This is a genomic window from Glutamicibacter sp. BW78, from assembly GCF_002332245.1.
Taxonomy (GTDB): domain Bacteria; phylum Actinomycetota; class Actinomycetes; order Actinomycetales; family Micrococcaceae; genus Arthrobacter_H; species Arthrobacter_H rhombi_A.
This window is the reverse complement of the sequence record NZ_NRGU01000039.1, coordinates 169770-224850: the sequence shown is the minus strand read 5'-3', so window position 1 is coordinate 224850 and position 55081 is coordinate 169770. Positions and strand designations below refer to the sequence as shown.

59 protein-coding genes, 1 pseudogene and 1 riboswitch (2 of these 61 only partly in view) are annotated in these 55081 nt (G+C 66.1%); of the genes and pseudogenes, 38 read left to right on the top strand and 22 right to left on the bottom strand.

Features of this window, described 5'->3' with window-relative positions; genetic code table 11:
• Positions 1-193, bottom strand: partial view of an adenylosuccinate lyase gene (gene purB / locus CIK75_RS13895; RefSeq protein ID WP_096224556.1) — the 5' end (the start) only. 1217 nt of this gene lie to the left of the window's left edge; the window shows 193 of its 1410 coding nt (coding positions 1-193); its start codon is at positions 191-193; its stop codon lies off the left edge, out of view.
• A gap of 197 nt (positions 194-390) precedes the next feature.
• On the opposite strand from purB, the gene CIK75_RS13890 reads away from it, so the two are divergent.
• Positions 391-609 (top strand): hypothetical protein, encoded by a 219-nt coding sequence (locus CIK75_RS13890; RefSeq protein ID WP_143413353.1) that lies wholly within the window; start codon positions 391-393, stop codon positions 607-609.
• Positions 606-2069, top strand: a complete 1464-nt coding sequence (locus CIK75_RS13885; protein ID WP_096224490.1) for a hypothetical protein — start codon at positions 606-608, stop codon at positions 2067-2069. Before CIK75_RS13890 ends, CIK75_RS13885 begins: the two co-directional genes overlap by 4 nt.
• A 15-nt stretch (positions 2070-2084) precedes the next feature.
• Here CIK75_RS13885 and CIK75_RS13880 read toward each other — a convergent pair whose 3' ends face one another.
• Positions 2085-2495: a phage holin family protein gene (locus CIK75_RS13880; RefSeq protein WP_086996605.1), complete on the bottom strand. Its 411-nt coding sequence runs from the start codon at positions 2493-2495 to the stop codon at positions 2085-2087.
• A 114-nt stretch (positions 2496-2609) separates the two neighbouring features.
• Between CIK75_RS13880 and CIK75_RS13875 the strand changes: the two genes are divergently transcribed.
• The 6 genes from CIK75_RS13875 (at position 2610) to CIK75_RS13850 (ending at position 8754) form a co-directional block, all read left to right on the top strand.
• Complete coding sequence (locus CIK75_RS13875) at positions 2610-3731, top strand: histidinol-phosphate transaminase (RefSeq protein WP_096224489.1); 1122 nt, start codon at positions 2610-2612, stop codon at positions 3729-3731.
• Between the two features lie 122 nt (positions 3732-3853).
• Entirely contained in the window at positions 3854-5017 is a 1164-nt protein-coding gene (pdhA, locus tag CIK75_RS13870; RefSeq protein WP_241895465.1) for a pyruvate dehydrogenase (acetyl-transferring) E1 component subunit alpha, read from the top strand.
• Positions 5014-5988: a transketolase C-terminal domain-containing protein gene (locus CIK75_RS13865; protein WP_096224488.1), complete on the top strand. Its 975-nt coding sequence runs from the start codon at positions 5014-5016 to the stop codon at positions 5986-5988. Before pdhA ends, CIK75_RS13865 begins: the two co-directional genes overlap by 4 nt.
• Positions 5989-6029: 41 nt before the next feature.
• Complete coding sequence (locus CIK75_RS13860; RefSeq protein ID WP_096224487.1) at positions 6030-7376, top strand: dihydrolipoamide acetyltransferase family protein; 1347 nt, start codon at positions 6030-6032, stop codon at positions 7374-7376.
• A 57-nt stretch (positions 7377-7433) separates the two neighbouring features.
• The gene (gene idi, locus CIK75_RS13855; protein ID WP_241895464.1) at positions 7434-8039 is read left to right on the top strand and encodes an isopentenyl-diphosphate Delta-isomerase; all 606 of its coding nucleotides are present in this window, start codon (positions 7434-7436) and stop codon (positions 8037-8039) included.
• Positions 8032-8754 (top strand): NUDIX domain-containing protein, encoded by a 723-nt coding sequence (locus CIK75_RS13850; RefSeq protein ID WP_158225975.1) that lies wholly within the window; start codon positions 8032-8034, stop codon positions 8752-8754. The genes idi and CIK75_RS13850 overlap by 8 nt, the downstream gene beginning before the upstream one ends.
• Here the strand turns inward: CIK75_RS13850 and CIK75_RS13845 are convergent, their stop codons facing one another.
• Positions 8755-10050, bottom strand: a complete 1296-nt coding sequence (locus CIK75_RS13845; RefSeq protein WP_241895463.1) for a PLP-dependent aminotransferase family protein — start codon at positions 10048-10050, stop codon at positions 8755-8757.
• A gap of 58 nt (positions 10051-10108) precedes the next feature.
• Positions 10109-10531, bottom strand: a complete 423-nt coding sequence (locus CIK75_RS13840) for a helix-turn-helix domain-containing protein (protein WP_096224484.1) — start codon at positions 10529-10531, stop codon at positions 10109-10111.
• Positions 10532-10602: 71 nt separating this feature from the next.
• Between CIK75_RS13840 and CIK75_RS13835 the strand changes: the two genes are divergently transcribed.
• Complete coding sequence (locus CIK75_RS13835; protein ID WP_096224553.1) at positions 10603-11448, top strand: carbon-nitrogen hydrolase family protein; 846 nt, start codon at positions 10603-10605, stop codon at positions 11446-11448.
• A 230-nt stretch (positions 11449-11678) separates the two neighbouring features.
• Entirely contained in the window at positions 11679-12866 is a 1188-nt protein-coding gene (locus CIK75_RS13830) for an NADP-dependent malic enzyme (RefSeq protein ID WP_086996585.1), read from the top strand.
• 19 nt (positions 12867-12885) lie between these two features.
• Here CIK75_RS13830 and CIK75_RS13825 read toward each other — a convergent pair whose 3' ends face one another.
• Positions 12886-13182: a DUF503 domain-containing protein gene (locus tag CIK75_RS13825; RefSeq protein WP_096224483.1), complete on the bottom strand. Its 297-nt coding sequence runs from the start codon at positions 13180-13182 to the stop codon at positions 12886-12888.
• A gap of 312 nt (positions 13183-13494) precedes the next feature.
• Here CIK75_RS13825 and CIK75_RS13820 point away from each other — a divergent pair, with 312 nt between their 5' ends.
• The 3 genes from CIK75_RS13820 to CIK75_RS13810 all read left to right on the top strand — a co-directional run bounded on the left by CIK75_RS13820 (position 13495) and on the right by CIK75_RS13810 (position 17996).
• Entirely contained in the window at positions 13495-15012 is a 1518-nt protein-coding gene (locus CIK75_RS13820; RefSeq protein WP_086996578.1) for an aldehyde dehydrogenase family protein, read from the top strand.
• Positions 15013-15046: 34 nt separating this feature from the next.
• A complete protein-coding gene (locus CIK75_RS13815) occupies positions 15047-16639 on the top strand; it encodes a GMC oxidoreductase (RefSeq protein ID WP_086996575.1) in 1593 nt (530 codons plus the stop codon).
• 64 nt (positions 16640-16703) lie between these two features.
• Entirely contained in the window at positions 16704-17996 is a 1293-nt protein-coding gene (locus CIK75_RS13810; RefSeq protein WP_086996572.1) for a DUF4232 domain-containing protein, read from the top strand.
• On the opposite strand, the gene CIK75_RS16360 is transcribed toward CIK75_RS13810, so the two are convergent.
• Positions 17993-18436, bottom strand: a complete 444-nt coding sequence (locus CIK75_RS16360) for a lipopolysaccharide assembly protein LapA domain-containing protein (protein ID WP_086996569.1) — start codon at positions 18434-18436, stop codon at positions 17993-17995. The genes CIK75_RS13810 and CIK75_RS16360 overlap by 4 nt on opposite strands.
• A gap of 179 nt (positions 18437-18615) precedes the next feature.
• On the opposite strand from CIK75_RS16360, the gene CIK75_RS13800 reads away from it, so the two are divergent.
• Both CIK75_RS13800 and CIK75_RS13795 read left to right on the top strand, forming a co-directional pair.
• Positions 18616-19659 (top strand): Gfo/Idh/MocA family oxidoreductase, encoded by a 1044-nt coding sequence (locus CIK75_RS13800; protein WP_086996567.1) that lies wholly within the window; start codon positions 18616-18618, stop codon positions 19657-19659.
• Positions 19656-20915 carry an FAD-dependent oxidoreductase gene (locus CIK75_RS13795; RefSeq protein ID WP_096224482.1) on the top strand — a complete coding sequence of 420 codons (1260 nt, stop codon included), beginning with the start codon at positions 19656-19658 and terminating at the stop codon, positions 20913-20915. Before CIK75_RS13800 ends, CIK75_RS13795 begins: the two co-directional genes overlap by 4 nt.
• Here the strand turns inward: CIK75_RS13795 and CIK75_RS13790 are convergent.
• Complete coding sequence (locus CIK75_RS13790; RefSeq protein ID WP_086996562.1) at positions 20912-22009, bottom strand: YihY/virulence factor BrkB family protein; 1098 nt, start codon at positions 22007-22009, stop codon at positions 20912-20914. The genes CIK75_RS13795 and CIK75_RS13790 overlap by 4 nt on opposite strands.
• 149 nt (positions 22010-22158) lie before the next feature.
• Between CIK75_RS13790 and CIK75_RS13785 the strand changes: the two genes are divergently transcribed.
• On the top strand, positions 22159-23004 hold the full coding sequence (locus tag CIK75_RS13785; RefSeq protein WP_086996559.1) for a CoA ester lyase: 846 nt from the start codon (positions 22159-22161) through the stop codon (positions 23002-23004).
• 10 nt (positions 23005-23014) lie between these two features.
• Here CIK75_RS13785 and CIK75_RS13780 read toward each other — a convergent pair whose 3' ends face one another.
• The 3 genes from CIK75_RS13780 to rraA are packed head-to-tail and all read right to left on the bottom strand — an operon-like array spanning position 23015 to position 25145.
• A complete protein-coding gene (locus tag CIK75_RS13780) occupies positions 23015-24241 on the bottom strand; it encodes an MFS transporter (protein ID WP_086996775.1) in 1227 nt (408 codons plus the stop codon).
• Positions 24234-24620 carry a metalloregulator ArsR/SmtB family transcription factor gene (locus CIK75_RS13775; RefSeq protein WP_086996555.1) on the bottom strand — a complete coding sequence of 129 codons (387 nt, stop codon included), beginning with the start codon at positions 24618-24620 and terminating at the stop codon, positions 24234-24236. The genes CIK75_RS13780 and CIK75_RS13775 overlap by 8 nt, the downstream gene beginning before the upstream one ends.
• 60 nt (positions 24621-24680) lie before the next feature.
• Positions 24681-25145 carry a ribonuclease E activity regulator RraA gene (gene rraA / locus CIK75_RS13770; protein WP_086996552.1) on the bottom strand — a complete coding sequence of 155 codons (465 nt, stop codon included), beginning with the start codon at positions 25143-25145 and terminating at the stop codon, positions 24681-24683.
• Positions 25146-25226: 81 nt separating this feature from the next.
• On the opposite strand from rraA, the gene CIK75_RS13765 reads away from it, so the two are divergent.
• Positions 25227-26510: an MFS transporter gene (locus CIK75_RS13765; protein ID WP_096224481.1), complete on the top strand. Its 1284-nt coding sequence runs from the start codon at positions 25227-25229 to the stop codon at positions 26508-26510.
• Entirely contained in the window at positions 26507-27184 is a 678-nt protein-coding gene (locus tag CIK75_RS13760; RefSeq protein ID WP_086996546.1) for a FadR/GntR family transcriptional regulator, read from the top strand. Before CIK75_RS13765 ends, CIK75_RS13760 begins: the two co-directional genes overlap by 4 nt.
• A 19-nt stretch (positions 27185-27203) precedes the next feature.
• On the opposite strand, the gene CIK75_RS13755 is transcribed toward CIK75_RS13760, so the two are convergent.
• From CIK75_RS13755 to CIK75_RS13740, 4 genes are read right to left on the bottom strand one after another with little or no spacing between them, the layout of a single operon-like run.
• Positions 27204-28067, bottom strand: coding sequence for a fumarylacetoacetate hydrolase family protein (locus CIK75_RS13755; RefSeq protein ID WP_096224480.1), 864 nt, complete (start codon positions 28065-28067; stop codon positions 27204-27206).
• Between the two features lie 32 nt (positions 28068-28099).
• A complete protein-coding gene (locus CIK75_RS13750; protein ID WP_096224479.1) occupies positions 28100-29068 on the bottom strand; it encodes a ribokinase in 969 nt (322 codons plus the stop codon).
• Positions 29065-30492, bottom strand: coding sequence for an MFS transporter (locus CIK75_RS13745; protein ID WP_096224478.1), 1428 nt, complete (start codon positions 30490-30492; stop codon positions 29065-29067). The genes CIK75_RS13750 and CIK75_RS13745 overlap by 4 nt, the downstream gene beginning before the upstream one ends.
• A complete protein-coding gene (locus CIK75_RS13740) occupies positions 30489-31490 on the bottom strand; it encodes a nucleoside hydrolase (protein ID WP_096224477.1) in 1002 nt (333 codons plus the stop codon). Before CIK75_RS13740 ends, CIK75_RS13745 begins: the two co-directional genes overlap by 4 nt.
• Before the next feature lie 175 nt (positions 31491-31665).
• On the opposite strand from CIK75_RS13740, the gene CIK75_RS13735 reads away from it, so the two are divergent.
• On the top strand, positions 31666-32709 hold the full coding sequence (locus CIK75_RS13735) for a LacI family DNA-binding transcriptional regulator (protein WP_096224476.1): 1044 nt from the start codon (positions 31666-31668) through the stop codon (positions 32707-32709).
• Here the strand turns inward: CIK75_RS13735 and CIK75_RS13730 are convergent, their stop codons facing one another.
• From CIK75_RS13730 to CIK75_RS13720, 3 genes are all read right to left on the bottom strand, one after another.
• The gene (locus CIK75_RS13730) at positions 32710-32898 is read right to left on the bottom strand and encodes a hypothetical protein (protein ID WP_096224475.1); all 189 of its coding nucleotides are present in this window, start codon (positions 32896-32898) and stop codon (positions 32710-32712) included.
• Between the two features lie 47 nt (positions 32899-32945).
• The gene (locus CIK75_RS13725) at positions 32946-33143 is read right to left on the bottom strand and encodes a hypothetical protein (protein ID WP_096224474.1); all 198 of its coding nucleotides are present in this window, start codon (positions 33141-33143) and stop codon (positions 32946-32948) included.
• A 111-nt stretch (positions 33144-33254) separates the two neighbouring features.
• A complete protein-coding gene (locus tag CIK75_RS13720) occupies positions 33255-33512 on the bottom strand; it encodes a metal-sensitive transcriptional regulator (protein ID WP_096224473.1) in 258 nt (85 codons plus the stop codon).
• Between the two features lie 69 nt (positions 33513-33581).
• Here CIK75_RS13720 and CIK75_RS13715 point away from each other — a divergent pair, with 69 nt between their 5' ends.
• From CIK75_RS13715 to CIK75_RS13675, 9 genes are all read left to right on the top strand, one after another.
• A complete protein-coding gene (locus tag CIK75_RS13715) occupies positions 33582-34223 on the top strand; it encodes a rhodanese-like domain-containing protein (RefSeq protein WP_096224472.1) in 642 nt (213 codons plus the stop codon).
• A gap of 30 nt (positions 34224-34253) precedes the next feature.
• Complete coding sequence (locus tag CIK75_RS13710; RefSeq protein ID WP_096224471.1) at positions 34254-34550, top strand: rhodanese-like domain-containing protein; 297 nt, start codon at positions 34254-34256, stop codon at positions 34548-34550.
• Positions 34551-34594: 44 nt separating this feature from the next.
• On the top strand, positions 34595-35488 hold the full coding sequence (locus CIK75_RS13705; protein WP_096224470.1) for a sulfite exporter TauE/SafE family protein: 894 nt from the start codon (positions 34595-34597) through the stop codon (positions 35486-35488).
• A gap of 37 nt (positions 35489-35525) precedes the next feature.
• The gene (gene trxA / locus CIK75_RS13700; protein WP_096224469.1) at positions 35526-35894 is read left to right on the top strand and encodes a thioredoxin; all 369 of its coding nucleotides are present in this window, start codon (positions 35526-35528) and stop codon (positions 35892-35894) included.
• A gap of 26 nt (positions 35895-35920) precedes the next feature.
• Positions 35921-37216: an MFS transporter gene (locus tag CIK75_RS13695; RefSeq protein ID WP_096224468.1), complete on the top strand. Its 1296-nt coding sequence runs from the start codon at positions 35921-35923 to the stop codon at positions 37214-37216.
• 109 nt (positions 37217-37325) lie between these two features.
• Positions 37326-38732: an MBL fold metallo-hydrolase gene (locus CIK75_RS13690; RefSeq protein WP_086996507.1), complete on the top strand. Its 1407-nt coding sequence runs from the start codon at positions 37326-37328 to the stop codon at positions 38730-38732.
• Between the two features lie 111 nt (positions 38733-38843).
• Positions 38844-39509, top strand: a complete 666-nt coding sequence (locus tag CIK75_RS13685; protein ID WP_086996505.1) for a TetR family transcriptional regulator — start codon at positions 38844-38846, stop codon at positions 39507-39509.
• A complete protein-coding gene (locus CIK75_RS13680) occupies positions 39493-40455 on the top strand; it encodes an ABC transporter ATP-binding protein (RefSeq protein ID WP_086996502.1) in 963 nt (320 codons plus the stop codon). Before CIK75_RS13685 ends, CIK75_RS13680 begins: the two co-directional genes overlap by 17 nt.
• The gene (locus CIK75_RS13675) at positions 40452-41291 is read left to right on the top strand and encodes an ABC transporter permease subunit (RefSeq protein ID WP_086996500.1); all 840 of its coding nucleotides are present in this window, start codon (positions 40452-40454) and stop codon (positions 41289-41291) included. The genes CIK75_RS13680 and CIK75_RS13675 overlap by 4 nt, the downstream gene beginning before the upstream one ends.
• Here the strand turns inward: CIK75_RS13675 and CIK75_RS13670 are convergent, their stop codons facing one another.
• Both CIK75_RS13670 and CIK75_RS13665 read right to left on the bottom strand, forming a co-directional pair.
• Positions 41292-41906: a DUF805 domain-containing protein gene (locus CIK75_RS13670; RefSeq protein WP_342744366.1), complete on the bottom strand. Its 615-nt coding sequence runs from the start codon at positions 41904-41906 to the stop codon at positions 41292-41294.
• 117 nt (positions 41907-42023) lie between these two features.
• Positions 42024-43178 (bottom strand): helix-turn-helix domain-containing protein, encoded by a 1155-nt coding sequence (locus CIK75_RS13665; protein WP_241895462.1) that lies wholly within the window; start codon positions 43176-43178, stop codon positions 42024-42026.
• A gap of 211 nt (positions 43179-43389) precedes the next feature.
• Here CIK75_RS13665 and CIK75_RS13660 point away from each other — a divergent pair, with 211 nt between their 5' ends.
• Genes CIK75_RS13660 through CIK75_RS13645 form a run of 4 tightly spaced genes read left to right on the top strand, consistent with a single transcriptional unit; the run spans position 43390 to position 49392 of the window.
• Complete coding sequence (locus CIK75_RS13660; RefSeq protein WP_086996494.1) at positions 43390-44712, top strand: MFS transporter; 1323 nt, start codon at positions 43390-43392, stop codon at positions 44710-44712.
• A gap of 17 nt (positions 44713-44729) precedes the next feature.
• Positions 44730-46412: a thiamine pyrophosphate-dependent enzyme gene (locus CIK75_RS13655; RefSeq protein ID WP_096224467.1), complete on the top strand. Its 1683-nt coding sequence runs from the start codon at positions 44730-44732 to the stop codon at positions 46410-46412.
• The gene (locus CIK75_RS13650) at positions 46409-48130 is read left to right on the top strand and encodes an amidohydrolase (RefSeq protein WP_096224466.1); all 1722 of its coding nucleotides are present in this window, start codon (positions 46409-46411) and stop codon (positions 48128-48130) included. The genes CIK75_RS13655 and CIK75_RS13650 overlap by 4 nt, the downstream gene beginning before the upstream one ends.
• Positions 48127-49392: a M20 family metallo-hydrolase gene (locus CIK75_RS13645; protein ID WP_096224465.1), complete on the top strand. Its 1266-nt coding sequence runs from the start codon at positions 48127-48129 to the stop codon at positions 49390-49392. Before CIK75_RS13650 ends, CIK75_RS13645 begins: the two co-directional genes overlap by 4 nt.
• Here CIK75_RS13645 and CIK75_RS13640 read toward each other — a convergent pair.
• Entirely contained in the window at positions 49389-50261 is an 873-nt protein-coding gene (locus CIK75_RS13640) for a LysR family transcriptional regulator (protein WP_086996769.1), read from the bottom strand. The genes CIK75_RS13645 and CIK75_RS13640 overlap by 4 nt on opposite strands.
• Positions 50262-50339: 78 nt before the next feature.
• Here CIK75_RS13640 and CIK75_RS13635 point away from each other — a divergent pair, with 78 nt between their 5' ends.
• The 3 genes from CIK75_RS13635 to CIK75_RS13625 are packed head-to-tail and all read left to right on the top strand — an operon-like array spanning position 50340 to position 52811.
• Positions 50340-51263, top strand: coding sequence for an EamA family transporter (locus CIK75_RS13635; protein ID WP_241895461.1), 924 nt, complete (start codon positions 50340-50342; stop codon positions 51261-51263).
• Complete coding sequence (locus tag CIK75_RS13630; protein WP_096224464.1) at positions 51260-51934, top strand: NAD(P)H-binding protein; 675 nt, start codon at positions 51260-51262, stop codon at positions 51932-51934. The genes CIK75_RS13635 and CIK75_RS13630 overlap by 4 nt, the downstream gene beginning before the upstream one ends.
• Entirely contained in the window at positions 51918-52811 is an 894-nt protein-coding gene (locus tag CIK75_RS13625; protein WP_096224463.1) for an ornithine cyclodeaminase family protein, read from the top strand. Before CIK75_RS13630 ends, CIK75_RS13625 begins: the two co-directional genes overlap by 17 nt.
• Here CIK75_RS13625 and CIK75_RS13620 read toward each other — a convergent pair.
• Positions 52801-53343, bottom strand: coding sequence for an OsmC family protein (locus CIK75_RS13620; protein ID WP_096224462.1), 543 nt, complete (start codon positions 53341-53343; stop codon positions 52801-52803). The genes CIK75_RS13625 and CIK75_RS13620 overlap by 11 nt on opposite strands.
• 34 nt (positions 53344-53377) lie before the next feature.
• Positions 53378-53493: riboswitch (SAM riboswitch) on the bottom strand.
• A gap of 152 nt (positions 53494-53645) precedes the next feature.
• On the opposite strand from CIK75_RS13620, the gene CIK75_RS13615 reads away from it, so the two are divergent.
• On the top strand, positions 53646-54314 hold the full coding sequence (locus CIK75_RS13615) for a DUF6226 family protein (protein WP_143413352.1): 669 nt from the start codon (positions 53646-53648) through the stop codon (positions 54312-54314).
• Positions 54315-54503: 189 nt separating this feature from the next.
• Here CIK75_RS13615 and CIK75_RS16585 read toward each other — a convergent pair.
• Positions 54504-54719, bottom strand: a pseudogene (locus tag CIK75_RS16585) (hypothetical protein); the annotation flags it as partial.
• 80 nt (positions 54720-54799) lie between these two features.
• Here CIK75_RS16585 and CIK75_RS13600 point away from each other — a divergent pair.
• Together CIK75_RS13600 and CIK75_RS13595 are read left to right on the top strand one after the other, a co-directional pair.
• The gene (locus tag CIK75_RS13600; protein WP_096224459.1) at positions 54800-55006 is read left to right on the top strand and encodes a DUF3040 domain-containing protein; all 207 of its coding nucleotides are present in this window, start codon (positions 54800-54802) and stop codon (positions 55004-55006) included.
• Between the two features lie 41 nt (positions 55007-55047).
• Positions 55048-55081, top strand: partial view of a hypothetical protein gene (locus CIK75_RS13595; protein WP_143413351.1) — the beginning only. The gene runs 419 nt beyond the window's last position; only the first 34 of its 453 coding nucleotides appear in the window; its start codon is at positions 55048-55050; its stop codon lies off the right edge, out of view.

Here is a 55081-nt window from a genome sequence, read left to right as displayed (position 1 = left end):
GTGACGTGCCCGGAAGTGCGGACCGCGAGGTGAGGTGGATCAGCCATTCGACCTCGACGTGGACCCGGTTTCGGTTCAGGGCCGCCTCGGAAAGGTGGTCGACCAAGGGGGCCACTGCCGGACGGTACCGGCCGTCGAGGGCACCGAGGGCCAGCGGTTCGGATGCAAGGGATGTGCGCGCGGATTCAGCCATGGTGCCCATTGTTTCATGAGCTGCGCCTCAGCGAGCACTGCAGGCTCCCCCGGTGCGGGGTGGGTGCCCGATATCCACAACGACGACGGCGGGGCCTGTGTTCCGCTGAGGGTTCTCCTAGCGTTGGGGGTATCCGCAATGGAGCGGAGGTCCCATCGGGGCCCGAAGGCGGAGGGGGACTGGTGAACCGTGAGGTGATGGAAGCCAGGACACGTCTTGCCCTGGGGGAGGCTTCCGAAGCCAGGGGCCAACTGTTGGCCGCCCTGAACGTGGACTGGAGGTCTCCGGCGGGGATGGCGTATCGCCGCAGGCTTGAGGCGTGCCTGGGTCACCTCGACGCACTACCGCGCGAACTCGAAAGGGCCCTGGTCGCCTTCGAGAGCGAACGGATGTCGGCCCTGGAGGACGCCTTATGAGTCATGTCAGCTCGGGAGGGTCACCGAGCGTCGACTTCCAGCTCGATGAATTCGAACGTGCCGCAGCATTGCTGGCCCGCGCGGGTGAACGGTTGATCGCTGTCAGGATGCTGATCACCACCGCGCTGGCAGACGCCGGTCCGTCGATCACCGCAACGGGGCGGGTGGTCCCCTCCGCGGCCGGGGGGCATCTGCGTTCCGGGAACCAGCTGGCGATCGAGGTGGGGGACACCTTGGCAGAGTGCCGATCCGGTCTCGAAGCCAGCCGGGCGAGCTATGAGCAAGCCGAGCGTCGGGCTGTCCTGCAGGCCTATCAGCGACGGTCCGCCCTACTGCCGGCCACTGTGCAGAACCGGTTCGTCTCCAATCATGGTCATCCCGATGCCCAGGCCACCGAGGACCTGATCAATGTGGCCCCCGGCTACGGACTCTCCTGGTTATTGCTGGGCGGTTACCCCTCCTCGAATCCCGCGGTGGCGGCCGCGTCCTCGATGGCCGCCCGCCTGCTGGGGGACCGGAATCATGGGGGTCCCTTTGGCAGCAGTGTGGCGGACCGGGCGGCCACCGGGCTCTCCGGCCTCGCCGCCGTGCGATCGATCTTCAACGTGCGGGCGATTCATGTCGGAGCCGTCTCAACGGCGGAACCGGAGACCTTCGGCGGTACTTTGCCAGACCTGATGGAACTCCAACGGCGGGCGGAAGCCCAGGTATCGGGTGAGGGGGCGGTCCTGGTCACCACGACGCAGACGGTACGCGGGCCCGTTCATGTCCTGACGATCCCGGGAACCCAGCCGGCGCGGGAGGGAAGGTTTTGGGCCTCGAGGAACCCCTTTGACGAATCAGGCATCGTCGAGGGGGCCGGGATGGGCAGTAGCTATGTGGCCCAAGCGGCGACCGAGGCGCTGGAATCGGCAGGGGCGCACCCGGGGGAACGGCTGGTCATCACCGGATACAGCCAAGGAGGAATCCATGCGGCGAACCTGGCCGTCGATGAGAACCTTGCCGCCCGGTACGACGTCGAATACGTCGTCACCACTGGCTCTCCCGTCGGCAGCACGGCCCTGCCTGACGCCACCCGCGGCCTGCATCTGGAGCATGTCGATGACATGGTGCCTGGCCTGGATGGCAGGCCGAACCCCGAGACCAGCAACCAGGTCACCGTGCACTTCGACGGCTATGCCCCGGATACCGACCTGGAGGCCGGCGGGTTCGGGGCAGCCCACCAATTAGGCAACTACACGCAGCTTTCCGGCGAACTGGCCACCAGCGATGACCCGGGCGTCGTGGAAGCCCGTACTACTTTAGGGGCAGTGTTCGCCGGCGCCGGCACGGCCACCGTGACCACCGTCAAACTCCGGCGCGAGCCGTCCACCGGGCCACGCAAGGCTCGGATCAAACCGGTGCGACGCTCGCCTCGGCGCCCCGGGCATCGGGCATTGGACAGCACCCCGCCGCATTAGGTGCGGCGTGGGTCCCTAGCGTTCGTGGCGGTCCGGGACGACCCAACCAATCAACGCCGAGACGATGCTGATGATGATCGCCCCCAGAACCGCATCCCAGAAGAACGAGTCCACGTGCAGGCCGATGGGGGTGTAGCTGCTCAACCAAGACGTGAGCAGCAGCATGGCCGCGTTGATGACGATCGCGAACAATCCCAAGGTCAAACAGGTGATGGGTATCGAGAGGAAGCTGATGATCGGTCGGACCACCGCGTTGACGATCCCGAAGATCAACCCGATGAACAGGTAAGCCACTACGGTGCCCAAACTGTCATTTCCCGTGGCCTGGGCGGCGGCCGAGGAGCCGACGGAGATCCCCGGAAGCAACCAGGCGGCGGCAGCGAGGGCCAAGGCATTGACGATGACTCTGACGATGAAGCGCAGCATCCTGCCATCCTTCCACACCCCCGCACGCAGGGCCCGTGTTGTGGACTCGATGGATCGGCGAGCCATGCCGGGTGCAGGCGACGGGGAACGCCATGGCGACGCTAGGGTAGAGACATGAGCAATAAGAACCCCGCCACCCCCGTCAAGGTGCAACCGCGTCCGGTGCTGGACCTGCTTCCGAAGTATGCCGCGGGCAAGCCTCCGACCGCGGTTGCCGGTCTGACCTCCTACAAAATGTCCTCCAACGAGAACCCGCTGCCTCCCGTGCCGGCAGTCATGGACGCCATCCGCGAGGGGGTGGACTACAACAGGTACCCTGACCCGCTGGCAACGAAGCTGCGTGAGTCCCTCGCCGGATACCTCGACGTTCCCGCCGAGGACATCGTCACCGGCGCCGGCAGCCTCGGTGCCTTGACCCAGATCCTGCAGACCTTTGCCGGCCAGAATGACGATGACGTCGCCGACGAGGTCATTTATGCCTGGCGGTCCTTCGAGGCCTACCCGATCGTCGTGCAGACCACCGGTGCGGATGCCGTGGAGATCCCGAACCTGCCTGACGGGCGGCATGACCTCGACGCCATGGCGGCCGCCGTGAACGCGCAGACCTCCGTCGTGTTGCTGTGCACCCCCAACAACCCGACAGGACCCGCCCTGACGACCGCCGAGGTGGAGAAGTTCATCAACTCGGTCCCGGCGAACGTGCTGATCGTCATCGACGAGGCCTATAACGAGTTTGTTCGTCTCGAGGATGCCGTCGACGGCATCGAGATGTACCGGAAGTACCCGAACGTCGTGGTCCTGAGAACCTTCTCGAAGGCCCACTCGCTGGCCAACCTGCGCGTCGGTTACTCCATCTCGCATCCGTCCATCACGCAGTACCTGCGGGTCATTGCCACCCCGTTCGCCGTGTCCAGCCTGGCCGAAAAGGCTGCTGTCGCCTCGATCGAGAACATCGACCAAGTTGTCGAAAGGGTACAACGCCTCGTCGACGAACGAACCCGCGTGGTGGAGGGGCTGCGGGCCATCGGCTGGGAGGTCCCGGATGCTCAGGGCAACTTCATCTGGCTCAATTTCGGTGCCGATACCCCCGACTTTGCCCGGATCGCCGATGAACAGGCGCTATCCGTTCGTGCGTTCGGTAACGAGGGTCTCAGGGTCAGCATCGGCGAGGAGGAAGCCAATACGCGGTTCCTCGAGGTTTGTAGCAACTATCCAAAACGACCCGCCGTTTCCTAGCCGGTAGCCAGTTCCGGTCCCGGGGCCGCAGCCCAGTAGGCTGGAGGGGTATTTCCGTTATATGCCTCCTGCGGAATCCATGCCGCAGGGGGCATATTTCTAAGTGAAGGGTACCCACGCGCATGACCTCAACCGCCCAGGCGGCCGCGGCAACGGATATGGTCCAGTTGCTGACGCCGGATGGAGAACTCGTCACCGATAGCGAGTATTCGCCCTATCTGACGAAGGTGGATGCGGATCAACTCCGTGACTTCTACCGCGATATGGTGCTCACCCGTCGATTCGACGAAGAAGCCACCGCCTTGCAGCGGCAGGGTCAGCTGGCTCTCTGGGTGCCACTGCGCGGCCAGGAAGCGGCGCAGATCGGTTCCGGCAGGGCCACCGAGGCGCGCGACTACATCTTTCCGACGTACCGGGAACACGGTGTGGCGCTGACGCGGGATGTCGATTTCCCGCAAATGCTGCGCGTCTTCCGGGGCATCTCCAACGGTGGATGGGATCCACGGGAGAACAACTTCCACATGTACACCATGGTTTTGGCAGCGCAGATGCCGCATGCCGTGGGATATGCGATGGGTATCCAGCGTGACCAGACCGACTGGGACGAGGAACGGCTGGCCCAAGAGGGGACCGCCGTCGTCGCCTACTTCGGTGACGGCTCCTCTTCCGAGGGAGATACCCACGAATCGATGGTCTTCGCCGCGAGCAACCAGTCCCCGGTCGTGTTCTTCTGCCAGAACAACCAGTGGGCCATCTCGGTGCCCTTCGAGGTCCAGTCCAGGGTGCCGTTGGCCGACCGTGCCGCCGGTTATGGGTTCCCGGGCATTCGCGTCGACGGCAACGATATTCTGGCCGTCTATGCCGTCACCCGGTGGGCGCTCGAGCACGCCCGTGGTGGCGCCGGACCCGTACTGATCGAAGCGCAGACTTATCGGCGCAGCGCCCACACCACGGCGGATGACCCGACGAAATACAGGACGACCGAGGAAGAAGAGTCCTGGGACCGGAAGGACCCGCTCACGCGACTGGAGAAGTACCTGCGCGCCGCCGAACTCGTCGACGATGACTTCTTCACCCAACTGTCCGCCGACGGAGATGAGATGGCTGCCCGGGTCCGGCGTGAGGCCATGGCCTTCCCGGATCCGACGCTGGCGCAGTCCTTCGCCAACGTTTATGCGGAGGCGCACCCGCTGATCCGCGAGGAACTGGAATTCCATCGTCGCTACGAGGCAGGGTTCAGCGATGCTGAACCGAGCGAAACCCCTGAGATGGGAGGTGACCGGTGACCAGGATGACCATGGCCAAGGCCCTTTCCTCCGGTCTGCGACGCGTCCTTCAGGAGCATCCGAAATCACTACTGATCGGTGAAGACATTGGTCGACTCGGCGGCGTATACCGGGTCACCGAAGGCCTCATGGCTGACTTCGGGACCGACCGCGTGGTCGACTCGCCGCTGGCCGAATCCGGCATCATCGGTACCTCGATCGGCATGAGCCTGCGTGGCTATCAGCCGATCGCCGAGATCCAATTCGACGGCTTCGTCTTCCCTGGCTTCAACCAGATCACCACCCAGCTGGCGAAGATGCGGGCCAGGTCGGAAGGCCGCTTCGGAGCCCCCGTGGTGGTGCGCATCCCCTACGGTGGTGGCATCGGCTCCATCGAACACCATTCGGAATCGCCCGAAGCCCTCTTTGCTCATACGGCGGGCCTGCGCATCATCACCCCGTCGAACCCCAATGACGCCTACTGGATGATCCAACAGGCGGCCGCCTGCCAGGACCCGGTGATCTTCTTCGAACCCAAGCGCCGTTACTGGCTCAAGGGCGACGTCGACACGGAGAACCCGGCCCAGGATGCCTTCAGCGCCCAGGTGATCCGTGAGGGCTCCGACGCCACGATCGTCACCTACGGACCCCTGGTTCCGGTGGCCCTGGCCGCGGCCGAAGCCGCAACGGAAGACGGGCGCAGCATCGAGGTCATCGACCTGCGCTCGATCAGCCCGATCGACTTCGACACCATCACCGATTCCGTCCGCAAGACCGGCCGACTGATCGTCACCCATGAGGCCCCGACCTTCGGCGGCATCGGCGGCGAGATCGCCGCCCGCGTCTCCGAGCGGGCCTTCCTCTCCCTTGAGGCGCCGGTGATCAGGGTGGGAGGCTTCCACATGCCCTACCCTGTGGCCAAGGTCGAGGACCAATACCTACCGGATATCGACAAGCTGCTCGATGCCGTGGATCGTTCGTTCGAGTACTAGATGCCCGGCACACCGAACAGCATGCGCCCAAGGAGCAACCCATGAGTACCTTCAACCTGCCGGATGTCGGCGAAGGACTGACCGAGGCCGATATCGCCTCCTGGAAGGTCAAAGCCGGTGACACCGTGGCGGTCAACCAGATCTTCGTCGAGATCGAAACCGCCAAATCCTTGGTCGAACTGCCCAGCCCCTATGCCGGGGTGGTGACGGAGCTGCACGCTGCAGAAGGTCAGGTCGTCGAGGTCGGCCAACCGTTGTTCTCCGTCGACGAAGCCGGGCAGCCGAGGAGTGCGCCGGCAACGCCCGTACCGGAGGCGACCCCGGCGCCCACAACCGCTGCCGCACCACCGGTGGAGGACCCGGCCGAAGAGCCCGCAGACCAACAGGCCCCCGGCCCGCTGGTGGGATCGGGCCCGAAGGCGGATCCGGTTCGGCGGCGCCCCCGCAGCCGCCCGGGCACCTCCGCGACACAGTCTGCAACCGAGGTACCGGAGGCCCCGGCCACGGCAACACCGGCCAAGCCGAAGGAAACACAGGTTCAGGATCGGGTGCTCGCCAAGCCGCCGGTGCGGAAGATCGCCAAGGATATGGGCATCGACCTCTCCGAGGTCCGCGGCACCGGAGGGCAGGGGCAGATCACCCGCGAGGACCTGACCTCCTACCGTCCACCCAGTGGAGCCGCCTCGGAGCGGGTGACCCGCGAATCGGTGCGAGGGGTCCGCAAGGCCACCGCCAAGGCCATGGTGGAATCCGCGTCCACCGCCCCGCATGCGAGTATCTTCGTCGACGTCGACGCCACCCGGACGATGGAGTTCACCCAGCGACTGAAGAAGTCCCGTGACTTCGAAGGCATCAAGGTCTCTCCGCTGCTGGTCCTGGCCAAGGCGGTGATCTGGGCAGCGGAACGGAACCCCGGGGTCAACGCCAGCTGGGTGGACACCGAGCAGGGCGCCGAAATCCATGTCAAGCACTTCATGAACCTCGGTATTGCCGCCGCGACCCCGCGGGGACTGATGGTTCCGAACCTCAAGGACGCGCAGGATCTGAGCCTGAAGGAATTGGCGCTGGCCCTGAACGACCTGACCTCCACCGCGCGGGAGGGCAAGACCCGTCCCGAGGACATGCGCGGCGGAACGCTGACGGTCACCAACATCGGGGTCCTCGGCGTCGATACCGGAACTCCGATCATCAATCCCGGCGAAGTCGCCATCATCGCCTTCGGCACCATCCGGCAGAAGCCGTGGGTGGTCGATGGGGAAGTCGTCCCCCGCTGGATCACCACCTTGGGTGGCAGCTTCGACCATCGGGTCGTCGATGGGGCCCTGTCCGCAAGCTTCCTGGCCGATGTCGCCGCGATCATGGAAGAACCGGCACTACTGCTCGACTAGCCGCACCCCGCTCGGGATGTCGGAACGTGTCCCAGGACAATTGGAGAGGAACCCAACGTGAGCACTCGGACGCAGACACCAGGCGCCATCGAAAGCGTGGTGCTGCTAGATGCCGACCACCAGGAGGTCGGCAGCGCCGATAAGGCTGAGGTGCATACGAGGACGACGCCGCTGCATCTGGCGTTCTCCTGCCATGTCTTTGACGCCGAAGGGCGCGTCCTGGTCACGCGCCGGTCCCTGGCGAAGAAGGCCTGGCCGGGAGTGTGGACGAACTCGGTTTGCGGGCACCCGGGACCGGGCGAACCCCGGCAGGATGCCGTCCACCGTCGTGCCGAGTTCGAACTCGGGATGGAGCTGGACGTGGTTCAGATGGTCATTCCTGACTTTGCCTACCGTGCCGTGGACGCCTCGGGAGTGGTCGAAAACGAGTTCTGCCCGGTGTATTTCGCCCGGGCGGCCTCCAACCCCGATCCCCGTCCCAGCGAAGTTTCCGAACACCATTGGGTGGCCCCACAGGATCTGGTGGCCGCGGTCCGCGCCACCCCCTGGGCCTTCAGCCCCTGGCTGGTCTTCCAGATGCAGGAACTGGAGTCCCGCGGCATCTCCTATCAGGCCCCGACCCGGAACACACCTGATGGTGGAAGGGAAGCAGATCATGCCTGAATCCCCTGAGGAGCCCGCCCTGCACGGCGATGCGGCGACCGTCGTCCTGTTGCGCGATGCGCCCCGCGGGCTGGAGGTCCTCCTGCTGGAACGGCCCTCCCATCGTGGCTCCTTTGCCGGGGCCTGGGTTTTTCCCGGAGGTCACGTCGACCCGGAGGATCGGGATGAAGTCCCGCAGGATTCCGTGGAGCCGCTCCTCGGTGCCGCCCGGCAGGCTGGTGTACGTGAAACGTGGGAGGAGACCGGGGTGGTCATCAACGAACAAGACCTGGCCCCACTGTCCGTCTGGGCACCGCCGCCCAGCGTTCCGAAACGACTGCTCACCTGGTTCTTCCTCGCGACGGTGGAGCTAGCTGCTTCACAGCGGCTTCGGCTCAGTCCCGACGAGCATGTCGATCACGCGTGGCTGACTCCCGCCGAGGCACTCGAGCGGCACGCCCGCGGGGCCATGGAACTGGTCCCGCCCACGTGGATGACCCTGAGCTGGCTGACCGATCACCGCACCGCGGCAGAGGCGATGGCCGCAGCTCGGGCCGCCGAGCCGGCAGTATTCAAAAGTGTGGGTGCCCGCAACGACGAGGGTAGCCCCATTGTGGCCTGGGCCGGCGACGAGGCCTACGACCTGGACGGAGAGACGGGCCCTCAGGGCGCCCGGAACCGCATCACCCTCGATATCCGGCCGTGGTTCCACGAGCAGGTCGACGTCCGGCAGTGATCAGGCGGCGTCGATGGCGCGCTTCAACACCACTGCCAGACGCTTGATGCCCTCGTGGATCTTCTCCGGGTCGATGGCGCTAAAGGCCAGGCGCAGCCGGTTGTTCGGCTCGTCCCCGGGGGTGAAGGCCGCCCCGGGAATGAAGACGACACCATCATCGATGGCCTCGGCCAGCAACGGGTAGGTGTCGATCCCCTCCGGGAGGGTGACCCAGATGAAGAAGCCTCCGGTCGGCGTCGTCCAGTGCACCCCGGCCGGCATGAGCTCCTCGAGGGCAGAGAGCATTGCGGTGCAGCGCTCGGCATACAGGCCACGGTAGGCGGAAATCTGGGCGCGCCAGTCATGTCCGTCGAGGTAGCTGGTGATCAGCATCTGGTTCAGGGTTGGTGGGCACAGGACCACTGCCTCGCTAGCCAGGTAGAACCTGCGGGTCAGGTGTTCGGGCAGCAGGGCCCAGCCGATACGCAGGCCGGGGGCCAAAATCTTGGAGAACGAACCCATGTAGATCACGTCTTCGGGGTTGTTCGCGCGCAACGTCGGGTAGGGCTCGCCGTCGAACTTCAACAGCCCGTAGGGGTTGTCCTCGAGGACCAGGATATTGGCCTCACGGCAGATGTCGACGACTTCCTGACGGCGTTCGGCGGCCAGCGAGATCCCCGAGGGGTTGTTGAAGTTCGGGATCGTGTACAGGAACTTGATCCGCTTGCCGGTGGCCGTGACCGCGGCGATTCGTTCACGGAGGGCGTCCGGGACCAGGCCGTTCTCATCCATGGCAACAGATTCCACCTGAATCTGGTGGGCCTCGAAGGTATTCAATGCCCCGACGTAGGTGGGATCCTCGCACAGGACGACGTCTCCGGGGTCGCAAAAGACTTTGCAGGCCACGTCCTGGGCTGACTGTGAGCCGGTGGTGACCACGATGTTCTCGGGGTCGGCGTCGGTGATGCCTTCTTCCGCCATCACGTCACAGATATGCCGGCGCAGCTCGATCGTTCCCTTGCCGCCACCGTATTGCAGGGCGGTCAACCCCTCCTGAGCGATCAGATGATGGGCCATCTGGCCGATCTTCTCCAAGGGAAGCGAGGAGAGATAGGGGTTTCCTCCGGCCAGCGAGACCAAGCCGGGGCGCAGTGAGATGTCGAAGACGTCCCGAACGGCGGATTGCTTGATATTGGCGGCACGTTCGGAGAACAGGCTTTCGTGGCGGGACGAGGCCTCCGCACGCTCCAGGGCAAGCTCGGATTCGGTGGGCAACGTTTCGCTGTCCGGGGCGGTGGGGTTCTCTGCTGTGTTCACCCTCACATCGTAGCAACATGGGTTCACCATGAGGCAACAGTTGTTACCAGCAGGATGTTTACTGAGAAGCTTCGCCGCCACGAGGTTCTGACGACGGGGCTTCCGTCTGCCGGGAGGATACCCATGCGGCGACATCGGCGGGTTTGATCCTGCGGTGACTGCCCCGGTACTCCACCGGGATGGTTCCCGCGTCGGTGAGGTTGCGCATATAGGTGTTGGACACCCCAGCCAAGCGGGCGGCCTGCGAGGTGTTCAGCCACCGCTCGGCGGTGCTGAGCACAATGGCTTCCCCCGCGGCCAGCCGGCCCAGCAGATCCAGGACGGCGTCAGCGGCCGTCGATGGCAGGCGCAGTGCCGTGCCGTTGACGAAAACCGTCGCGTCGGCGGACTCTCCCAGCGCCCGAGCCAAACGGGAAGCGTCGGACGCCGATAAGGCCTCATGCTGGGTGGTTTTGGTCAAGGCAGTGGTCTCCTGTGGCATAGGACCATCATGCCTTGCCGATTCACGCCTTGGGTGGATCGGCCCCGTATGGCAACCTCGAAGACATGCCGTTGAAAATCGCCTTGGCCCAAATCAACTCCATCGCCGATCTCGAGGCCAACTTCGAGGTCGTCCGTGATCAGGCGACCCGTGCCCGGGACGCCGGGGCCGCCGTCGTGGTCTTTCCCGAAGCCACCATGTGCGCCTTCGGCAACCCGCTAGCCGAAGTGGCCCAACCGTTGGACGGGGACTGGGCCCAGCGGATCCGCTCGCTTTCGGCCGAACTGGGGATCGTCACGGTCCACGGGATGTTCACCCCCGGCGAGAATGGCCGCGTGCGCAATACGCTGCTGGCCACCGGGCCCGGGGTGGAGACCAGCTACGACAAGATCCATCTCTATGACGCCTACGGTTTCGCCGAATCCGATGCGGTGACCGCCGGTGACTCGATCGCGACCTTCGAGGTCGAAGGCGTCAGGTTCGGTCTTTCCACCTGCTATGACGTGCGTTTTCCCGACCTTTTTCGGGCTAACACCGCGGCCGGGGCAGTGGTCAACATCGTGTGCGCCTCGTGGGGCGACGGCCCCGGCAAGGCCGAACAGTGGGACATCCTGGTTCGTGCCCGCGCCGTGGACACGACGACGTTCGTGATCGCCTGCGATCAGGCGGACCCCGCAGCCAGTGGACGACCGGCCACGGGCAGCACCCCCTTGGGCGTAGGACACAGCAGTGTCATCTCTCCGTTGGGAGCCACCTTGGCCTCCGGGCCAACCGGCCCTCGCCTGACGGTCGTCGAGGTGGAAGCCGGCGACGTCGAAGAAGCCCGGAGCAAACTACCAGTGCTGGCCAATGCGCGTCAGATCGACGCCCAGGGTCGAGCGACAGCGCCCGGTTCCGCGCCGGTTCAGGGGCGGTAGCGCGACCGGAATGCTGGGGATGGGTCAGGTGATGCCCTACTCTGGTGAACAACGGTCTAAAGAAAGTACTGACCACTGCGCCAGCGCCGCGAGCCACCACCCCTGGCTGGCCTCCGCAGAGCAGGGCAGGCTGCCCTTCGCGTGACGAACCGGTCGCCGGAAACGTGCAGTCCGCGGAATCCGCGCCAGGCCCGCTTCCCGATCGGCAGACTTTCTCCAGGAGCATCCTCATGTCCACCACGACCACCCCTGAAACCACCCCCGGCCCCGCGACGCCCGTGCGAACCGAAGAGGTTTTCGCCGCCCATGAAGGCGGGAAACTTTCCGTCGAGTCCACGATGGCCTTGGATTCCACGCGGGCCCTTTCCATCGCCTATACCCCCGGTGTCGCCCAGGTCTCCCGGGCGATCGCCGAGGACCCCGCCAAGCATGCCGCCTACACCTGGGCTTCACGCCTGGTGGCCGTGGTCTCCGACGGCACCTCGGTGTTGGGCCTCGGGAACATCGGCGCCGCGGCGTCCCTGCCCGTGATGGAAGGCAAATGCGCACTCTTCAAGGAATTCGGTGGGTTGAATTCCATTCCCTTGGTGCTGGAAACCACCGACGTCGACGAGATCATTGAGACTCTCGTCCGGCTTCGTCCCAGCTTCGGGGCGGTCAACCTTGAAGACGTCTCGGCACCGCGCTGCTTCGAATTGGAAGAGCGTCTCATCGAGGCCTTGGACTGCCCGGTGATGCACGATGACCAGCATGGAACGGCCGTCGTGGTTCTGGCTGCGCTGACCAATGCCGTCCGGGTGGTCGATAAGGAGCTGTCCGGGCTGCGGGTGGTCGTTTCCGGCGCCGGGGCCGCCGGTATCGCGATCACCGAGATCCTTCTCACCGTCGGTGTCGGGGACGTGGTGCTGGTGGATTCGCAGGGCGTGATCCACCGCGACCGCGACGACCTGAACCCGATCAAGGCCAAATATGCGGCCAGGACCAACAGGGACTCCATCATGGGCGGGATCCGCGAAGCCCTCGACGGGGCTGACGCCTTCATCGGTGTTTCCTCCTCGCAGGTCCCCGAAGAGGACCTGGCGAACATGAACGAGCGCGCCATCATCTTCGCGCTGTCCAATCCGGATCCCGAGGTCATGCCCGAGGTCGCCGCCCGTTATGCGGAGGTCGTCGCGACCGGGCGCAGCGACTTCCCGAACCAGATCAACAACGTGTTGGCCTTCCCGGGGATCTTCCGCGGCGCCCTGGATGCTTCGGCGCGCCGGATCACCGCGCAGATGAAGATCGCCGCGGCCCGAGCCATCGCCGACCTGGTCGCCGGGGATCTGGCCGCTGAGCACATTGTCCCCTCGCCGCTGGACCCGCGGGTGGCTCCTGCTGTCGCCGCTGCCGTGCAGGACGTCGCCTCCGGAACATAGAACCGTGGCGTAGCCGGCTCTACTCGTCCTCGGAGGAGTGGAGCCGGCGTCTAGCGCTGAGAAGCTCGATTTCGGGCCTGTCGGCGACCAAACGTTCGACCGCGTCGAGCACCTCGATCACGTGGGCCGCCTCCGCTGCCACGACGCCGGCACTCAACCCGGCCCGGCGGTGCAGGTCCTGATGACTCGTTTCGGCGACGGACACCTCAAAGCGCCGCCGCATCTCGGCCAGAACGGGCCGGACCAGGGCACGTTTGGCCTTCAGCGAGTGAACGTCGCCAAGCAGCACATCGAATTCAATCCAACCGAACCACATGCCCCCATCCTCCGTCACGCCAACGCACGAGCCAAGAGGCTGCGGGGCCGGCGATCACCGGGTTCTGGTGTGCGTTTGCTCACCCAGATCCCGTGCTAACATGCGCGGGCACTCCGCGCAGGCTCCCCTTCTTGTTACTGTGCTGAATATGACTTCGAGCAAACCGGTCGGATCTGCCCGGCACCCACATGCCGTGCCGCCCTCCGGTGAACGGCTCCGAGAGCCGTGCCGGAGGCCGAGCAACCGGTTCGCCTTCTTCGGCACCTCCATCGCCACCGAAGACGAAGCACCCCCCAACCCGAAGGAGCAGCCATGACCGCTACCCCGCAGACCCCCTACCCCAACCAGCACACGCTGTTCATCGGCGGGCAATGGGAGGCGGCCGCCTCCGGTGAAACCCGCGATATCATCTGCCCGGCCGATGGCACCCACGTGGCCACTGCCTCCGAGGCGGCAGCTGCCGATACCGAGCGTGCGATCGCCGCCGCCCGTGCCACCTTCGATTCCGGAGTCTGGTCCTCGGTGCCCGCCCCCGAACGCGGTGCCTTCCTGCTGAAGGTCGCCGCACGGCTGCGCGAGCGCAAGGAGGAATTCGCCCGCGCCGAAACCGGTGACACCGGCAAGCGGATCCTGGAATCGCGCATCGACATGGATGACATCACCAACTGCTTCGAGTACTTCGGCCGGCTGGCCGGTCAGGATGCCGGACGCGTCGTGGACGCCGGGGACAATACGGTCGTCTCCCGGATCGCCTACGAACCGGTGGGCGTATGCGCGATGATCACCCCGTGGAACTACCCGCTGCTGCAGGCGGCCTGGAAGATGGCCCCGGCCATCGCCGCGGGCTGCTCGTTCGTGCTCAAGCCCGCCGAGCTGACCCCCTCTACCTCCATCCTGATCATGGACGTCTTCGCCGAGCTCGGACTGCCCGACGGCGTCGCAAACCTGGTCACCGGTGCCGGAGCGACCGCGGGTGCTCCGCTGTCGACGCACCCGGACATCGACATGGTCTCCTTCACCGGCGGTCTGGTCACCGGTCGGGTGATTGCCGCAGGCGCCGCCGGGACCGTGAAGAAGGTCGCGCTGGAACTGGGCGGAAAGAACCCCAACATCGTGTTCGCCGACGCCGACTTCGACGCCGCCGTGGACAATGCCCTCAACGGTGCGTTCGTGCACTCCGGCCAGGTCTGCTCCGCCGGGGCCCGGCTGGTCGTCCACGAATCCATCGCCGAAGCCTTCGTGGATCAACTGGTTCGCCGAGCCGAGGATATCCGCATCGGCGGCCCCTATGACGACAACGCCGAAACCGGTCCGCTGATCTCCGCCGCCCACCTGGAGAAGGTCGACGCCTACGTCAAGAAGGGGGTCGCCGAGGGGGCCCGCCTGCGCACCGGCGGCCGTGCCGCCACGGAGGAGGATGGTGCCGGGCTGGGCGCCGGGCATTACTACCTGCCGACCATTTTGGACCAGGTCAGCCGGGGCATGTCGGTCGTCGCGGACGAGGCCTTCGGCCCCACGGTCACCGTCGAGACGTTCTCCACCGAGGACGAGGCAGTAGCCATCGCCAACGACACGATCTATGGTCTGGCCGGCGCCGTGTGGACCCAGGATGCCGGACGCGCCCAACGGGTGGCCGGACGCCTGCGTCACGGAACCATCTGGATCAACGACTTCCACCCCTACCTGCCGCAGGCAGAATGGGGCGGCATGGGCCAGTCGGGTGTCGGCCGTGAGCTCGGCCCGACCGGCCTGGGCGAGTACCAGGAAGCCAAGCACATCTACCAGAACACGGCTCCGCAGGTCACCGGCTGGTTCGCCGATCGCGCCTAACCCGTTCCCGATCTTGAGCAAGGAGAGTACTGAGATGACTGATTTCGAGACGTTGGATGGTTCGACCTACGACTACATCATCGTCGGCGGTGGATCCGCGGGCGCCGCGGTCGCCGCACGACTCAGCGAGGATTCCTCCCTCGAGGTGGCCCTGGTCGAAGCCGGGCCCGATGACCGGGGAATCGACGAGATCCTGCAGCTGGACCGCTGGATGGAACTGCTTGAGTCCGGTTACGACTGGGACTACCCGATCGAGGAGCAGGAGAACGGCAACTCGTTCATGCGCCACGCCCGCGCCAAGGTGATGGGCGGCTGCTCCAGCCACAACTCGTGCATTGCCTTCTGGGCGCCGCGCGAGGACCTGGACGAATGGGAGTCGAAGTACGGGGCCACCGGCTGGAACGCCGAGACCGCCTTCCGGCTGTACAAACAGTTGGAGACCAACGAGGACGCGGGGCCTGACGCCCCGCACCACGGAGATTCCGGGCCCGTCCACCTGATGAACGTCCCCCCGGCGGACCCCAGCGGTGTGGCAGTACTGGACGCCGCCGAGCAGGCGGGCATCCCGCGGGCGAAGTTCAACAACAACGAAACCGTCACCAACGGTGCGAACTTTTTCCAGATCAACCGCAGGGCCGATGGAACCCGCTCCTCCAGCTCGGTGTCCTATATCCACCCGATTGCCGACCGGAAGAACTTCCACCTGCTGACCGGGCTGCGCGCGAAGGTGTTGACCTTCGACGAGGAGAACAGGTGCACCGGTGTGGCCGTCGTCGACAACGGGTTCGGCAAGACCTACCAGCTCAACGCACGCGCAGAGGTCGTGGTCTCCACCGGTGCCATCGATTCGCCCAAACTGCTGATGCTCTCGGGCATCGGCCCGGCGGAGCAACTGAAGCAGAACCGGGTGGAGGTCCGCGTGGATTCCCCCGGTGTGGGCGAACACCTGCAGGACCACCCCGAGGGGGTCATCCAGTGGGAAGCGAAGAAGCCGATGGTTTCCGAGTCGACCCAGTGGTGGGAGATCGGGATCTTCACGCAGACCACCGAAGGGCTGGACCGCCCCGACCTCATGATGCATTACGGCTCGGTGCCCTTCGATATGCACACCCTGCGTCAGGGCTACCCGACCACGGAGAACGGCTTCTGCCTGACACCGAATGTCACCCACGCGAAGTCACGCGGCACCGTGCGCCTGCGCAGCGCCGACTTCCGGGATAAGCCCAAGGTCGACCCGCGCTACTTCACCGACCCAGAAGGTCACGACATGCGCGTCATGATCGCCGGCATCCGCAAGGCCCGCGAGATCGTCTCCCAGCCGGCCATGGCCGAATGGGCCGGGCGTGAGCTCTACCCGGGGACGGAGGCCCAGTCGGATGAGGAAATCGCCGACTACATCCGGCGCACCCACAACACGGTCTACCACCCGGTGGGCAGTGTCCGGATGGGGCCCGCCGACGACGAGATGTCGCCGCTGGACCCCGAACTACGGGTCAAGGGCGTGCAGGGGCTGCGCGTGGCCGACGCCTCGGTGATGCCCGAACAGGTCACCGTAAACCCGAATATCACCACCATGATGATCGGCGAACGCTGCGCCGAACTGATCAGGCAGGCCCGCAAGGGCTGACCAGTCACCGGCCGGCCGGCGGAACGAGGACGCGGCGGGGGATCGTGCCCGGTACACTCCGGGAATGACCCCGCAGCGCCCCGTTTCCGTCCGCCCGGCAGTTGCCCTGTGGGCCGCGGTGACCGCCGCGGGCGTCTGGCTGGTGGCCACGCTGATCAATCAGTGGATCGCCGCGCCCGGCACCGGGCCGGTCATCACCGCCCTGAAGCCACTGATTCCCGCCACGGGGCCATCCGGGCTGGCCGGGATTCCGGCACCCTGGCCCTTCCTCGTTCCACTGGCCGCCGCGCTGGCCCTGGGTTCGCTTCTGTTGGCGTTGCTGCCTGCGGTGCTGCGACAGGTTCCCCGCCCGAAACCGCTGGCTCTCTTCCTGGCCGGCTGGGCGTGCGTGGTCGCTGCCGCAGCCCTGCTGGGCGCGCTGCTGGCCCTGGGCGCCATCGTTGCCGGATGGCCCCCGGCACGGTGGTCGTTCATCTTCTCAGGAGTCCAGCCACAGGTCGGGGCAGGAGCCTATTGGGGGCTGGTGTGGGGCTGGATTCCCGCGGCGGTCGCGGTCCTGGTGAGCCGACACTCCACCGAAGCTGCCACCGCACCGTCGGGGAGGAAGTCTCCTGCATGGCGGGGTACGCGCGCCATCGTGGATATTCTGCCGGCACTGGGCTTCGCCGTCGTGCTGGTGGCGGCGATCTCGCTGGCCGCTGCGGCACCCCGGGCCACGACCCCGGCTGTCTCCGAACCGCCCCCCGCACCGAAGCACTTCGGGCACCCCGACGTCTCGGCGGCCGTCGAGGAGGGGGCTCCCGGTTCCGCGCATCCCGAGGGCGGACACTGGTGTTCAGGGGATGCGGTGCACAGCGAATTCGGCATCGGGGACGCCGCGACCGGACACCGTTCCCAATTGCTGCGGGTCACCAACACCTCGGGGCAGGCATGTCGGCTGGGGAACTACCCCGATATCGTCTTCGACAACGCCGAGGGCGATGCGATGAACGTCTTGTTCTACCGGGGCGGATCCTTCATGACCGAGGATGCCGGCCTGGCGGCAGTGATCCTGGAACCGGGCTCCAGTGCAACGGCGGAACTGGGATGGAACGCCATGGCCACCGCGGGGGTTCCCACCCCGGGCACCGCGCTGGTGGCCCCGTATGCCGGCGCCGCGCGGGCCCGACTTCCGTTGCGCTCGGGCCGGGAGGGGCATTCCGCGGCCTCCGCGCCGGATACCATCCGCCACCCCGGTGAGCGCGACCCGGAGGTTCCCGACCGCGAGCGGGCCGACCCGTCACCGGTGCTGGACATCACCGATGGGTCGGCCGTGGCGATCACGGCCTGGGCCCGCGAAGTGGCAGCCGGGTCCTAGCCCTTCTTTGGGGCCTTCTTGGGTGCCTTCGGCTGGGCCTTGCGGGCGTGGCTGCGCAATTGGACGATGCGGGCCGCTCCGGCAATGGCGACGATGATGCCGCCGCCGACCGCTCCAACGAACAGTGCCAGTCCGAGTTGGACCGTCCCCTCCCACCCGAAGTAGCGCAGCTGCACCGTATTGGTGTTCTGCGCGATGAAGATGATCAGCAGCACCAGGAACACCAACGCCAGCACCGTCGCCGTCCACATGACCCCGCTACGGGTGACCCGGAGCGGGTCCTCGGCACGTGCGGCGGAGGTGCCGCCGGTGGGCTGATTGGCCGGTGTGCCGCCGGTGGGGGTGACCCCTGCGGGCGTCGGCCCTGCTGGCTGATCGCCGACCGGTGTCCCGGTGGCCGGCTTCCGGGGGTCCTTCGCTGGCTTCGGGTCCTTCGCCATGAGCACTACCTTTCGTCGACGTGGGCCGTGCCGTCCGTGCCCGGCGGTTCCGGGTCCCGGACCGCCGGGTGGCGAGCCAGAGGGCAGGTGCCCGTGGCTCTTCGCCATTAGTTTACTTCCAGAAGCCGCCGGCGTCCTGATTGGTAGGGTTTGGCTAGACCCGTCCCGAAGGAGCCACCATGAACCCGCGCCCGAAATTGCGTACCGCCGTGCTGGGATATGGGCTGTCCGGCCGCGTCTTCCACGCCCCGCTGATTGCCGCCGACCCCGATTACTCGCTGGACGCGATCGTCACTAGTCACCCGGTGCGCAGTGCCGACGCTGCTACGGCCCACCCAGAGACCTTGATCATCCCCGACGCGCAGACCCTCTTCGCCCGGGCCGCAGATTTTGATGTGGTCGTCATCGGAACCCCGCCGGCCACCCATGCACCCCTGGCACTGGAAGCGATCGGGCACGGCCTGCATGTGGTGATCGATAAACCCTTTGCCATCTCTGCTGCCGAAGGACGTGAAGTCATTGCGGCGGCCGACGCCGCCGGCGTGAAGCTCTCAGTTTTCCAGAACCGCCGGTGGGACGCTGACTTTTTGACTGTTGCCCGGGTGGTCCGTGAGGGGTCCCTCGGTGAGGTCCACACCTTCGAGTCACGGTTCGAACGCTGGAAACCCGCAGGACTGCGTGATTGGAAAGACAGCGCAGGAATTTCAGGTGGCGGGGGAGTCCTGTTCGATCTGGGCAGCCACGTCATCGACCAGGCAGTGGCCTTATTCGGACCTGCGGCGAAGGTGCATGGGCTGACCCGGAGGATCAGTGCTGGAGGATCCGACGCGGACGAAGATGCCTCCATCGTCATCCGGCACCAGTCAGGCGTGGATTCGCATTTATCGGTCGGGCTGCACTTCGCGGTCCCGGCTCCGCGCTTCCGGGTCCTGGGATCCCGTGCCGGATTCGAAATCTGGGGTACCGACGGGCAGGAGGCAGCGCTGGACGCCGGAATGAAACCCGACGACGCAGGGTATGGGCGGGTCCCAGAAAACCAGTGGGGTCGGCTCGGTGTTCCGGGGTCCATGGAACCGGTGCCCTCGGCGGTGGGCGCCTATCCGGAGTTCTATCGTCTCTTCGCCACGGCGGTCCACGGCAACACTTTGCTGCCGGTGGATCCGGAGGACGCCGTGGCCACCTTGCAGATCATCGAAGACATCCACGGGAGCAACCGGGCATGAACACCGAATCCAGCACCGCATCCAACCGAGGCAACCCATCTTCGGGCCCGGAGGCCTCCGTCCTGATCATCGGTGCCGGGCTGGCGGGATTCTCCACGGCGCGTCAGCTGCGCAGCCTGGGCCATACCGGACGGGTCAGAATCGTGGACCCCGAAGGACTGCCCTATGACCGGCCGCCCTTGAGCAAGGACTACCTGCTCGGGCGCACCGACCAGACGGGACTGCTGCTGGCCGACGCTGCCTGGTGTGAAGAGCACGAGATCGAAATCCTCACCGGAGCCGTGGCCAGCCTGCACCCGGCGACTGGCGAAGTGGTTCTGGTCGACGGCACGGTTTTGGATGCCGACGTGCTGGTCCTGGCCACCGGGGGGACGGCACGGAAACTTTCGATCCCCGGCGGGGACCTGGGCACCGTGCTGGAGTTGCGCAACCGGGACGACGCGGACCGGCTGCGCCACGCGTTACTGCCCGGCATACGGCTGGCGATTATCGGGGCGGGCCTCATCGGGGCAGAAACTGCCTCTGCGGCCCGTGAACTGGGCGCCGTCGTCGTCCTCATCGACCCCATGGACCCGCCCCTGGTCCCGGCCGTCGGTCCCGAACTGGCCCGCCGGTTGCACGATATGCATGCCGAGAAGGGAGTCACCGTGGTGACGGGAATTCCCGAATCCATCACCCGGAACGAGGGGCAACACATCATTGCGCTCGCGAACGGTGAAGAGATCATCGCCGACGCCGTCTTGGTGGGGGTCGGGATCACCCCCAATACGGCGCTCGCCGAGGCCTCGGGGCTGGAGGTCGACGGCGGGATCATCGTGGACAGCCAGCAACGCACCAGCCACCGGCGCGTCTACGCCGTGGGGGACTGCGCCCGGACCCGCACCGTTGAAGGCGTCCTCAAACGGCGGGCGGAGCACTGGGAAAACGCGATGAACTCGGGCCACCAGGCGGCATCGGCCATCGCCGGAGTCGAAGCTCCGACGCAACGGGCCGACTGGTTCTGGTCCGACCGCCACGGGGTCCATGTCGAAGGGGTGGGCTCGATGACCGAACCGGGGACCACCGTGATCCGCGAGGCGGACGGGGTTCCGGTCATGGCCTTCCGGGTGGACGGCGAGGGTTATCTGCTCGGGTGTGCCACGGTGGACGGGGGGTTGGCGGTGAAGGCCGCCCGTCGGATCATCGACCGGCGGATCCGCGTGGATCCCGCGCACTTGGCAGACCCCACCGTCAACCTCAAGAAGCTCGCCCGCTAGCTGTCTTCCGGTTCGCGGGCCGCCTGGTGCCGCAGCGAGCTGCCGGCCTGGACGTCACGTTCCTCGACCAAGGCCTGCTTATCGCTGGCCTTGGTATCGCGTGGGGGCAACTGCACCGAGCGCTCTGCCTTGATGCCACCCTGCAACTGGCGGGCCCGTTCCATCTCCGAGTCGAAGACTGCCCCCAGGAGCAGCGAAAGGTTCGCGATCCAGATCCACAGCAGCAGGACGATGACGCCACCAATGGCCCCGTAGGTTGCGTTGTAGTTCCCGAAGTTGGACACGTAGAAGAAGAAACCGACGGTGGCCAGCGCCAAGACCACCAGCGCGATCACCGAACCCACGCTGAGCCAGCGGAACTTGGGCTGCTTCACGTTAGGGGTGCCGTAGTAGAGGATGGCGATCACGAGGATGACCAGGAGCACGGCGAGCGGCCATTTGGCGATGCCCCACACCAGCACCGCGGTGTCGCCGAGTCCGATCACATCACCGATGGTCTGGGCGATGGGGCCCGAGACGATCAGCAGGACCACCACGACGACGGCGACCAGCAGCATCACCAGGGTCACCAGCAGCAGCACCGGCTTGAGTTTGAAGAAGGAGCGGCCTTCGGTCACGTCATAGATCTGGTTCATCGCCCGCCCGAACGCCCCGGTGTAGCCCGAGGCCGACCACAAGGCACCGAGGATACCGACGATGAGAGCCAGCCCGGCCGAGGGGGTATTGGTGAGCTGCTCGATGGGCTGACGCAGCGTATCGACAACCCCCGGGCTCGCGAACTTCTCGAGGAAACCGATCAACGCCTTCGTGGTGGATTCGGCCTGGCCGACGACACCCAGCACGGAGACCATCGCCAGCAGGGCCGGGAAGATGGACAAGACCGCGTGATAGGTCAGACCCGCAGCCTGGTCCGTGCACTTATTACGGCCGAACTCGTGCAGTGACCGCTTCATCACGTATTTCCATGACGGGCCGCGCAGATCGGTCGGCGCCGAGGGTTTGCGTGCGTCGTCGGGCGAGGGCGCGTTGCGATCCTTCGCTGCGGTATCGGCGGCAGTGCCGCTCTCAGGTTCGACGCGACGATGACCTGGCATGGGAGCCTCCGCTGACTAGTGGTTGACGTGGGTTTTCGTGGGCACTGAAAGTCAAGCATGGGGGGCGGGGAGGCACAACCTCACGGGCGGGGTGTGATGACCGCCCTGTCCGGTGGAAGGCGGAGGCGCCAACTCGGTAGTGTGTAGGTATGTCCCTTCGTAACCGCCGCGCCGCGTCCCTGCCTGCCAAACTTTCCCGCTCGTGGCTGTTGGTCAATGCAGCAAACCCCGAGTTGTTTGCCCCGGCACTGTCATCCGAAGCGGACTCGGTCATTTTCGATATGGAAGCCTCGGTACCCGATAGCCAGAAGGCCGAAGCCCGCGATGCCGTGGTCGAAGCGCTGAGCACCGGGATGACCGCTTGGGTGCGCGTCAACGGAATCGAAACCGATTTCTGGGCCGAAGACTTGGCGGCACTGTCCAAGGCCAAGGGCCTGCGCGGGGTGATGTTGGCGATGACCGAAAAGCCCGAACAGGTGACCCTGACGGCCATGCGTCTGCAGGCCGGTACCCCGGTACTGGCGTTGATCGAATCGGCGGTCGGCATCGAAAACGCCACCCCGATTGCCTCCGCCCCCGGCACGTTCCGGCTGGCCTTCGGCGTCAACGACTTCCGCAAGGACACCGGCGTCTCCGACGACCCGCTGGCGTTGGCCTACGCCCGAGGCAAGCTGGTGGTGGCCTCCCGCGTCGGGCAGCTGCCTGGAGCCATCGACGGCCCCGCCGCCGCAGGAGCTGACTCCGAGGCCGTGCACGCCAGCTGCCGGACGACGGCCACCATGGGCATGACCGGCAAGCTGAGTCTCTCCGCAGGACAGGTCGATGACATCAACCAGGATCTCTCGCCGAGCACCGACGAACTCTCCTGGGCCCACGAACTGCTCGAAGCCCATGCCGCCGGCGCTTCGGTCGGCGACGGCTCCTACCTGCCGCGTCTGGCCCGCGCCCAGAAGATCGCCGACCTGGCCGACTCCTACGGCCTCTGGAACGCCTGATCTTTTGTCGTCAGGCCACGCCTTGACGGTTCACCGAGCTGCGGGCGGGCCAGGCCCGCCGTGCGGCCACTGCCGCTGCCACGGTGAGTCCGGCGAGGACCAGCGCCGTGGCCGGCAGCCCCAGCAGCGCCCCCGAGATTCCGGCTGCCGGATAGGTGAGAATGAAGCAGGCGTGGGAAAGGGAGAACTGTGCGGCGAACACCGCAGGCCGGTTTGACTCGTTCGAGAAACGCCGCAGAAGCCGAGCCGAGGGCGTCAGGATGAGGGAGGTCGCTGCCCCCAACACCAACCAGATGGTCAGCAGGAACGCCCATGTCGACCCCGAATCCGCGAGCATCGTCGCAGCTGAGGTGGCCACCAGCCCGGCCGGCAGAATGATGGCTCCGCCGAGCATGACCCGTCGATCGGGGATCGCGTCGAGCACCCGGGGAAGTGCCAGCGCAACGATCATGGAGCCGCTGCCGTAGGCGGCCAGAAGCAGCGCGACATCGGTTTGCGAGCGACCCAACTGTCCCTGGACCAGCACCACGGTGTTCACCACGACCATGGCGGTGGCCGCGGCGACCACCATGTTCAGTGCCAGGAGACTCCGAAGTTCAGGAGTTTTCCAGAACACCCGGGATCCGCGGGTCAGCCGTTCCAGGAACGGGGAAGCAGCGGCGGGCCGGAGGGCGGGAAAGACGGTCGCCAAGACCAGGACGGCCGAGCCGACGAATCCGATGGCCGTGCCCACGAAGAGATTGTGGTAGCTAAGAAGGGTGAGCAGGGCCGCGGCGAGCATCGGGCTGAGCAGGGATTCCAGGTCGTAGGCGAGGCGGGACATGGACAAGGCCCGAGTGTATTGGCGCTCCTCGGGCAAAATCTCCGGGATCACTGCCTGGAACGCCGGGGTGAACGTCGCCGAGGCGGCCTGCAACACGAAGATCAACACGTAGATCTGCCAAACTTCGGTGACGAAGGGCAGCATGAGGGCAACTCCGGCACGCAGCACATCGGAGCCGATCAGCAGGACCTTGCGAGGCACCTGCGAGGTGATGGCCGCGGCGATGGGTGCCACGGCGACGTAGGCGAGCATCTTGATGGTCAGTGCCGTGCCGAGAACGATGCCTGCGTCGCCGCCGGCCAGGTCGAAGGCCAGCAGGGACAGGGCCACCGTGAGTAGGCCGGTACCCAGCAAGGCGACGACTTGGGCGCTGAAGAGCTTCCGGTAGGACGCGTTGCGCAGGACCTCAAGCACGCGCGGCATCCGTAGTTGTTTCCGTGGGAGGACGGTCCTGCTTGTGGTGGGCCGGGTGTTCATCCAGGGCGTGTTGGGCTTGGAAAATAGCGTCGGTCACCAGCTGTCGGGCGTGCTCGTTGGCGAGACGGTAAAAGACCCTGTTTCCCCCCTGCCGCGTCGCCACGATGCGGGCCAGGCGCAGTTTCGCCAGGTGCTGCGACACTCCGGCCGGCGACTTGGAGACGATTTCGGCCAGGCTATTCACCGGCAATTCCCCATCGCGCAGTGCCAAGATGATGCGGACTCGGGTCGCATCGGCCAGCATCGTGAAGACTTCCACCGCCAACTCCACGTAGTCACTGTCCGGCGGCACAGTAAATTCACTATCTGCATTCATGCGTAGATAGTTGCATATAACTCGTCGCACCGCCATGGCGTCGGCAGGTGTGCCCGGAGCTCAGGCCTCGACGACGATCCCGTCCTCGTCCGAATGCAGCATGGCACCCGGCCTGAAGTCGACCCCGCCGAAGGAGAGAATGACGTCGGCCTCTCCGTTGCCGTGTTTGGAGGACTTGCGCGGGTTTGAACCGATGGCCTTCACCCCGAGGTCCAGTTCGGCCAGGGCCACCCGGTCGCGGATGCAGCCATGGATGACGACGCCCGACCAGCCGTTGGCCACGGCGGCCTCGCCGATCATGTCACCCATGAGGGCGGTCTCCAGTGATCCGCCGCCGTCAACAACGAGGACGGCGCCCTCGCCGGGAGTGTTCAGGGTCTGTTTGAGCAGGGCGTTATCGCGGTCGCAGCGGATGGTCCGTATCGGGCCGCTGAACCATGTCCGTCCCCCCAGGTTCTGGAGCTGCACGGAGAGCGTCTGGAGCGATTCGTCGTCGTCGAACAGGTCGCAGGTAGTGAAAGTCATGAACCCAGCATAATTCCAACGGCGATAAGACGTGGATCACCATAGTTGGACCATGAAACATCAGACGTCTAATGTTTCTCCGTGCCCTCTTCGACTGCCACCGCCCCACCACCCTCCGTCATCCCCCGGACGCGCTGGATCACGGTGCTCGGCGTGGTCGCCGTCGTGCTGGTGGGTTTGAACCTGAGGGCCGGCATCACCAGTGCCGCCGCCCTGTTCCACGACCTGCAGGCGGTGCTCGGGTACGGGCCGTTGGTGGCGGCCATCCTCCCTTCCATCCCCACGGTGACCTTCGCCTTCGCCGGTGCCGCGACCGCATGGTTGGTCCGCCGCATCGGGGTGGAGCGGACCATTTTGTTGGCGTTGGTCATCCTGGCTGCCGGGCTGGCGATCCGTGCCATCCCCTCGGTGGGCATGCTGCTGGTGGGGACCGTCGCAGGAATGTGCGGGATCGCGTTGTGCAACGTGGCGATGCCCTCCTTCATCCGCGAACACTATGCACACCGGACATCGACCCTGACCGGAACGTACACGATCACGATGTCCCTCGGGGCCACCGCAGCCTCGGCGCTGGGGGTCCCGTTGGCCCGGCAACTGGGTTCCCCGAGCCTGGGGTTGGCTGCCTGGTCGATTCTGGCCGCCGTCTCCGTCCTGGTCTTCATCCCGTTGGCGATCGCCGGTCGGCCGCGGCCGCGGCCGCGACAGGATGCCGCCCTGCCGGTGGCTCCGGCGGAACCCGGAGGCTCACTGCTGGCAGTCTTGCGAACCCGCCAGGGCCTGCTGATCACGGGGTTCTTCACCGTCCAGGCACTGTTGGTCTATTCGCTGATCAGTTGGTTGCCGGTCATCCTGATCTCCCGTGGCATGGACCCCTCGGCAGCAGGAATCATGCTGGGTCTCATGCAGCTGGTCACGATCCCGGCGACCGTGGTGCTGTTGGCCATGGCCACCCGCCCGCATCTGCTGCGTTCGGCCTTCATGGTGTGCTGTATCGGGATCCTGCTGGGTCTGAGCTGCCTGATCCTGCTGCCCGTCGGTTTCTCCGTCCTGTCAGTGGTCCTGTTGGGCCTCGGACTCACGATCTTCCCTCTCTTGCTGGTCGTCATTAGCCGCAGCGGCCGCAATGCTGTCGAAACCACGGCGATCTCCACGGTGGCCCAATCCGTGGGTTACCTGGTGGCCAGCGCTGGACCCTTCGGCCTGGCGTTGCTCCACACCCTGGCCGGCGGCTGGACCGCACCGTTGTGGGTGTTGTTCGTCGTCGCGGTGATCCAGCTGCTGCTGGCCTGGGCTCTCACCTCCGATAGACCGGCAGGACCGGCAGGTCAGGCACGCCGGAGGAGGAAGCGTGAGGTGCCGGCATGAACATCCCGCCGCGGACCCCCTTGGTCCAACAAGTCACCGATGCCCTGCGCCGGGCCATCAGCTCGGGCGAGTGGCCGGTCGGTGCACGGATCCCCGCCGAGCCGGCGCTGATCGAACGATTTGCCGTCTCGCGGGGCACGCTGCGTGAAGCCATCAAGGCCCTATCGCATGCCGGCATGCTTCAAGTCCGTCGCGGGGACGGAACCTATGTGCGCACTCGCAGCGAGATCGAAGGCGCCATCGGGCAGGCCTACCAACGTCATTCCGACCAGGACGTCATGCAGGTCAGGTTCGCCCTGGACGCCCAAGCGGCCCGGCTGGCAGCGGGCGTCGCCGGTGAAGCCGAGCTGGAGCAGCTGCGGGCAATTCTGGCCGAACGCCGTCGAGCGTGGGAGGTCGAGGATATCGAGGGGTGGATCGACGCCGACTGGAACTTCCATCTGGGGGTGGCCCGCGCCTCGGGAAATGCCTTATTGGCCGAGCTGTATGCCAGTTTCGGTGACGTCTTCCATGGCAGCAAGCTAGCCCAGCGCCTCTACCGCGGTTTCGACGGTTGCCGGGCGGCAGGTCATGAGGAACTTCTTGAGGCGATCGCCGCAGCGGATCCGGAGGCAGCGGATCGCAGCACGGTGTCGAACCTGCTGTACTGCCTGTCTTTCACCGAGGCGGGCTGAGCGCGGGTTCCGGAACCTTCTATCGGATCCGGTTGCGCTGAGTTCCGAGGCCGTCGATCCCTGTTTCCAGCACATCCCCGGAGGTGAGCCAGGGGTGGCGTCCCTGCTCGTTGCGCCGTCCCAAGGCCACCCCCGCCGGAGTCCCCGTGAGGATGAGGTCGCCGGGGACCAGGGTGACCATGGTGGAGAGGTAGGCGACCAGTCGAGCCGGGCCGAACACCAAATCTGCTGTCGAATCCTCCTGGACGGTCTCGCCGTTGACTCGGGTGCTGATGCGGGCCCCGTCGGGAAATTCTTCGGCGCTGACCAGATACGGGCCCACCGGGGTGGAGGCCTCCCAGCATTTACCGGCCAGCCATTCGGCGGTCCGCCCTTGCCAGCCGCGCATCGATACGTCATTGGCGACCGTATAGCCGGCAATATGCCCGGCGGCATCGGCCTCGGGGATCCGGCGGCCTGCCCTGCCGATGACGATGGCCAGTTCACCTTCCCAATCGAGTCGGTGGTCCTCCGGCGGCACGTCGATGGGGTCCATCGGCCCGGTGAGCGAGCGGGCGAACTTCGTGAACACCGTCGGATATTCGGGGAGCTGTTGCCCGGTTTCTAGGATGTGGTTGCGGTAGTTCAGCCCGATGCAGAAGACCTTCTCCGGGGAGCTGAGCAACGTCGCGAAATCGGCGTCGGCTACCGGTATCCCGGCGGAGGGGGTCCGCAGGGAAGCCGTGGGATCGGCGGCCGCAACAGCTTCGGCGCGGGTTTGTTCATCGGCGGCCAGGAAAGCCCCGACGTCGGAAAACCCCGACAGTTCGTGGGCCGTCTCACCGTGGATCACTGCGGCGAAGGTGGCCCCGGTGCCGGGTGTGCGAAGGGTGGCAAGTTTCATGCAACCATCCCACCACAATGGTCCCGCGGGACCTAGCGTGCCGCGGTGACCGCTGCGTCGTCGGGGTAGGCGGCCTGCGTACCCTTCTTCGTGGCAGCCAAGGCCGCGGCCACCGAGGCGAAGGAGGCGGCGTCGGACAGGGGGTCTCCTGCGGCCAACCGGGTCGCCAGGGCACCGGTGAAGGCGTCGCCGGTCCCGGTGGTGTCCACAGCGTGCACCCGGGTGGGGGCGATCCTGGTGATGCGGGCTCCGGCGTCTGGGTGGGCATCGAGCACCACCGATCCGTGGGCGCCCAGGGTGACGACCACGCGGTTCAACCCGCGGTCGGTGAAACGTCCGAGCACCGGCTCCCAGGCCTCATCGGCGGCGTCGGCCGCGGGGATGCCCGTGCCGTCCAGGAACTGGGAAGCCTCGTGCGTGTTGACCAGCAACACCGACGTCAGCTCCGCCAACTCCCGGGTGATCGGGGCATAGGGGGAGAGGTTCAGGACCACGGTGGCACCGACGTCGTTCCCGGCACGCGCCGCAGCCATCACTGCCTCCGGAGCAACTTCCAGACACAGGCACACCACCGAGGCGCCGGTGAACAGCCCGGAGGCCTGGATGATCGTGTCCTCCGATACGGTTCCGTTGGCTCCTGCTGAAATGACGATGCTGTTCTCGCCCGCAGCGTCCACGGTCACCACGGCGACGCCGGTTTCCACCCCTACCACGCGCTGTACCGCCTCGGTGCGGACGCCTGCGGCGGAACAGGAATCGAGCAGCATGGTGCCGTGCGGGTCATCGCCGACGGCACCCAGAAGAGTCACGTCGGCGCCGAGTCGGCCGGCGGCGACCGCCTGGTTGGCACTTTTGCCCCCGGGGTTCACGGTGAACCCTTCGCCATGCAGGGTCTCGCCCGGGGTGGGGAGGCGTTGGGTGTAAATGGTGAGATCGGCGTTCAGGGAACCGACGACCACGACGCGGCCCCGGTCTTCGGTGGTGTGGCTGGGGGTGTTCATGCGGTGACCTCCGCGTCGACGGGTTTGGGGATGAGCAACGAGGCGAACAGGGCGGCCGCGGTGATGACGAGGCCGGTGATGATGACCGCTACGTAGGAGCCCTGCCCATCCGGCCCGGTCGTTGACACGAGCACGGCAGGCAGCACGAGGAAACTGAGCCCGGCGCCGAGGTTGAACGCGCCGGCAGTCATACCCGGCAGGAAGCCGGGGTTGCCGACCGGGGACAGGACGATGCCCAACCCGTTGAGCATGATGTTCGCAGTGCCGGCATAGGCGATGCCCAGCAGGGCGGTGCCGGTGATCATCAAGGGCAGGCTGCCCAGACCGAACAGCAGGATCACCAGCAGGGCGGCGATGCTGCCGACGAGGCCGAGCCGCAACACCTTGTTGTAGCCGAGGACCGGGGCCAGCCGGCCGGCGAATGGCCCGACGATCCAGCCCAGCAGGGCGTACGGGGTGAGGATCAGCAGGGCCGTGGCCGTGGGGCCGAGGTCGAAGCCCTGATCCGTGGCCTGTACGTAGGCGGGAACAATCCCGTTGATGACGGCGAAGACGCCGGTGATGGTCAGTACCGTGGTCAGCAGCGGGGCCCAGGTGGAGCGTTGGCGCAGATGAACGATCTGCACCATTGGCTCCGTGGAGGCCTTCTCAGTGGCCCAGAATGCAGCAAAGGCGGCGACGGCCACCGCCAACAGGAGCAGCGACACCAGCAGCCCGGAAGCCGAGAAGGCGGCCACCAGTTCGGCGCCCTCATTCAGGGCGGTCAGCAGCGCGCCGACGGCGACGACGATGAACAACACGCCGCGCCAATCCATCCGTGTCCCGGCCTGCGGCGTCGATTCGGGGGACTTCCAGGCGACGCAGGCCGCTGCGACGACGGAGATGACGACCATGAACCAGAAGATGCTGCGGAACCCGTGGTTCTCCGCCAGATACCCACCCAGGAAGGAGTCGACGCCGGCGATGCCGCCGTTGACGGCGAGGATGAGGCCCATCAAGGTGCCGTAGCGGCGCTGGTCGGTCACGGCCGAGCGGAGCATGAGCAGGCAGAGCGGGACGGTGGGGCCGCTGACGCCCTGGATGATACGTCCGGCGAACAGCCAGCCGATATTCGGTGCCAACGCGGCGACCGTGGAGCCGACGGCGGTCAGCAACAGCATCCCCACCAACACCCGGCGGCGTCCGATGATGTCGCTGAGCCGGGGAAGGAACAGCGAGAAGAGTGCGGCGGTGGTGAAAAACCAGGTCTGCGAGAGTCCGACGGCGGCCTGGTCGGTGTCAAGCTCCTGCCCGATGGTCACCAACGCGGGGCTGAGCATGGAGGCGTTGAGTTGGAAGGCCACGCAGGCGGCCAACAGGGCGACCATGAGAGCGGTGGCCCCTCCGGTGGAGGATGCCGCCGGACGGGTGGTGGTCGCGCTCATCGGGCAGTCGCCGTCATCGGTGCGGCGGAGGCCAGATCCACGTTGCCAATGCGTTCGAGGGCGTCGGTGACCAGATCCCAGAAGCGCCCGTGGTCCAGGTCCACGGCGACCGAGGTGTTGCAGTCCGGTGGCGCCGGGGCCCTGAAGTCGGCGACCGTCATGCCCAGGGTCAGGGTTCCTCGGAGTTCTATGTTCACGGGGACCTTCACGGTGGAGACGATGGTCGGGTCGATGACGTAGGCGACGGCGCAGGGATCGTGGACCGGCGGAAAGTCGAAACCCTGATGGTCTTGGTAGGCCTGTGCGAAGAAGTCCATCAATTCGCGCACGAACTTCGCCGGTCCCGTGCCGATCGACTCGATCCGGGCGACGACCTCGTCGGTGGCCAGTGCCTGGTGGGTCAGGTCCAGTCCGACCATGACTACCGGCCAGTCCTCGTTGAAGACGATATGGGCGGCCTCGGGGTCGATGATGATGTTGAATTCGGCCACGGCGCTCCAGTTCCCGGCGTGGTAGCCGCCGCCCATCAGCACCACTTCGCGCACCCGTTCGACGATGCGTGGTTCCTTGCGGGCGGCCATGGCGATGTTGGTCAAACCGCCGGTGGGGACCAGGGTGATCGTCCCCGGCGCGTGGGCCATGATCGTCTCGATGATCAGATCCACGGCGTGACGCCGATCCAGTTCGATGGCCGGTTCGGGCTGGGCGGGGCCGTCCATGCCGGTCTCGCCGTGGATGTCGCCGGCGGTCTCGACCTGTCGAACCAGCGGACGGTCACAGCCTGCGGCGAAGGGGATGCCTGTCATGCCGGCGATGGTGCCCACCGACAAGGCGTTCTGGGTGACCTTGGCCAGGGTCTGGTTGCCCACGACGGTGGTGACCGCCAGCAGTTCGATATCGGGGTTGCCATGGGCCAACAGGATGGCCACGGCGTCGTCGTGACCGGGGTCGCAGTCCAGGATGATCTTGCGGGGTCCGGCGGGGGCATCTGCGCCCATGTTTTTCTCCACGTCATTGGGGTGCCCGGTAGGAGCCAGGCGTCAGGGGTCTTCAGGGGCAGTTTTCCACTGCCAACCCCGTTACGTCAAACGCTTAACGTCGAACGGTGCGACGGCGGCCCGAGGCGCTCGTTCTGTTGGCCCTGCCGGGCTGCCGGCTCGGTAGGATGGGGCCATGGAATCCGCCGATGCCCCACTTCCCGGCGCGCCCGGCAGGCGGCGGGCCACCGCGGCGATGGTCGCCGAACGGGCGCAGGTCTCCACCGCCACGGTGTCTCTGGTCGCCAACGGCAAATCACGTGGACGGGTCTCGGCGGTCAACGAGGCCCGCGTGTTGCAGGCCATCCACGAGCTGGGCTACGTGGTCGATGGCATCGGCAGCTCGCTGTCCCGCGGAGTCAGCTCGACCGTGATCATGGTGGCCCCCGATATCTCCAACCCCTTCTTCGCCAACGTGATCGCTGGAGTGCGCACGGCGCTGGGGCAGGACTACCAGCTACTGCTCTCGGTCACGGACGCAGGTACGTTGCCCAGCGCCGACGATACCCGCAGGCTGCTGTCCCTGCGACCTGCCGGATTGTTGGTCGATGCCCCGGACGAGGCGTTCCTGGAGGAGCTGTCGGCTCCGGACCCGCTGGTGCTGCTCGACGCTCCGGGCCTGGGGAAGCGGTTCGCCGCGGTGAACCTGGATGTCGCCCACGGCGCCCGGGAGCTGGCAGGGCATCTGGCCGCAGCCGGCCACCGGAAGGTCGCCTATGTCGACGGCATCACCGGCACGGCGACCTTTGAGTTGCGACGCGCGGCCTTCCTGGCCGCCGCAGATGCCTTGGGTCTGGAGGTCCCGGACGCCGCGTGCTTGGCGACCACCATCGACGTCGGTGTGGTCGCCTCCGAATTCGCCTCCGTCTGGCCTGCCTGGCAGCAGGCAGGGGTCACCGCTGTGGTCTGCGCGACCGATACCCATGCCTACGGGATCCTGCAGGAGGCCCGCGCCCGCGGGCTGCGCGTTCCCGGTGACCTGGCTGTCGCCGGCTTCGATGACCTGCCGTATTCGCGCACGAGCAATCCGTCACTGACCAGTGTGCACCTGCCGGGCGAAGAACTCGGCCGGCAGGCGGCGCAGCAGCTGCGCCGGCTCATGGCCGGCGAAATGCTCGAAGACCAGGAGTTGACGTTGGCCAGCTCGTTGGTGGTGCGGGGCTCCACCACGGTGGACTAGCTACAGCACCATGAACAGCACGATCACGATGACGGAGAGTGTGGTGATCATGCCGATGATCGTCGGCCACGGGTTTCTGGGGCCGGCCTGCGGGGCGAAGGGCTCGCGGAGCCCGGGCGTTCCAGGATTTCCTCCGAGCAGCGGGGCGCTGTCGGCCTGGGAGGTGGTGGGCCGTTCGTCGTGCTCCATGGTGCCGGATCCTCTCGTCGGGGCGTCGGGGCGTCGGGGCACCCAGCCTATCCCCCGGTGTTGGAGGGTGCGCGCTTGAACAGGCGGGCGAGCCATCCGCCGGAGGTCGAGGATTCCTTGGGGGCGTTCGGATCGCAGGAGCAGCGGTCGGCGCGGGGAACATTCGCCATGACCTGCTGGACATGCTGGCCACAACCGGCCCACGTCGTTTTCTGGCATTTGCGGCATTTCAGGGCTCGGCACATGGGACCTCCTGGGGTCGGTGTTATTGCGGGCGAGACCGGTCCTGTCACAACCCACTCTGATACATACCCTCGAGGGTATTGAAGTATGCGCGTCAGTGTCCTCTCACTGGGTTAGGCCAGTGAGAGGAAGAGGCGCTCCAGCTCCTTCTTGTCCATCGAGCCGTCTTCGCTGGAGAGGCACTGCTCCAGCCCGGTGGCAATGATGGCGAAGCCGGCCCGATCCAGCGCCTTGGAGACCGCCGACAGCTGGGTGACGACGTCCTTGCACTCGCGCCCCTCCTCGATCATCCGGGTGACGGCTGAGAGCTGGCCCTGGGCGCGTTTGAGTCGGTTGATGACGGGGGCGAGTTCGGTGGTGTCGAGCTGCATGACTACTCCTGGTGGTCGGTTTGTTGTTTCATCATACCCCCCTGGGTGTTTTTGCATACCCTAGGGGGTATGTGTGAGACTGCTGGGGAACCACTGATCCGACAGGAAGAAGTAGACGTGTCTCTTGCACCATCCGCAGTCACCGATCTCGATGCACAGACGGTCCGCAACTGGATCGACGACCAGCAGGGCGTGAAGATCATTGACGTCCGCTCTGCCGCCGAATTCGAGACCATGCACATTCGTGGCTCGTACAACGTGCCGCTTCCGTTGCTTTCCGAGCACACCGCCGAACTGGCCGAACGCCTCGATGGCCGCGTGGTGCTGGTCTGCCAATCGGGAGTCCGTGCCGATCAAGCACGCACTCGCCTCGACGGTGTCGGTGTCGACCACGCCCAGGTGCTCGATGGCGGTGTGGCGGCCTTTGCCGCTGCCGGTGGGGACGTCGTGCGCGGAGTCCAGCGCTGGGACCTGGAGCGTCAGGTACGCCTGGTGGCCGGATCCTTGGTGGTCGCCGGACTTCTGGCCGGGAAATTCCTGTCACCCAAGCTCCGCCTGCTTTCCGGGATGATCGGCACCGGGCTGACCGTCTCGGCGGCCACCAACACCTGCGCCATGGGCCAGGCGCTGTCCAAGATGCCGTGGAACCAGGGTGCCACCTGCCCGGCGCCGCGTGCGGTCATCGGCCAGATCCCGCGCTCCACTATCTGATCCCCACCCCTCGAGCCCACCGGAGAAACCATGCCTGCAACCACGATCAACGAAACCGACCAACGCCGCTGGACCGAGCAGGTCCTCGATGTCCGCGAGGACTTCGAAATCGCCGAAGGGATGATCCCCGGCGCCGTGCACATGACGATGGGAGACCTGAGCGAGCGGGTGGGCGAGCTTGATGCCGACCGGCCCATCATCGTGGTCTGCCGCAGCGGAAACCGCAGTGCCCAGGTGGCCGAGGCGCTCAACGCCGTCGGCTGCACGGCGGACACCATGACCGGTGGCATGTCCGCCTGGCAGGGCGCCGGCCTGCCCACCACCTAGCCCGCGGGCCCCGCCACCATTCGACCTCCGCAAAGGACCCTGCCATGACGCTGACCCTCCTGTTGACACTCGTCCTTTCGGTGCTGATTGGACTCTCCCTCGGCTTGCTCGGCGGGGGTGGCTCCATTCTCACCGTCCCCATCCTGACCTATGTCGCGGGAATGAAACCCAAGGAGGCCATCGCCGCCTCGCTCTTCGTCGTGGGAGCCACCTCGGCAGTCAGCGCCGTGTCCCATGCCCGCAACGGCAGGGTGAAATGGCGCACCGGTCTGGTTTTCGGTGCCGCCGGCATGGCGGGAGCCTTTGGCGGCGGGCTGCTGGGTGGGCATATCCCCGGAACGGTGCTCATGATCGCCTTCGCCCTGATGATGGTCGCCACCTCGTTGGCCATGATCCGTGGGCGCAAGAACGGAGGTGCGCAGGGGTACGACGGCGATCTTCCGCTGGGCAAGGTCATCCTCGAGGGGCTGGTCGTCGGCCTGGTTACCGGGCTGGTCGGTGCCGGTGGCGGATTCCTCGTCGTTCCGGCGTTGGCGCTGATGGGTGGGCTGTCCATGCCAGTGGCCGTGGGCACCTCATTGGTGGTCATCGCGCTCAAATCCTTCGCCGGATTGGGCGGCTACCTGACCACCGTCTCCCTCGATTGGGCCCTGGTGTCGGGGGTGACTGCCGCAGCGATCCTGGGTTCACTGGTCGGCGCACGCCTGGCAGGAAAAATCCCCGAAAACGCGTTGCGCAAGGGGTTCGGGGTGTTCGTCCTGGCCATGGGTGTCTTCGTTCTGGTGCAGGAACTCCCGGCCCCGGCCAACCTCGTGGTCGGCATCCTCGGTGCCACCCTGGCGGTGGCCGCGGTGGCCTGCAGATATCTCATCCCCTCATGCAAGTCCCGCCTCCTCGCCTCCAGCGAAGAGCCCGTCATTGCCACCACCCACTCATGATGCGACGGAACCACCGTCACCACGAAAAGGAGTCACCATGTCCACCATCGATCTGACCGAGAAAAACTTCGAGAAGACTCTCCAAGACCATTCCATCGTCCTGGTGGATTTCTGGGCGGCCTGGTGCGGGCCCTGCCGTTCGTTCGCCCCCACCTACGAGAAGTCCTCCGACAACCACCCCGACGTGCTCTTCGGCAAGGTGGACACGGAGGCCGAACAAGCCCTGTCGGCTTCCGCCGGCATCAGCTCGATCCCCACGTTGATGGCCTTCCGCGAGGGTATCCTCGTGTTCAGTCAGCCGGGCGTCCTGCCAGGGAAGGACCTGGAAAAGGTCGTCGAAGCCGTCAAGGACCTCGACATGGATGCCGTCCGCTCCCAACTGGAACAACAGAACCGGCAAGCTTGAAACCCGCGCCCGGAGGGAGTCCCTGCATGAAGGGGAAGTCCGGCGCGAGCATCCCCGTGTTGGGGTTGCGGGCGAATGCCCCGCAGTTCGTGCTGCTCGTGGCGGTCAACGCCCTCGTCGGTGGAATGGTGGGCCAGCAGCAAACGGTGCTGCCCCTGCTCGCCGGCGCCGAGTTCGGCCTGACCGGGTACACGTTCATCTTTTCCTATGTCGCGGCCTTCGGCATCGCCAAGGCCGTCAGCAACTGGTTCGCCGGAACGCTCTCGGACCGTCACGGACGCAAACCAGTGCTGCTGATCGGCTGGCTTTTCGCCGTCCCGGTCCCCTTGATGCTCATCCTGGCCCCCAGCTGGGGATGGGTCGTGGCCGCGAACATTCTGTTGGGCATCAACCAGGGTCTGACCTGGTCCACCACCGTGGTGATGAAAATCGATCTGGTCGGACCGAATCGACGCGGCCTGGCGATGGGGTTCAACGAAGCGGCGGGATACGGTGCCGTGGCCATCACCTCACTGCTGGCCGGGCATCTGGCCGAACAATTCGGTTTGCGTCCCGCCCCGTTCCTCCTCGGGATCGCCTATACGGCCCTAGGGCTCGTGCTCACCGGCCTGTTCGTCCGCGAAACCAAGGGCCACGCCCGGTTGGAAGCAGAACAACAGGCGATCGCACGGTCTGCGGGCCCCGCCCGGGAGGGTGCGCAGCTGGACAACCGGCGGATCGCCGAGCTGACCAGCTTCAAGGACCCCTCGCTCTCCTCGGCCAGCTGGGCTGGGTTGGTGAACAACCTGAACTTCGGGCTCTCCTGGGGGGTCTTCCCCCTGCTGTTCGCCACAGCTCACCTCAGCGACGGGCGGATCGGACTCCTCTTCGCCATCTACCCGGGCGTCTGGGGCCTTGGGCAGCTAGTCACCGGAGCACTGTCCGACCGGATCGGGCGCAAACAGCTGGTGGTCTGGGGGATGGCCGTCCAGGGAGTTGCGCTCGCCGTCATCGCCGCCGGAGACGGCTTCGGCATCTGGGCGGCAGCGGCCGCGCTGCTGGGGGTCGGAACCGCGATGGTCTACCCCACGCTGCTGGCCGTTGTCGGGGACGTTGCCCATCCAGCCTGGAGGGGGAGGGCCGTGGGGGTCTACCGGGTCTGGCGTGATGCGGGCTACGCGGTGGGTGCAATCGCGGGCGGCCTGGTGGCCGACGCCTTGGGCTTGCAGGCCGCGGTCGTCATGGCAGCGATCCTGAGTGTACTCATGTCGATCATCGTTGCCGTCCGGCTGAAGGAAACCCATCACCCCATCCCCGCCGGAAACACCCCTACGCACTACTAAAACAGTTTCGACCCGGGGAGCCTATCGGTTGAGGAATACCCCCGGGTGTATTATCATCATTAATGAAACCAATACCCCCTGGGGTATCGAATCACGCGAAGGAGATCGCATGCTACTCGAGCGCATTTACGACCAGGACCTGGCGCAGGCAAGTTACTTCATCGGCTGTCAGCGCAACGGCGAGGCCGTGGTGGTCGACGCCCGTCGCGATATCGCCACCTATCTCGACCTTGCCGCGGAAAACGGCATGCGTATTGTCGCGGTGACCGAAACCCATATCCACGCCGACTACCTCTCAGGTACCCGTGAACTGGCCGCTGCCACCGGGGCCGAAATGTATGTTTCCGGCGAAGGTGGCCCCGACTGGCAGTATGACTTCGAGGCCAACCGCCTGTATGACGGTGATGCCGTCACCATCGGCAATATCAAGCTCACCGCTTCGCATACCCCCGGGCATACCCCTGAACACCTCTCGTTCCTCGTGACCGATGGTGCCTTCGCCGATCAGCCGGGCTTCATGCTCTCCGGCGACTTTGTCTTCGTCGGGGACCTCGGGCGGCCGGATCTGCTCGACGAGGCAGCTGGCGGAGTAGATACCCGGTTCGAAGGCGCCAGTCTCATCTTCAAGAGCCTGCAAGAAAAGTTCCTGAGCCTGCCGGACCACGTTCAGGTCCTGCCGGCCCATGGTTCGGGTAGCGCCTGCGGCAAGGCCCTCGGCGCGGTCCCGGCGACCACCGTAGGGTACGAGCGCCTGTACTCGTGGTGGGGCCCCTACGTTGCCGCCAATGACGAGCAGGGTTTCGTGGACGAGCTGCTCAATGGCCAGCCCGATGCCCATGCCTACTTCGGCCGGATGAAGCGTGAAAACCGCGATGGCCCGGCGATGCTGGGCGAACGCGCCGCCTTGAAGGAACTCTCCACCGACGACGTTCGCCGCGATCTCGAACTGGACACGGTGACCTTCGTCGATACGCGATCACACCACGAGGTGCATCAGGGCACGGTGGACAACTCGCTGAACATCCCCGCTGGTCAGAAGATTGCCAGCTATGGCGCCTGGGCGGTGGACCCGGAAACCGATGGACGTCCACTGGTCCTCCTGGCGGCCAGCCAGGAGCAGGCCCAGAACATCTGGGACCACCTGGTGCGGGTCGGGATCGACCGGGTCGCCGGCTACGTCACCGGCCTCGAGGGGCTCCCGATGCATACCCCGGCGTTGCTCCAGCCCGAGGAGCTCGAGGGCTTCGACGCGGCACTCGTGCTGGATGTGCGCAATAAGACCGAACACGCGGAGGGCCACATCCCCGGCTCCGAACAGCTCAGTGGCGGGCGCGTCCTGTGGCACCAGGACGAGCTGCCGACCTCCGGCACCATCGTGACCTACTGCCAGAGCGGGGTGCGTAACTCGGTCGCCGCCAGCGCCCTGCGCCGTGCCGGTCACGACGTCATCGAACTCGACGGCAGCTACGCCGGCTGGGAGGAGTGGAAGGGAGCGGGTCAGGTAGTGAATGCCTAGGCTCATTCCCTGACGAAGGAGGCTGATCCGCTGATGCGGGTCGGCCTCCTTCTGTGTGGGGTCAACAGGAAAACCCTTGACTTTATTGAACTGCTGTTTAGTATATTAAACATGCGTTCAGTTGATGGTGATGTCACCACCCGCGCCAGGATCCGCGATGCCGCGATCACCCTCTTCGGGCAGCGCGGCTTCGCCCGGGCCACGGTCCGAGACATCGCCTCCGCCGCCGAGGTCTCCCCGGGGCTGGTCATCCACCATTTCGGGACCAAGGACGGGCTGCGCCGGACCTGCGATACCCACGTGTTGGAAACGGCCCATGAATCGGCCACCGCCAAGTCCCAGGACCCCACCGAATTGCGGGACGCGCTGAGCGGATATCTGGCCAACCCCGGTGAGTACGAACGGGAGCTCGCCTATATCCGGCGATCGGTGGTGGACGATTCGGCGGCAGGGGACTCCCTCTTCGACGCGTACTTCTCACTGACCTTGCAGATCCTCCAGGATGGCGCCCGCGCCGGGACCATGCGCCGGGTCGATGATCCCGAAGCCACCGCAGCCCTGATGGTCACCCAGTCGTTGGGCCTGCTGGTCCTGGGCCGCCACGTTGCCCGCGGTTTGGGACAGGAGGGGTTCGGTGTGGAAACCATCGACCGACTCGCGGTCCCCGCCGCCGACCTCTACACGCATCCGCTGTATATGGACTCCGCGTTCCTGAAGGCGACGCGGGAAGCCGCCACCACGCGTGTGGGAAAGGGCAGTCATGGACCACGTCGTTGAGGTCATCGGGCTCCGTAAGAGCTACGGGGCGAACGAGGTTCTGCACGGTATCGACATCGCCGTTCCACGTGGATCCGTTGTCGGGGTCATCGGCCCCAACGGTGCCGGCAAGACCACGCTGATGCGCTGCCTGCTGGATATCATCCGCCCCAGCGGAGGAGACATCAGTGTCCTGGGCACCCCATCACGCGACGCCGGACCCGAGATCCGTCGACGTATCGGCTATCTGCCGGGGGAATTGATCCTCGAGGGCAGGACCACCGGGCGGCGGCTCTTGCGCCACTTCGAGGACATCAGCGGACCCGTCAAACCCGGCAAAGTCCAAGGTCTCGCGGAACGTCTTGGGCTCGACCTGGACCGGCAGACCCGTCGACTCTCCAAGGGTAATAAACAGAAGCTCGGGATCATCCAGGCCTTCATGCACGAACCCGAGCTACTGATCCTCGACGAACCCACCAGCGGGTTGGACCCGCTGATGCAACAAGAATTCCTGTCCTTGGTTTCCGAAGCGCGCGAAGCCGGGCAAACGGTTTTCCTCTCCTCGCATGTCATCAGCGAGATCCAACAGGCAGCAGACACCGTGGCGATCCTGCGCGAGGGGTCCATTGCCACCATCTCCACGGTCGCCGAACTGCGTGAAGGAGCGATCAGCCGGCTGCGCATCCACAGCCCGCTGCCCGTGGAGCAAGTGAGGGGGCTGCTCGGGAGGTTGGAGGGCCTCGGCGGGCTGCGGCTCGAGGAGAAGCACGACGGCGACGGCCGGCCCGTGTGCCAAGCCTCGGCGACGTGGTCGGGCCCGGTGGCTGAGCTGGTGGACCTCCTGCCCCAACTGCGCGTCGTGGACCTGGCCTTGGAGGAACCGGATCTGGAAGAAGTGGTACTGGGTCTCTACCGGGCCCCGGGAGCCACCGACGGGCAACACACCGCTGGAAGGGCCACGTCATGAGCGCCACCGCACTGCATCGCCGCCGGGAAAGCCGTCCACAAATGCTTCCACTCTTCTTCAAGGCCCTGATCGACGCGAGGGCCTCGATGCTCATCTGGGCCGTGGCCATGTTGGCGGTGATGGGCCTCTATCTGCCGCTCTACCCGTCCATCGGGGGCAGCGAGCAGATGAAGCAAATGATCCAGTCCCTACCCCCGGAACTGGTCGACGCGTTGAACTACGGTCAGATCACCAGCGGGCCGGGCTACACCCAGGCGACCGTCTTCGGCCTGATCGGCTTCCTGTTGATGACGATCATGGCCGTCGGCGCCGGGGCGGCGGCCATTGGTGGGGATGAGGAGTCCGGTCTTCTCGAACTCACCCTGGCCCACGGGGTGACCCGCAGCCAGGTGGTCCTCGAGCGCGCCGGGGCCCTGGTCGTGAGGATCCTGGTCCTGCACCTGTTCATTCTGGCCGTGTTGCTGGTCCTCAAGGGGCCTGCGGAACTGGGGATCGACGCCGGTCATGCCGCGGCAGGGGTGCTGATGTTCGCCCTGTTGGTCTTCCTCAACGGTTCCTTCGCCCTGCTGGGCGGTGCCATCGGGGGGCGGCGGATCCATGGGATTGGTGTCGGGGCCGTGGTGGCTGTGCTGGGATATGCGTTCAACGCGATCGGCAACCAGAATGCCCAGCTGGAATGGTTGCACGGCCTCTCGCCCTACTACTGGGCCTACGGACAGTCCCCGCTGGTGGGCGGGGTGGATGTCCCGGCGGCCCTGCTGTTGGCAGGTGTGGGCCTGGCCTGCACCGGGTTCGCGGTGCTGGCATTGAACCGCCGGGACATCCGTGGGGCGTAACTAGCCCTGGGTCGGATCGGTGGGCTGCTGGTAGCCCTGCGGGGGGTTCTGTCCCGCGAAACCGCCTGCCGCCGGTGCTCCGGGGTAGCCGGCCGGTGCGCCGAAGGCGTTCCCGTGGGCTGCAGCGCCGCCATCGGCGTCGAAACGAGCGCCTTCGGGGACGGAGGGCATGATCATGAGGACCAGGACCACCAGCCCGCCGAGAATCGGCACCAGGATCAGCAGGTACAAGAGACCGCTGAAGTTGCCGTCATGCAGGCGGCGGACGCCCAGGGCGATGGACGGGATGATGATGGCCAACCCATAGAGCCCGATCAGCACGGTGGGGATGGTTCCGCCGGCACCCATTTCACCGGTGACGGGATCAGCGCCGGCCAGCCCGAATCCGATGGCCAAACCGTAGAGCACGATGTAGATGATCGCGTTGAAGAGTGCGAAGAACCAGTACTCGCTGCGGCTGGCTCGACCCGAGAAGGTCGCATACTTCTTGAAGAAGCGTTTGATGGCCTGGCCAAAGCTGGCGCCGTAGAGCGGCTGGTCCAGGGGAGCCTCGCCGTATGCGGGCATGGTGACCCCCCCGGGGTTGCCGTAGGGGTTGGGGGTGCTGCTGCTCAAAGTTTCCTCCATCGAAAGTATTGCGGGTGATCGGGAATAGTCTTTCAGATGGAGCCTTGACATGCGATGGGGAGTACTCCCCATGTCTTGTCGTGTCGCGGCCTTGCGTGGGCGGTCTCAGGCCCACGCCACCACGAGCCGGGCTGCCTGAGCCGGAATTGAGAGGTCGATTCCCGTGAGCGAGGCGAACCGGCGCATGCGGTTCATCAACGTATTTCGATGGCAAAACAGGAGCTGGGCCGAGGCCGAGACACTTCCGGTTTCGAGGTAGGCTCTGGCCGTTTCCACGAGTCGTTCCCGCTCGCCGGGCCCGCATTCGCTGAGGGTCCTCTCGACGTCGGTGGCCAGTCCGATGCCCTCGGATCCCAATCGGGCCCGAGCCAGCCGACCCCAGGCGGTATCCAGGCTCAGGGCCCCTTCATCTTGGGCGGTGGCCAGCTGGGCGAGTTCCAAGGCCAAGGTGCTGGCATCGTGCAATGCCCCCACCCCCTGGACCTCCTCGACCAGGCCGCATCGCAGGGTGGAAATGCGATCCGCAGCTTCGTACAGCGCGGACCCGGGCTTTGAACCGGCCGGCCAGAAGGCCAGCAGGGCATCGGCGAACGGGTGCGTGAAGATCTCCGTTCCCCGTCGTGCGGCGAGGGCGATGCTCACGCGCAGGGCGGGAGCATCCTCGCCGGCTGCCACGGCAACGTCCAGCCGTGCCCCGGGATCCAGGCCCAGTGCCGCGGCGGCTTGCTGAACAACGGTGCTCGGCGGTGGCGTCTCACCGAACAGGGAAGCGACCAGGCCCTGCCTGACGGAGGAGGCCTCGGTGGCCATGCGCTGGCGTTCGGACATATAGGCGCCCTGGCTCTGGCTCGCATAGGCATCCACGACCTGCCAAACACTGTTCGCCCGGGCCACCAACAACGGGGCGTCCGATGGCGAGGAGAGTGCTGTCAGCGCATCCCACAGGACGGAGAAGTCCATTCGGATGGCCGTCATCAGGGCGTCCAGCGGGATATCCGCCCGGGCGCGGGAGACCCCGACGTCGGTGGCGATACCGACCTTCACATCGTGCAGCTCCGCGGGATCGGCAGGTGCCCCGGTAGGGTCGGTGGAGCGCAGGCTGGTGATCAGTGCCGCGAAGGATTGCTCGCCGGTGCGTCGGACCTCGGTGGTGGGCAGCAGCGCGTCACGATAGTAGGGCAGCTCCAGCACCCGGGCCAGGAAGTCCGACGTCAGCCGGGTGACTTCCAAACCGTCGAGCAGGCTGTTCCAGCGCGCCACGTCCACATTCGCCGTCGTACCGTGATTTTCCACTGTTCGTGGAGTATTTTCCGAACCCATACCGTTACTTTATGTGCTTTTGCACATATCCGGTCGTCGAAACGGTGACGATTCACTCTTCAGGTGACCGCCCTCACACTGGAAGACTGGAAGGCATCAACGGGCAGGGCGGTGATCGCCGTCCTGCCTCGGCACCAGTGCGGAGGCACCCATGACACAAGCAGCGAACCTCGAAGCCGGGGCTACCCACCAGGTCACCGACAAGGAGGCCACCAAGGTCGCCGTCGGCGCCCTCGTGGGTACGGCCCTGGAATGGTACGACTTCTTCCTGTTCAGCGCCGCGGCGGCGCTGATCTTCAATGTCCACTACTTCACCAACGAGAATGCGACGGCTGCTGCCATGGCCTCCTTCGCGACCTTCGGCGTCGGACTGGTGGCCCGTCCGCTGGGCGGGATGTTCTTCGGCGCCATGGGCGACAAGATCGGCCGGCGTAAGACTCTGATGATCACCATCATCGGCATCGGTTTGATCACCGGGTTGATCGGGCTGCTGCCCGACTACGCGGCCATCGGGATCGCCGCACCGATCCTGCTGGTGGTGTTGCGGATCTTCCAGGGTCTCTTCGTCGGCGGCGAATGGTCGGGTGCCATGACGATCGTCGTGGAGAACGCCCCGCTGAAGCGCCGGGCCCGCTACGCCGCCCTGCCCCAGATCGGCTCACCGATCGGCACCATCCTTTCCTCCGGTGGATTCTTCCTGGCGACCCTGTACTTCTCGCAGGACAGCTTCACCTCCTACGGCTGGCGCATCCCCTTCCTGGCCGCCTTCCCGATGCTGCTGCTGGCCCTGTACATCCGCTCGCGGCTTGACGAGTCCCCGGTCTTCACCGAGATGAAGGAAGCAGGAGCCACCGAAGCCGCCCCGATCCGCACCGTGGTGCAGCGGAACTGGAAACACATCATCGTCGGCATGGCAGCTGCACTGCTCGGCGTGGGCGGCTTCTACCTGGTCACCGCGTTCATGGTCTACTACGGCACCACGATCCTGGGCTACAGCGCATCGCTGATGCTCCTGGCCACAATCATCGCCGCAGCCGTGGAAATCCCCGTGCTGCTCGCCGGCGGCCGGCTCTCCGAGAAGTTCGGGGCCAGCAAGGTCATCACCTACGGCGGCATCGTCTCGGCACTGGTCGCGGTCCCCGCCTTCCTCATGGTCGGCACCGGGAACCCCGTCGTCGTGGTGTTGGGCGTGACCATCGCGGTCGCCACCCTGTCTTTCCCCTACGCCGCCTCGGGCACCGTGCTCACCGGACTCTTCCCGGCCAGCACCCGGTACACCGGCGTCGGGTTCTCCCAGAATGTCGCCGGCATGCTCTCCGGCTTCATCCCGCTGCTCGCCGTCAGCGTCACCGCAGCGGCAGGAAATCACTGGTGGCCCGCCGCCGCGATCCTGGTCTTCCTGTCCCTGTTCACCGCCGTAGCCGGCGTGCTCGCCCCGCGGATGAGCGTGGACCTGCCCGGCTTCAAGCACTAACCCGAAGGACATTACGCATGAGCACCTCCGCAGGACACCTGATCGTCCGCCAACTCGAGGCCCACGGCGTCCGCCGCGTCTACTCCGTCCCGGGGGAGAGCTTCCTCGATGTCTTGGACGGACTGCATGATTCACCGATCACCACCGTGGTCGCCCGGCAGGAGGGCGGCGCCGGATTCATGGCCCTGGCCGAATCCCGGCTCACTTCAATCCCGGGCATCACCCTGGTCACCCGCGGCCCCGGAGCCGCCAACGCCATGATCGCGGTGCACACCGCCTGGCAGGACGCCACCGCGCTGGTGCTCTTCGTCGGGTTGATCCCCGTCGCGGACCGGGGACGCAACTCCTTCCAGGAGTTCAGCCTCGACGGCTGGTTCGGGACGACGGCGAAACGCGTGATCGTGCTCGATGACGAACACCGCGCCGCCGAAGTGGTTTCCGAGGCCATGCACGCCGCCGCCTCGGGCCGCCCGGGCCCGGTGGTGGTGGGACTACCCGAGGACGTCCTGGTCCGGATGACCGACGCGCAGCCGGTATCCCCGCGTCCCGTGCCCGCCCCCGTTCCCGATGCGGCCTCGAACCAAGAACTGGGCGCCCGGCTCGGTGCCGCCCAACGCCCGCTGATCATCGCCGGCGGCGACGGATGGGCCCTACCGGCCCCCGGAAAAGAAGGGACGGCAGGGGTTGCCCTCGCCGCCTGGGCGGAACAAGCCCACGTGCCGATCGCCGCGGATTGGCGGGCCTATGACACCGTCCCCCACGACTCGGCGGCATGGGCCGGATACTTGGGCTACTACCGCTCCGACGCGCTCGCCGAAGCACTGGGGCAGGCCGATCTGCTGGTGTTCATCGGCTGCGCCCGCACCGATGTCCTCTCCGACGGGTATACCCGCGGCCTCGAGGCGGAAACCGTCCTCGTCCTCCCCGAACCCGAGGCCACCGGGCATGCCGGGCGGATCGACCAGCAACTGATGGCCACCCCTGCCTCCTTCACCTCGGCCCTGCCCCACGTCGAAGGAGCCCGGGGGAGTCGCGGCAGTGAATGGATGGACCGGCTGACCGCCGAGCAACGCGGATTCGCCACCCCGCAACCTGAAGACCCGGCCACCGGAGTCGACCTTTCAGTGGCCTTTGGATTGCTGGAAGCGAAGCTGCCCGCCGATCGGATCCTGACCTACGGCGCAGGCAACGCGACCCTATGGGGTCACCGCTACCTCAAGCATTCCGGGCCCGGCACGCTGGTGGCCCCCCGCAACGGGGCCATGGGTGTTTCCATCCCGGCGGCCGTAGCCGCCACGCTGGTCCACCCCGAGCGGGTATCCGTCGCGATCTGCGGGGACGGGGACTTCATGATGAACGGGCAGGAACTGGCCGTGGCCATGGCCCACGGGGCGGCGCCCTTGGTGGTGGTGGTCGACAACGGGGTCTTCGCCACGATCGTCCAACACCAGGAACGCCATTACCCCGGGCGGCCCTCCGGCACCGCGATGACCAACCCCGACTTCGCGGCCCTCATCGCGACCTTCGGCGGCCACGGGGAGGACGTCAGTGACACCGCAGAGGCCGGGGCAGCGATCGACAGGGCCCTTGAAGCGGTCACCGTGCGCAAGGTCCCGGCACTGCTGCACCTGCGCATCGACCCGGCGACCATGCCGCCGTCGACAGCTCTCCCCGCCTTCGGGGCGGGAGCCGAGGCATGAAACTCGACCTGATCCTGCGCGGGGCCGACATCATCACCCTCGAGAACGAGCGCCCCCGCGCCAACAGCCTCGGGGTGCTGAACGGGCGCATCGCCGGATTCGATGAGGAGCTCACCGGCTGCACCGCCGAACGCGATATCGATCTGAACGGGGCCACCCTGGTCCCGGGGTTCATCGACGCACACTGCCACACCACGTGGTGGGGCCTCGGGCTGGAATCCGTGGACCTGGCCCAGGCCAAGGGCCTGGACGAGGTCTACACGTTATTGGAAGCAGAAATGGGACGGCTCGAGGCTCTCGAGGCAGACGCCATGACTGGCCCGGATGCCGACCCGGCCTGGCTCCAGGGCACCGGGTTCAATCACGAACATCACGGAGGAGCGTTCCCCGACATCGCCCGGCTCGATGCCATCAGCGGGGACCGGCCGCTGTATCTGCGCCACGTCTCAGGCCACCAATCGATCACCAACACCGCGACCCTGCGCCTGGCCGGCGTGCTGGAAGACGGTTTCGAGAACCCTGTCGGCGGCGCAGTCCTCCGCGACGACGCCGGGAAGCCGACGGGAGTCGTGGAGGAATCCGCGCAGGCACTCATCCAGACCCTGCTGCTGCCGTATTCACGCGATCAGATCGTCGCCGCCCTCGACGCCGCGACGACCCGCTACGCGGCCCAGGGCATCACCAGTTTCACCGAAGCCGGCATCGCCGCCGGATGGATCGGGCACTCCCCACTGGAGGTCGGCGCCTACCAGGAGGCCCGCCGCACCGGACGGCTCCATGCCCGCGCCCAGCTGATGCCCGTCCTGGACGCCCTGCACCCGGTCACCGGCCATACCGAGGACCTGCACGGCGCGGGGCAGGGACGCGGACTCGATCTGGGTCTGGGGGCAGGATTCGGCGACGAATGGGTATCGCTGGGACCGGTCAAAGTGTTCATGGACGGTTCACTGTTGGGGGCCACGGCAGCAGTAACGGAGGACTTCTGCGGTCATCCACACCAGCGCGGATACCTGCTCGACGACGAAACCACCTACCGCGAACGAGTGGCCGGTGCGTACCGAGCCGGCTGGCCGATCGCCCTGCACGCCATCGGCGACGCGGCCATCGACCTGGCCCTTGACCTGGTCATCTCCTGCCAGGAAACCTACGGGCAGAACCTGCTGCCCAACCGGATCGAACACTTCGGCATCGCCCGCCAAGACCAGGTCGACCTCGCCGCGCAACACGGCATCGCCGTCACCCCGCAGGCCGCGTTCATCGGACCGCTGGGGGACCAGATGGCCGAGCTCGTCGGCCCCGACCGTGAAGGCTGGCTCTACCGCGGACGCTCCATCGTCGACGCCGGCGGACTGCTGGCCGGTTCCTCAGATCTTCCCGTGTCCGATAATAATGTCCGGCGCGGCATGCAGGCCTGGGTCGACCGCCGCACTGACGGAGGGCGCATCCTGGGCGGGGTGAACGACGACGGTATACCCGTCGAGGCGCTGACTGCCGAGGAAGCTCTGCGCAGCTATACCGCCTGGGCCGCCCGCGCCACCGGCACCCTCGACGACAAGGGCACCCTGCGTACCGGGAAACTCGCCGATTTCGTCGTCCTCTCCGGCTCTCCGCTGGAGGTCGCAGATATTTCCTCCCTCGAGGTAGTGGCAACGATCCTCGGCGGCCAATTCACCCACACCACCTACCCGATGACCGCCTCGAATGGAGACCTTGTATGAGCAACACCGCCACGTCCACCTCTGCCGTCGAACACTCCGAGGTAGCCCGCGCCTTCCTGACCGATTTCCGCTCCATGAGCACCTTCGGCGCCACCGCGGGAGGGGGAGTGGACCGCCAGGCCGGCACCGCTGCCGACGGTCAGACCCGAAACTGGTTCCGTGGCCTTGTCGAGGGCCACGGTTTCGAGGTCCGCTACGACGCGGTCGGGAACCAGTTCGCCTTGCTCGAACTCGTGCCCGGGGCACCCTATGTGGCGTTGGGATCCCATCTGGATTCCCAGCCGCTCGGCGGCCGGTTCGACGGGGCCTACGGTGTGCTGACCGCAGCCCACGCGGCCATCCGGTTGCAGCAGGTGGCCGAGGGCGCGAAGTTCAATATTGCCGTCATCAACTGGTTCAACGAGGAGGGCTGCCGCTTCAAACCCTCCATGATGGGCAGCTCGGTGTTCACCGGCAAACTCCCGGCCGACCAAGTCCTTCAAACGACCGATCCGCAGGGCACGACCGTGCGTGAGGCGCTGGAGTCGATCGGCACCATCGGCGATTTCAGTCTCGATGTCGCCGCCTACCTGGAGATCCACATCGAACAGGGCCGCTCCCTGGAGAACGACGGGCTGACCATCGGTTTGGTGGAATCGACCTGGGGCGCGAATAAATACGAGTTCGTGGTCCACGGCGAGCAGGCCCATACCGGGGCGACCATCATTGCCGACCGTCACGATGCCCTCTTGGGGGCTTCGCTCTTGGTTGCCGCGGCCCGGGATATCGCCGACGAATACAGCACCGAGGATCATGCGGTGATCACCTCCTGCGGGGAATTCACCGTCTTCCCGAACTCTCCGGTGGTCGTGGCCAGTCGGGTGAACCTGCTGGTGGATCTGCGCAGCACCGATCCCGATGTCCTGGCCACCGCCGATGCCGAACTACACCGCCGCATCGCGGCCATCGAGCAGCGTGCCAGCGTGTCGATCGAGCGTGGGGCCGAACATATCTGGGCCGCCAAGGCCTACGACGCCGCAGGCATGGAACTGGCTGCCGCGTCGGCGGAAACGCTGGGCCTGTCTCATGGCACGGTGCGCACCTTAGCCGGCCACGATTCGACGAACATGAAGGACATCGTCCCCACGATCATGCTCTTCGTCCCCAGCGTCGAGGGCATCTCCCATAACGAGAAGGAACTGACCTCGGATGAGGACATGCTCGCCGGCGTTGACCTGTTCACCGAGCTGTTGGGCCGGGTCGTACGCGGGGAATTCGTCTAACCCTCCACGGGTAGCAGGTCCAGGAAGGCCCGGGCCGCGGGCGAGGGGTTGAAGTCGCTCCACGCCAGGTATTCGATGCGGGTTGGCCCATCGTCGACCTTGATGGTCCTGAGATTCGGGCCCGGCGTGACGAAGGCCGGAGGCAGAAGCGCGATGGCCAGGCCCTGCCTGATCATCCCCAAGGTGAAATCCGTGGACATCGATTCGAAGGCGACCTCTCGGCGCAGGCCGGCGGCCTTGAAGGCGAGGTCGCTTTGGGTCCGGCCGGGTGTGCCTTCGGGGAAATCGGCGAAGGTCTCATCGGCCAGGTCCGCCAGACGCAGCCTCTTCCTCCCGGCCAGACGATGGCCGGAGCCGAGAACAGCCACCAATCGTTCGCGGGAGAGCTCCACGGTGCGCACGCGGGCCGGAACCGTCTTTTCGGCCATGCCCAAAAGCGCGATATCGAGTCCCCCCGCAGCGATGGCCGCGATGAAGTCATCGCTTCCACCGCTATTCAAGACCACCCGGACTCCCGGATGGGTCCGATGGAAGGCGCCCAGGGCGGCAGGAACGTCCAGGGCAGTCACCGTCGGAATGATGCCGACCCTCAAGGTGCCCCTGACCTGGCCGATGCTGGCGGAGGCATCTGCAGCGGCGCGCTCGGCTGAATCCAGGCTTGCCCTGGCGGCGGGAAGAAAAGCGGCCCCTTCCTCGGTGAGCTCAACGCGGCGACTCGTGCGCGTGAAAAGTTGGACGCCCAGTTCGTGTTCCAGGGATTTGATCTGGTGGCTCAGCGCCGACTGGACGACGAAGCACTCTTCGGCCGCCCGGGTGAAATTGCGGGTCCGGGCCACGGCGAGCACATAGCGAAATTGTTGAAGTTCCATGAATCCATCGTGCATGACGATTGTTCCCATGAAAAGCATGTGTTGGACTCATGGATCGCTTACGGCGACATTGGAAGGGTGACTACCTCAACCTTCTCCCCGAGCCGTGGTTCCGCGGCGACTTCGCATCGCGGCCGACTGACCCTGGCGACCGCTGTGGCCCCGATGGCCTGGGGCACCACCTATCTCGTCACCACGGAGCTGTTGCCACCGGACCACCCCCTGTTCGCCGCACTCATGCGTGCCCTACCCGCAGGTGTCATCGCCCTGCTGATGACCAGGAGACTTCCCCGGGGCCGGTGGTGGTTCAGGATCCTCGTGCTGGGGGCGTTCAACATCGGGCTCTTCTTCCCGCTGCTGTTCTTCACCGCCGAACGACTGCCGGGTGGTGTGGCAGCGACCCTGGGGGCCAGCCAGCCGCTGCTGGTCACGGTGCTGGCCGTGGTTATCCTGACCGAGCGTTTCTCCTGGTGGCGGATGAGCTGGGGAATCGTGGGTGTGGCCGGCGTCGGTCTGGTGGTCCTGGGCCCGACGGCGGAACTGGATCCTGTGGGAATTGGCGCCGGGCTTGCCGGTGCCGCCTCGATGGGCACCGGCGTCGTCCTGACCAAACGCTGGGGCAGACCGGAAGGGATAGGCCCCCTGCAATACGCCGGCTGGCAACTGACCGCCGGCGGACTGATCCTGCTGCTGCCCGCGATGCTGCTCGACGGACCACCCAGCCAGATCGATGCCGCCGGGGCGGCCGGCTATCTCTGGCTCGGCGGCATCGGGGGATTAGCCGCCTACACGTTGTGGTTCAAGGGGCTCTGGACCCTGCCGGTCACCGCCACTGCCCTACTGGGGTTGCTCTCACCGCTGGTGGCAGCCGGCCTTGGTGCCCTGGTCCTGGGGGAAAGCCTCGATCCACAACAACTCAGCGGCTTTGCCCTCGCCATCACTGCGCTGGGTGCCGGGCAGTTCTCACCCCGACGTCGAAAACGACAGGAGACTACTTCATGAACATCACGATCCTCGGCTCCACCGGAATGGTCGGATCTAGACTGGTCCTCGAATCGGCGCGACGCGGGCACCACGTTCTCGCCGGTTCGCGGCAGGCGCCGGCGCACCAGGACCCCACCGTCACCGTCGTTGGTGTAGACGCCGGATCCTCGGGACAACTGGCGGTAGCGCTTAACGGCTCCGATATCGTCCTTCTCGCCGTTCGTCCGGATCACCGAAACGAGCAGTCCACCGCGTCCTTGACCGGGACAGTACTAGAGGCAGCGGCCGTGGAAGGAGTGCCCGTGCTGGTGGCCGGCGGGGCAGGGCCACTGTATTCCGTGGATGAGTCGCTCCGCCTGGTGGTGGACGACCCGCGGTATGTCGACCCCTCGTGGCGAGACGTCGCCCTGGCCAGCCTGACCCAACTCGAAACCTGCCTCCGGCACGAAAACCAACGGTGGACCTATGCCAGTCCACCGGCGGTGCTGGAGCCAGGCCGCCGTACCGGCGCCTACCGGCGCGGAACCACCACCCTGCTGATCGCCCCAGGCGGATCCTCACGGATCCCCGTCGAGGATTTTGCGGTGGCGATCCTGGACGAGGTCGAGAGCCCCGGTAACGACCGGCACTTCACCGTCGCGGAGTCGCTGGAGCACGTGGCACGATCGACCCATGCAGATCATCGGTGACGAAGAAGTACGCAGGACCAAGGCGAGGGACGTCGTGGAATGCATGCGGGAGGCGCTGGTCATGCATGGGCGCCGGGAGCTGGTCGCGCCACCGCGAGCCAGAAGCGCCCTGGGATCCCTCGACTACGTCTATACGGCGGGTTCCCTGCCCGATGGAACCAGCGGCTTCAGGGCCTACCGTGCCGGCCAACCTGCAGGAGACCAGCTCGTGGCGGTTTGGAATGGGGCGGGTGACCTAGAGGGTCTGATTGTGGGGGACGAACTGGGCATCCGACGGACCGGAGCTTTGGGTGCCGTAGCCGCCGATGTCCTAGCACGTCCGGAGGCGGAAAGCGTTGCGGTCATCGGTAGCGGCCCCCATGCCTGGGCCCAGTTGTGGGCGCTCGCCGCGGTCCGGCACCTACGCCGGGTCAGGGTTCACAGCCGCACCACGGCCCATGCTGTGGATTTTGCCGAACGGGCGGCGAGGGAGCTGGGCCTCAACGCCGTTGCCGTCACCGACTCGGCGGATGCCGTCAGCAATGCCGACATCATCGTCCTGGCCACGCGTTCTCCCACACCGGTGATCGACCTAGCCGATGTGGGCCCGGGGACCCACGTGACGACCCTCGGCCCGAAGTCGTACGCCCACCATGAAACACCGTTGGCTTTGCTGGATGCAGCAACCGTGGTCACCTGCGATTCCCCGGCCCAGGCGGCGGCATACCCTGACCCCTTCTTCACGGACCCGGATTCCTTGGTCTGCCTGGGTGGGGTGTTGCTGGGAGAGGTCCCCGGTCGCCGCAGCGCCGAGGACATCACCATGCATTGTTCGGTCGGCCTAGCCGGCTCGGAGATCCTATTGGCGAGCCGGCTGTTGGCCGCCTCTAGGAGTTGACCCGCAGCGTGGTGGTCACCGGTGTCGGGTTCGTGAAGATGTCCAACACCGGGCAGTGGGCATCGACTGCCGCCTGGAGTTCGGCATAACGTTCCTCGGCGTCAGGGCCCGAGACCTCTACGGTCAACCGGACATCGCCGAATCCCGGGCGAACCTGTTCCTCGATCCCGAACAAGCCGCGCACATCGAGGTCGGCATCCGCGGAGATATCCAGCGAGTCGATGCTGATGCCCAGTTGGTGGGCGTACAGCCGGTAAACCACCACCTGGCAGGAGATGAGCGCCCCGAGAGCGTATTCCACCGGGCTGGCAGCGACGTCGTCCCCGGCCAAAGCAGCCGGTTCGTCGACGGTGAATTCGTGGCGTCCGGCGCGGATGGTCGAACCGACCGATCCCACCGGGTCGGCGGTGGCACGGAACTGCAGCGATGCGCTGGCGGTATTCTGGCCGATCCGTTCTGCCCAGGCGGATCCCGCGGAATCGAGGCGTTCGGCGCGGTTGGAAATGCTGGTTTCTGCAAGGGTCTGGGTCATGGCGTTCCTTCGCTGTCATGGCGAGCGTAGCGCTGCGCCATACTTACGCCTCCCGGTCGGGACGGCGTCGAATCGTCACCTGGGGCACCCCACTATGGCGAAGGGGGTTGCCGTCCAACCGGCCAGGGCCTCAGGTTGGATCTCTTGATTCTTGGGTTCGATTCTGCTGGCGGGAGAGTAGATCGGGCAAACCCGTCGCGTCATCCGGGGACATACGCCGGCCCGTCCGCATGTGGCGGGACCGCCATCCCTGCAGCGTGATTCCCGTCGCCACGCGGTATCCCGGCGGCTACCGTGGGGCTATGAGCGGATATCGGCGCCCAGACTTCACCCGGGAGATCCATCGCGATGGACAGGGCACCCCGATCGCCTACGGCCATCGGTGGGAAGGAACGTCTCCGCCTTCACGCGCCTACTCCACGGTGGGTCATCGGCATCGTTTCATCCCCTTGCACGAGGTGGCTGATGCCCTGATCGACTGGCTGCTGGGTGCTTTCGACGTCGTCGTCGAACGGGAACCGGAAGTTGCCTCCGATCTGCTGTTCCCTTCGGAAGACGTCGTCCGTGCGGTCCGGGTCGTCCCGTCCATCCTGTTCGCGGCCCCGGTGACCTTCGTCTTCACCGGGTTCCCGGGGATCTTCCTGCACGCGGGTGCCCTCTACGACGCCCACTATCCGGTATGCGGTTGCGACGCCTGTGATGACGACGTTCCGGAACTTCTGGAAAACCTTGAATCCGTGGTGCGAGCCGTCATCTCCGGCGGCTTTTTTGAACGAATTAGTCCCACCGACGACCAATCGGTCGATTATCGGCTGCCCGAGCCGGGCCGGTGGGAAGAAGCCGGGTGCATCCAGGCCGAGGACGTGCCCGAGGGAAGGATGGAGACTGCAGAAGCCATGCTCCCTTCCGATGGGCACTGGCTGCCGTGGCCTGAAGCGATGCGCGACGCGGCTGGTGCGGCAGGGGGCTGACAAACCGTGTGCCCGTGGCGCAATATTGGGTCATGCCTCATGCGCCCAGAGATTTTGAATACTCCGTCGGTGGCGGTTCCGTCGTCATCTTCCATCAGGGCCGGCGAGCGTCGACGCTCCGCGGGACGGCAGCCTCGCGCTTCCTTCGTGACGTCGAAACACAAGAACCACAAGCGCTGATGGCGCGAGTCACCGGCAACTATAAGCACGGAAACGAACGCGTTGCGCAGAGTCATCCACGGAATCGGGCCTAGCATCGCCTCCGATTCGGTGTCCAATCCTGGTCGATGACTCATGCCCAGACCCGGCGCTGAGATGGCGATTCCGCTCCTCGATGAGCTTCTGCAGATAGCGGGCCAGGACCAACTTCTCGACCAGACGACCGAGCGGGCCGAAGGGCGCCGACCGGGGCGCCGAAATGCCACGCCCGCCGCGTCACGTCCCCGCCTCTGGAAAGGTCAAGGGCGACACGGTAGGGTCCATGCATGCGGTTCACTTCCATGCAGCGCCTCCTCATAGCCGCCTACTGCGCCATGATGCTCGTGGGCCTGCTTCTCCTGATCCTCGGGCTCTTCGGAGAATCCTGGTGGCTGCCCGTGATCGGAGCGCTCATCGCCGCAGGATCCGGATTCACGCTCTCCATCTGGTTGCGGGAGTTTCGACGTCAAGACACCCTGAAGAGCCGCGCCTGAGGGTTGTTTCACGGGAGGCGCTGAATCCGTAGTCTGTAGGCGTGAACAGAACAGCGACGCCCTTCCTCGTTATCG

What these genes read in the sequence shown, in the direction of transcription:
- CIK75_RS13890 (WP_143413353.1), top strand. Translation starts at nt 391, where the DNA reads ATGGAAGCCAGGACACGTCTTGCCCTGGGGGAGGCTTCCGAAGCCAGG.
- CIK75_RS13885 (WP_096224490.1), top strand. Translation starts at nt 606, where the DNA reads ATGAGTCATGTCAGCTCGGGAGGGTCACCGAGCGTCGACTTCCAGCTC.
- CIK75_RS13880 (WP_086996605.1), bottom strand. Translation starts at nt 2,495, where the DNA reads ATGCTGCGCTTCATCGTCAGAGTCATCGTCAATGCCTTGGCCCTCGCT.
- CIK75_RS13875 (WP_096224489.1), top strand. Translation starts at nt 2,610, where the DNA reads ATGAGCAATAAGAACCCCGCCACCCCCGTCAAGGTGCAACCGCGTCCG.
- pdhA (WP_241895465.1), top strand. Translation starts at nt 3,854, where the DNA reads ATGACCTCAACCGCCCAGGCGGCCGCGGCAACGGATATGGTCCAGTTG.
- CIK75_RS13860 (WP_096224487.1), top strand. Translation starts at nt 6,030, where the DNA reads ATGAGTACCTTCAACCTGCCGGATGTCGGCGAAGGACTGACCGAGGCC.
- CIK75_RS13850 (WP_158225975.1), top strand. Translation starts at nt 8,032, where the DNA reads ATGCCTGAATCCCCTGAGGAGCCCGCCCTGCACGGCGATGCGGCGACC.
- CIK75_RS13840 (WP_096224484.1), bottom strand. Translation starts at nt 10,531, where the DNA reads ATGCCACAGGAGACCACTGCCTTGACCAAAACCACCCAGCATGAGGCC.
- CIK75_RS13830 (WP_086996585.1), top strand. Translation starts at nt 11,679, where the DNA reads ATGTCCACCACGACCACCCCTGAAACCACCCCCGGCCCCGCGACGCCC.
- CIK75_RS13825 (WP_096224483.1), bottom strand. Translation starts at nt 13,182, where the DNA reads ATGTGGTTCGGTTGGATTGAATTCGATGTGCTGCTTGGCGACGTTCAC.
- CIK75_RS13820 (WP_086996578.1), top strand. Translation starts at nt 13,495, where the DNA reads ATGACCGCTACCCCGCAGACCCCCTACCCCAACCAGCACACGCTGTTC.
- CIK75_RS13815 (WP_086996575.1), top strand. Translation starts at nt 15,047, where the DNA reads ATGACTGATTTCGAGACGTTGGATGGTTCGACCTACGACTACATCATC.
- CIK75_RS13810 (WP_086996572.1), top strand. Translation starts at nt 16,704, where the DNA reads ATGACCCCGCAGCGCCCCGTTTCCGTCCGCCCGGCAGTTGCCCTGTGG.
- CIK75_RS16360 (WP_086996569.1), bottom strand. Translation starts at nt 18,436, where the DNA reads ATGGCGAAGGACCCGAAGCCAGCGAAGGACCCCCGGAAGCCGGCCACC.
- CIK75_RS13800 (WP_086996567.1), top strand. Translation starts at nt 18,616, where the DNA reads ATGAACCCGCGCCCGAAATTGCGTACCGCCGTGCTGGGATATGGGCTG.
- CIK75_RS13795 (WP_096224482.1), top strand. Translation starts at nt 19,656, where the DNA reads ATGAACACCGAATCCAGCACCGCATCCAACCGAGGCAACCCATCTTCG.
- CIK75_RS13790 (WP_086996562.1), bottom strand. Translation starts at nt 22,009, where the DNA reads ATGCCAGGTCATCGTCGCGTCGAACCTGAGAGCGGCACTGCCGCCGAT.
- CIK75_RS13785 (WP_086996559.1), top strand. Translation starts at nt 22,159, where the DNA reads ATGTCCCTTCGTAACCGCCGCGCCGCGTCCCTGCCTGCCAAACTTTCC.
- CIK75_RS13775 (WP_086996555.1), bottom strand. Translation starts at nt 24,620, where the DNA reads ATGAATGCAGATAGTGAATTTACTGTGCCGCCGGACAGTGACTACGTG.
- rraA (WP_086996552.1), bottom strand. Translation starts at nt 25,145, where the DNA reads ATGACTTTCACTACCTGCGACCTGTTCGACGACGACGAATCGCTCCAG.
- CIK75_RS13760 (WP_086996546.1), top strand. Translation starts at nt 26,507, where the DNA reads ATGAACATCCCGCCGCGGACCCCCTTGGTCCAACAAGTCACCGATGCC.
- CIK75_RS13755 (WP_096224480.1), bottom strand. Translation starts at nt 28,067, where the DNA reads ATGAAACTTGCCACCCTTCGCACACCCGGCACCGGGGCCACCTTCGCC.
- CIK75_RS13750 (WP_096224479.1), bottom strand. Translation starts at nt 29,068, where the DNA reads ATGAACACCCCCAGCCACACCACCGAAGACCGGGGCCGCGTCGTGGTC.
- CIK75_RS13745 (WP_096224478.1), bottom strand. Translation starts at nt 30,492, where the DNA reads ATGAGCGCGACCACCACCCGTCCGGCGGCATCCTCCACCGGAGGGGCC.
- CIK75_RS13740 (WP_096224477.1), bottom strand. Translation starts at nt 31,490, where the DNA reads ATGGGCGCAGATGCCCCCGCCGGACCCCGCAAGATCATCCTGGACTGC.
- CIK75_RS13735 (WP_096224476.1), top strand. Translation starts at nt 31,666, where the DNA reads ATGGAATCCGCCGATGCCCCACTTCCCGGCGCGCCCGGCAGGCGGCGG.
- CIK75_RS13730 (WP_096224475.1), bottom strand. Translation starts at nt 32,898, where the DNA reads ATGGAGCACGACGAACGGCCCACCACCTCCCAGGCCGACAGCGCCCCG.
- CIK75_RS13725 (WP_096224474.1), bottom strand. Translation starts at nt 33,143, where the DNA reads ATGTGCCGAGCCCTGAAATGCCGCAAATGCCAGAAAACGACGTGGGCC.
- CIK75_RS13720 (WP_096224473.1), bottom strand. Translation starts at nt 33,512, where the DNA reads ATGCAGCTCGACACCACCGAACTCGCCCCCGTCATCAACCGACTCAAA.
- CIK75_RS13715 (WP_096224472.1), top strand. Translation starts at nt 33,582, where the DNA reads ATGTGTGAGACTGCTGGGGAACCACTGATCCGACAGGAAGAAGTAGAC.
- CIK75_RS13710 (WP_096224471.1), top strand. Translation starts at nt 34,254, where the DNA reads ATGCCTGCAACCACGATCAACGAAACCGACCAACGCCGCTGGACCGAG.
- CIK75_RS13705 (WP_096224470.1), top strand. Translation starts at nt 34,595, where the DNA reads ATGACGCTGACCCTCCTGTTGACACTCGTCCTTTCGGTGCTGATTGGA.
- trxA (WP_096224469.1), top strand. Translation starts at nt 35,526, where the DNA reads ATGTCCACCATCGATCTGACCGAGAAAAACTTCGAGAAGACTCTCCAA.
- CIK75_RS13695 (WP_096224468.1), top strand. Translation starts at nt 35,921, where the DNA reads ATGAAGGGGAAGTCCGGCGCGAGCATCCCCGTGTTGGGGTTGCGGGCG.
- CIK75_RS13690 (WP_086996507.1), top strand. Translation starts at nt 37,326, where the DNA reads ATGCTACTCGAGCGCATTTACGACCAGGACCTGGCGCAGGCAAGTTAC.
- CIK75_RS13685 (WP_086996505.1), top strand. Translation starts at nt 38,844, where the DNA reads ATGCGTTCAGTTGATGGTGATGTCACCACCCGCGCCAGGATCCGCGAT.
- CIK75_RS13680 (WP_086996502.1), top strand. Translation starts at nt 39,493, where the DNA reads ATGGACCACGTCGTTGAGGTCATCGGGCTCCGTAAGAGCTACGGGGCG.
- CIK75_RS13675 (WP_086996500.1), top strand. Translation starts at nt 40,452, where the DNA reads ATGAGCGCCACCGCACTGCATCGCCGCCGGGAAAGCCGTCCACAAATG.
- CIK75_RS13660 (WP_086996494.1), top strand. Translation starts at nt 43,390, where the DNA reads ATGACACAAGCAGCGAACCTCGAAGCCGGGGCTACCCACCAGGTCACC.
- CIK75_RS13655 (WP_096224467.1), top strand. Translation starts at nt 44,730, where the DNA reads ATGAGCACCTCCGCAGGACACCTGATCGTCCGCCAACTCGAGGCCCAC.
- CIK75_RS13650 (WP_096224466.1), top strand. Translation starts at nt 46,409, where the DNA reads ATGAAACTCGACCTGATCCTGCGCGGGGCCGACATCATCACCCTCGAG.
- CIK75_RS13645 (WP_096224465.1), top strand. Translation starts at nt 48,127, where the DNA reads ATGAGCAACACCGCCACGTCCACCTCTGCCGTCGAACACTCCGAGGTA.
- CIK75_RS13640 (WP_086996769.1), bottom strand. Translation starts at nt 50,261, where the DNA reads ATGGAACTTCAACAATTTCGCTATGTGCTCGCCGTGGCCCGGACCCGC.
- CIK75_RS13630 (WP_096224464.1), top strand. Translation starts at nt 51,260, where the DNA reads ATGAACATCACGATCCTCGGCTCCACCGGAATGGTCGGATCTAGACTG.
- CIK75_RS13625 (WP_096224463.1), top strand. Translation starts at nt 51,918, where the DNA reads ATGCAGATCATCGGTGACGAAGAAGTACGCAGGACCAAGGCGAGGGAC.
- CIK75_RS13620 (WP_096224462.1), bottom strand. Translation starts at nt 53,343, where the DNA reads ATGACCCAGACCCTTGCAGAAACCAGCATTTCCAACCGCGCCGAACGC.
- CIK75_RS13615 (WP_143413352.1), top strand. Translation starts at nt 53,646, where the DNA reads ATGAGCGGATATCGGCGCCCAGACTTCACCCGGGAGATCCATCGCGAT.
- CIK75_RS13600 (WP_096224459.1), top strand. Translation starts at nt 54,800, where the DNA reads ATGCGGTTCACTTCCATGCAGCGCCTCCTCATAGCCGCCTACTGCGCC.